The organism is Levilactobacillus koreensis JCM 16448 (assembly GCF_001435525.1).
GTDB lineage: Bacteria > Bacillota > Bacilli > Lactobacillales > Lactobacillaceae > Levilactobacillus > Levilactobacillus koreensis.
Map to the genome: position 1 here is coordinate 1 of NZ_AZDP01000033.1, position 56,702 is coordinate 56,702.

General features: G+C 49.0%; 47 protein-coding genes. 18 read left to right on the forward strand and 29 right to left on the reverse strand.

All coding sequences use genetic code 11. The annotated features are described in order from the left end of the window. Positions 1-184 precede the first annotated feature (184 nt). The 3 genes from FC99_RS02180 to FC99_RS02190 form a co-directional block, all read right to left on the reverse strand. Positions 185-1,588 (reverse strand): MFS transporter, encoded by a 1,404-nt coding sequence (locus FC99_RS02180; RefSeq protein WP_048734006.1) that lies wholly within the window; start codon positions 1,586-1,588, stop codon positions 185-187. 91 nt (positions 1,589-1,679) lie between these two features. After that, on the reverse strand, positions 1,680-2,339 hold the full coding sequence (locus FC99_RS02185) for an HD domain-containing protein (protein ID WP_048734003.1): 660 nt from the start codon (positions 2,337-2,339) through the stop codon (positions 1,680-1,682). Then, positions 2,336-2,974 (reverse strand): TetR/AcrR family transcriptional regulator, encoded by a 639-nt coding sequence (locus tag FC99_RS02190; RefSeq protein ID WP_048734002.1) that lies wholly within the window; start codon positions 2,972-2,974, stop codon positions 2,336-2,338. The genes FC99_RS02185 and FC99_RS02190 overlap by 4 nt, the downstream gene beginning before the upstream one ends. Before the next feature lie 180 nt (positions 2,975-3,154). Between FC99_RS02190 and FC99_RS02195 the strand changes: the two genes are divergently transcribed. Both FC99_RS02195 and FC99_RS02200 read left to right on the forward strand, forming a co-directional pair. Beyond that, a complete protein-coding gene (locus FC99_RS02195; protein ID WP_048733999.1) occupies positions 3,155-4,048 on the forward strand; it encodes an ABC transporter ATP-binding protein in 894 nt (297 codons plus the stop codon). A gap of 5 nt (positions 4,049-4,053) precedes the next feature. Then, positions 4,054-5,676 (forward strand): ABC transporter permease, encoded by a 1,623-nt coding sequence (locus FC99_RS02200; protein ID WP_048733997.1) that lies wholly within the window; start codon positions 4,054-4,056, stop codon positions 5,674-5,676. A 283-nt stretch (positions 5,677-5,959) separates the two neighbouring features. Here FC99_RS02200 and FC99_RS02205 read toward each other — a convergent pair whose 3' ends face one another. The 6 genes from FC99_RS02205 to adhE all read right to left on the reverse strand — a co-directional run bounded on the left by FC99_RS02205 (position 5,960) and on the right by adhE (position 14,172). Continuing rightward, positions 5,960-7,147, reverse strand: a complete 1,188-nt coding sequence (locus FC99_RS02205) for an acetate/propionate family kinase (RefSeq protein ID WP_048733994.1) — start codon at positions 7,145-7,147, stop codon at positions 5,960-5,962. A gap of 159 nt (positions 7,148-7,306) precedes the next feature. After that, complete coding sequence (locus FC99_RS02210; protein ID WP_048733993.1) at positions 7,307-7,654, reverse strand: aggregation-promoting factor C-terminal-like domain-containing protein; 348 nt, start codon at positions 7,652-7,654, stop codon at positions 7,307-7,309. A gap of 224 nt (positions 7,655-7,878) precedes the next feature. Further along, on the reverse strand, positions 7,879-8,496 hold the full coding sequence (gene apf / locus FC99_RS02215) for an aggregation-promoting factor (protein ID WP_048733990.1): 618 nt from the start codon (positions 8,494-8,496) through the stop codon (positions 7,879-7,881). A gap of 874 nt (positions 8,497-9,370) precedes the next feature. Further along, positions 9,371-9,994 carry an aggregation-promoting factor gene (gene apf / locus FC99_RS02220; RefSeq protein ID WP_048733987.1) on the reverse strand — a complete coding sequence of 208 codons (624 nt, stop codon included), beginning with the start codon at positions 9,992-9,994 and terminating at the stop codon, positions 9,371-9,373. Positions 9,995-10,562: 568 nt separating this feature from the next. Next, entirely contained in the window at positions 10,563-11,300 is a 738-nt protein-coding gene (locus FC99_RS02225; RefSeq protein ID WP_048733986.1) for an SDR family oxidoreductase, read from the reverse strand. Positions 11,301-11,553: 253 nt separating this feature from the next. Beyond that, positions 11,554-14,172: a bifunctional acetaldehyde-CoA/alcohol dehydrogenase gene (adhE, locus tag FC99_RS02230; RefSeq protein WP_048733984.1), complete on the reverse strand. Its 2,619-nt coding sequence runs from the start codon at positions 14,170-14,172 to the stop codon at positions 11,554-11,556. Positions 14,173-14,580: 408 nt separating this feature from the next. Here adhE and FC99_RS02235 point away from each other — a divergent pair, with 408 nt between their 5' ends. Further along, entirely contained in the window at positions 14,581-16,374 is a 1,794-nt protein-coding gene (locus tag FC99_RS02235) for a glycerophosphoryl diester phosphodiesterase membrane domain-containing protein (protein ID WP_082153216.1), read from the forward strand. Positions 16,375-16,445: 71 nt separating this feature from the next. Here the strand turns inward: FC99_RS02235 and FC99_RS02240 are convergent, their stop codons facing one another. Continuing rightward, positions 16,446-16,970 carry a DUF1836 domain-containing protein gene (locus FC99_RS02240; protein ID WP_048733978.1) on the reverse strand — a complete coding sequence of 175 codons (525 nt, stop codon included), beginning with the start codon at positions 16,968-16,970 and terminating at the stop codon, positions 16,446-16,448. 112 nt (positions 16,971-17,082) lie between these two features. Next, positions 17,083-19,422 (reverse strand): cation-translocating P-type ATPase, encoded by a 2,340-nt coding sequence (locus FC99_RS02245; protein ID WP_048733975.1) that lies wholly within the window; start codon positions 19,420-19,422, stop codon positions 17,083-17,085. 268 nt (positions 19,423-19,690) lie between these two features. On the opposite strand from FC99_RS02245, the gene FC99_RS13985 reads away from it, so the two are divergent. Both FC99_RS13985 and FC99_RS02250 read left to right on the forward strand, forming a co-directional pair. Then, entirely contained in the window at positions 19,691-19,849 is a 159-nt protein-coding gene (locus FC99_RS13985; RefSeq protein ID WP_164480525.1) for a hypothetical protein, read from the forward strand. A gap of 80 nt (positions 19,850-19,929) precedes the next feature. Beyond that, complete coding sequence (locus FC99_RS02250; RefSeq protein WP_048733973.1) at positions 19,930-20,778, forward strand: aldo/keto reductase; 849 nt, start codon at positions 19,930-19,932, stop codon at positions 20,776-20,778. A gap of 63 nt (positions 20,779-20,841) precedes the next feature. Here the strand turns inward: FC99_RS02250 and FC99_RS13750 are convergent, their stop codons facing one another. The 7 genes from FC99_RS13750 to FC99_RS02280 all read right to left on the reverse strand — a co-directional run bounded on the left by FC99_RS13750 (position 20,842) and on the right by FC99_RS02280 (position 29,634). Beyond that, positions 20,842-21,015 (reverse strand): hypothetical protein, encoded by a 174-nt coding sequence (locus FC99_RS13750; protein WP_156166920.1) that lies wholly within the window; start codon positions 21,013-21,015, stop codon positions 20,842-20,844. A 265-nt stretch (positions 21,016-21,280) separates the two neighbouring features. Continuing rightward, the gene (locus FC99_RS02255) at positions 21,281-21,706 is read right to left on the reverse strand and encodes an Hsp20/alpha crystallin family protein (protein WP_048733971.1); all 426 of its coding nucleotides are present in this window, start codon (positions 21,704-21,706) and stop codon (positions 21,281-21,283) included. Positions 21,707-22,045: 339 nt separating this feature from the next. Beyond that, positions 22,046-23,884, reverse strand: coding sequence for a hypothetical protein (locus tag FC99_RS02260; protein ID WP_048733969.1), 1,839 nt, complete (start codon positions 23,882-23,884; stop codon positions 22,046-22,048). Positions 23,885-23,917: 33 nt separating this feature from the next. Further along, entirely contained in the window at positions 23,918-25,756 is a 1,839-nt protein-coding gene (locus FC99_RS02265) for an ABC transporter permease (RefSeq protein ID WP_048733967.1), read from the reverse strand. Between the two features lie 27 nt (positions 25,757-25,783). Continuing rightward, positions 25,784-27,769: a glycosyltransferase family 2 protein gene (locus FC99_RS02270; protein ID WP_048733965.1), complete on the reverse strand. Its 1,986-nt coding sequence runs from the start codon at positions 27,767-27,769 to the stop codon at positions 25,784-25,786. Next, positions 27,762-28,835, reverse strand: a complete 1,074-nt coding sequence (locus FC99_RS02275) for a bifunctional glycosyltransferase family 2/GtrA family protein (RefSeq protein WP_048733963.1) — start codon at positions 28,833-28,835, stop codon at positions 27,762-27,764. The genes FC99_RS02270 and FC99_RS02275 overlap by 8 nt, the downstream gene beginning before the upstream one ends. A 436-nt stretch (positions 28,836-29,271) precedes the next feature. Continuing rightward, the gene (locus FC99_RS02280) at positions 29,272-29,634 is read right to left on the reverse strand and encodes a hypothetical protein (RefSeq protein WP_048733961.1); all 363 of its coding nucleotides are present in this window, start codon (positions 29,632-29,634) and stop codon (positions 29,272-29,274) included. Positions 29,635-29,844: 210 nt separating this feature from the next. Here FC99_RS02280 and FC99_RS02285 point away from each other — a divergent pair, with 210 nt between their 5' ends. After that, positions 29,845-31,221: a hemolysin family protein gene (locus tag FC99_RS02285; RefSeq protein WP_048733958.1), complete on the forward strand. Its 1,377-nt coding sequence runs from the start codon at positions 29,845-29,847 to the stop codon at positions 31,219-31,221. Between the two features lie 95 nt (positions 31,222-31,316). On the opposite strand, the gene FC99_RS02290 is transcribed toward FC99_RS02285, so the two are convergent. Further along, a complete protein-coding gene (locus tag FC99_RS02290; RefSeq protein WP_048733950.1) occupies positions 31,317-31,508 on the reverse strand; it encodes a hypothetical protein in 192 nt (63 codons plus the stop codon). Then, a complete protein-coding gene (locus FC99_RS02295) occupies positions 31,498-31,713 on the reverse strand; it encodes a hypothetical protein (protein ID WP_048733940.1) in 216 nt (71 codons plus the stop codon). Before FC99_RS02295 ends, FC99_RS02290 begins: the two co-directional genes overlap by 11 nt. 270 nt (positions 31,714-31,983) lie before the next feature. Between FC99_RS02295 and FC99_RS02300 the strand changes: the two genes are divergently transcribed. Then, a complete protein-coding gene (locus tag FC99_RS02300; RefSeq protein WP_048733937.1) occupies positions 31,984-32,913 on the forward strand; it encodes an AEC family transporter in 930 nt (309 codons plus the stop codon). Between the two features lie 179 nt (positions 32,914-33,092). Beyond that, the gene (locus FC99_RS02305) at positions 33,093-33,605 is read left to right on the forward strand and encodes a hypothetical protein (protein WP_048733936.1); all 513 of its coding nucleotides are present in this window, start codon (positions 33,093-33,095) and stop codon (positions 33,603-33,605) included. A 150-nt stretch (positions 33,606-33,755) separates the two neighbouring features. Here FC99_RS02305 and FC99_RS02310 read toward each other — a convergent pair whose 3' ends face one another. Together FC99_RS02310 and FC99_RS02315 are read right to left on the reverse strand one after the other, a co-directional pair. Next, complete coding sequence (locus FC99_RS02310; protein WP_048733933.1) at positions 33,756-35,189, reverse strand: DHA2 family efflux MFS transporter permease subunit; 1,434 nt, start codon at positions 35,187-35,189, stop codon at positions 33,756-33,758. Positions 35,190-35,319: 130 nt separating this feature from the next. Continuing rightward, entirely contained in the window at positions 35,320-36,837 is a 1,518-nt protein-coding gene (locus FC99_RS02315) for an ABC-F family ATP-binding cassette domain-containing protein (RefSeq protein WP_048733930.1), read from the reverse strand. Positions 36,838-37,216: 379 nt separating this feature from the next. Between FC99_RS02315 and nrdI the strand changes: the two genes are divergently transcribed. Together nrdI and FC99_RS02325 are read left to right on the forward strand one after the other, a co-directional pair. Beyond that, positions 37,217-37,687, forward strand: coding sequence for a class Ib ribonucleoside-diphosphate reductase assembly flavoprotein NrdI (nrdI, locus tag FC99_RS02320; RefSeq protein WP_048733925.1), 471 nt, complete (start codon positions 37,217-37,219; stop codon positions 37,685-37,687). Further along, positions 37,684-38,430, forward strand: a complete 747-nt coding sequence (locus FC99_RS02325) for an NADPH-dependent oxidoreductase (protein WP_048733919.1) — start codon at positions 37,684-37,686, stop codon at positions 38,428-38,430. The genes nrdI and FC99_RS02325 overlap by 4 nt, the downstream gene beginning before the upstream one ends. Before the next feature lie 11 nt (positions 38,431-38,441). Here the strand turns inward: FC99_RS02325 and FC99_RS02330 are convergent, their stop codons facing one another. Both FC99_RS02330 and FC99_RS02335 read right to left on the reverse strand, forming a co-directional pair. Then, complete coding sequence (locus tag FC99_RS02330; protein ID WP_048733916.1) at positions 38,442-39,635, reverse strand: AAA family ATPase; 1,194 nt, start codon at positions 39,633-39,635, stop codon at positions 38,442-38,444. Positions 39,636-39,836: 201 nt separating this feature from the next. Continuing rightward, on the reverse strand, positions 39,837-41,003 hold the full coding sequence (locus tag FC99_RS02335) for an MDR family MFS transporter (protein ID WP_048733913.1): 1,167 nt from the start codon (positions 41,001-41,003) through the stop codon (positions 39,837-39,839). Positions 41,004-41,244: 241 nt separating this feature from the next. On the opposite strand from FC99_RS02335, the gene FC99_RS02340 reads away from it, so the two are divergent. The 3 genes from FC99_RS02340 (at position 41,245) to FC99_RS02350 (ending at position 42,334) form a co-directional block, all read left to right on the forward strand. Continuing rightward, entirely contained in the window at positions 41,245-41,472 is a 228-nt protein-coding gene (locus FC99_RS02340; protein WP_048733911.1) for a heavy-metal-associated domain-containing protein, read from the forward strand. Positions 41,473-41,503: 31 nt separating this feature from the next. Then, positions 41,504-42,067 (forward strand): Dps family protein, encoded by a 564-nt coding sequence (locus FC99_RS02345; protein WP_048733908.1) that lies wholly within the window; start codon positions 41,504-41,506, stop codon positions 42,065-42,067. Between the two features lie 87 nt (positions 42,068-42,154). Further along, positions 42,155-42,334 carry a hypothetical protein gene (locus FC99_RS02350; protein ID WP_048733904.1) on the forward strand — a complete coding sequence of 60 codons (180 nt, stop codon included), beginning with the start codon at positions 42,155-42,157 and terminating at the stop codon, positions 42,332-42,334. Positions 42,335-42,598: 264 nt separating this feature from the next. Here the strand turns inward: FC99_RS02350 and FC99_RS02355 are convergent, their stop codons facing one another. Continuing rightward, positions 42,599-43,582, reverse strand: a complete 984-nt coding sequence (locus tag FC99_RS02355; protein WP_048733902.1) for a LacI family DNA-binding transcriptional regulator — start codon at positions 43,580-43,582, stop codon at positions 42,599-42,601. A 179-nt stretch (positions 43,583-43,761) separates the two neighbouring features. Between FC99_RS02355 and FC99_RS02360 the strand changes: the two genes are divergently transcribed. From FC99_RS02360 to FC99_RS13755, 3 genes are all read left to right on the forward strand, one after another. Continuing rightward, positions 43,762-45,186, forward strand: a complete 1,425-nt coding sequence (locus FC99_RS02360; RefSeq protein ID WP_082153215.1) for an SLC45 family MFS transporter — start codon at positions 43,762-43,764, stop codon at positions 45,184-45,186. Positions 45,187-45,409: 223 nt separating this feature from the next. Then, positions 45,410-47,713, forward strand: coding sequence for a glycoside hydrolase family 31 protein (locus FC99_RS02365; RefSeq protein WP_048733899.1), 2,304 nt, complete (start codon positions 45,410-45,412; stop codon positions 47,711-47,713). 567 nt (positions 47,714-48,280) lie between these two features. Further along, positions 48,281-48,781 (forward strand): hypothetical protein, encoded by a 501-nt coding sequence (locus FC99_RS13755; protein WP_156166919.1) that lies wholly within the window; start codon positions 48,281-48,283, stop codon positions 48,779-48,781. Here FC99_RS13755 and FC99_RS02370 read toward each other — a convergent pair. Further along, on the reverse strand, positions 48,666-49,484 hold the full coding sequence (locus FC99_RS02370) for a hypothetical protein (protein WP_048733897.1): 819 nt from the start codon (positions 49,482-49,484) through the stop codon (positions 48,666-48,668). The genes FC99_RS13755 and FC99_RS02370 overlap by 116 nt on opposite strands. A gap of 463 nt (positions 49,485-49,947) precedes the next feature. Between FC99_RS02370 and FC99_RS02375 the strand changes: the two genes are divergently transcribed. Continuing rightward, positions 49,948-51,849, forward strand: coding sequence for a heavy metal translocating P-type ATPase (locus FC99_RS02375; protein WP_048733895.1), 1,902 nt, complete (start codon positions 49,948-49,950; stop codon positions 51,847-51,849). 582 nt (positions 51,850-52,431) lie between these two features. Here the strand turns inward: FC99_RS02375 and FC99_RS02380 are convergent. The 3 genes from FC99_RS02380 to FC99_RS02390 are packed head-to-tail and all read right to left on the reverse strand — an operon-like array spanning position 52,432 to position 54,651. Further along, positions 52,432-53,148, reverse strand: a complete 717-nt coding sequence (locus tag FC99_RS02380; protein WP_048733892.1) for an ABC transporter permease — start codon at positions 53,146-53,148, stop codon at positions 52,432-52,434. A 1-nt stretch (position 53,149) separates the two neighbouring features. After that, positions 53,150-53,884: a hypothetical protein gene (locus FC99_RS02385; protein ID WP_048733890.1), complete on the reverse strand. Its 735-nt coding sequence runs from the start codon at positions 53,882-53,884 to the stop codon at positions 53,150-53,152. A 2-nt stretch (positions 53,885-53,886) separates the two neighbouring features. After that, positions 53,887-54,651, reverse strand: coding sequence for an ABC transporter ATP-binding protein (locus FC99_RS02390; protein ID WP_048733887.1), 765 nt, complete (start codon positions 54,649-54,651; stop codon positions 53,887-53,889). 624 nt (positions 54,652-55,275) lie between these two features. Here FC99_RS02390 and FC99_RS02395 point away from each other — a divergent pair. Next, on the forward strand, positions 55,276-56,286 hold the full coding sequence (locus FC99_RS02395; RefSeq protein ID WP_048733876.1) for an MFS transporter: 1,011 nt from the start codon (positions 55,276-55,278) through the stop codon (positions 56,284-56,286). The last annotated feature ends 416 nt before the right edge of the window (positions 56,287-56,702 follow it).

The following is a 56,702-nucleotide window of genomic DNA, read 5'->3' on the forward strand; positions in this document are numbered from 1 at the left end:
TAAAGACAATACTAATTTATATTATTTCGTATGACAACTTGACAGGGACTAGCACATACCCCACCTACTTTCGCAATTAAAATTCACCTCACCCGTTAGCTTACCAAATATCTTGATAATTTTCTCAACTAATCGTCTAACGCTCAGAAAAAAAGAATCTCGCCAAGACGACGAGATTCCCAGGTTACTTATCATTTTTTTGGTAGCGAAAAACAATGAAGTAGAAGCCAAAGTTCAAAATACTCAGAACAAAGATCAACCCAAACGCCAGTTGACTCCCAATCGCTGTCTCGTGGGCGTAAGACATACCACTCACCTTCACCGACGACATCAACGCTGCTAGAATCGTTGTGCCCAGCGACCCCGCAAATTGTTGACCGGTGTTATAGATTGCATTGGCATCCGCCCGTTGGCTAATGTCAACTTCCTTCAATCCATTCGTTAGCGTATTGCTAAAAGCCATCGAACGGCCAATACTAAACAGAATATACATAGCCGAGATTAGAACGATGCTTAGATTTTGCCCAAACACCGTAAAAATCAGAGCCGCCATCAGAAACAAACTGCTGCCCAGCAGGATTGGTAACCGGGCACCATGCTCATCCAGTAAGTGACCAAACCAGGGTTGGAGAATCGCCGTAATCAGACTACCTGGTAGCAACATCAGGCCACCAATCAGAGACGTCGCGCCAACTACGATTTGCGCGTAGTTTGGCAGTGCGAAGTTAATCCCGATATTACAGAACTGAAGGATAACGTAAGCAAAGAAACTGTAGGTGAAGACTGGATTCTTAAAGATTTCCAATTTCAGCAACTGCTGCTCACTACGCCGCGACACCTGAACATACAGTAGAACCGCCACCACTGCCAGAACAACACCACCCAAGAACTGCCAACTTAAAATTCCAGCCGAGGAAACACTGTTGACTCCCAGTGTAAAGCTGATAAAGGCCACCGCTAGTAAGATAAATTGCAACCAGTTAAACCGAACTTGCTTCACAGCTGAAAATTGTTTAATGGCGGTCACCCCTAAAGCTAGGATCAATGCTTCAACCGGCAGTGTTGACCAAAAGATCATTCGCCAATTTGCCAGATAAACCATCAGTCCCCCAAATGTCGGGCCACTGGCCGGTGCAATCATTAGAATCAGACCCGCCATCCCCATGTAAAAGCCTAACCGCGAACGGGGAACACTTTCGACGATGATGTTAAACATTAAAGGAATCGCCAAGCCGGCACATCCCGCTTGAATCAACCGACCAATCAGCAAGATTGGAAAGTTGGTTGCGAGCGCACAAATTAAATCTCCTAAAATAAACGCCATTGCGGCGGCCACAAATAATTGCTTGTTCGTAAAACGTTGCTTTAGAAAAGCCGACGTAATCATGAGTAACGCCACCATTAGGAGATAGCCCGTCGTAATCCATTGTACGGTGTTCAATGATACGTGCATTTGCTTCATTAACGCTGGAAACGCCACATTCATTGACGTTTCTACCAAAATCCCTAAGAATGCCATCAATGCAATCGCAAAGATTGCAATCAAATTCTTTCGGGGCACCTTCTCAGGTTGAATCGTTGTTTGCATCTAACTCTCTCTTCTCTCTTAATTAGCATTACTTTCCATCATACGCATTTTGAGACAAAATTGCATGATTAATTAAAAAAAACGCGGTTGCCTAAGCTTCCGCGTTCCATTCAGCCTTGTATTCAGCTAAAAAATCTAACATCACTTGTTGGCGGTGTTCGGCCAGTTGCTTCGCCGCCGTCGTATTCATTAGGTCCTTTAAGGTAAGGAGCTTCTCGTAAAAGTGATTGATAATGGTTTCGTTGTTGAGATTACGGTACTCCGCATGTGTCATCTCGGTCCGCGGCTTCACAGCTGGATCATAAATTTTCTCACCAAAGTGACCCCCGAAGTAAATTGCTCGGGAAATACCGATGGCCCCAATCGCATCTAACCGGTCGGCATCTTGAACGATTTGTCCTTCCAATGGCAGCGGCTTAGCCGTTCCATCAAGGGTTTTATGGTAAGACATGTTATCCATAATTAAAAATATGGTATCAATCTGAGTCGTTGTAAATCCTTGACCCACTAGGAACTGACGAACCTCTTCGCTAGCTGCAGCGGTATCCGCAACTAACTTTTCATCGATAACGTCGTGAAGATAGGCCGCCGTCAAAGTTTCGAGCCGATCAGCATCCGGATACGACTGCCCAATACGGTCGGCTAAACCCACGACCCGTTGAATGTGGTCGAACCCATGGCCCGTTTCATCATTTCCCATTTTAGACTGTGAAAATTGCCGCACTGCCGCTAATACTGTTTCATCTGTCATTTCTCATCCTCCTGATCAGTTGGTTGCGACTCCGGTGACGGCACGGGACCTCCCGCAAAACCATAGAAAAATAAGTGCATCAGCTGATCGATCAACCGCTGATACTTTTTCGGTGGAATATCTGCCGTACTAAAATACGTCACGTACATATGCAAGTAGAGTAATAGTGCTTCATCGGAAATGTTGGGATTGATCATCCCCGCAGCCCGGCCCCTAACGACCACGGAATCCCAAAACTTTTTTTCACCATCATCGTACGTTTGCTTAACGACACTACTCCCGTAAACGCCACGCATCTCATCAATCACAAATTGATAAAAGTCAGGGTGAATGGCATCACTAAGTTTAACCTTGTTTGCCATCATTGCCTTCACGATATCCTGAAATGGTACCGAGTCATCATCAATTAACTTTTGAAAGCTGGCATAGCCTTGGAGAATCATTTCGATTACGACCTGCTGACCAAGCGCTAGCTTACTGTCAAAGTATTTATAGAGGGTGACCTGCGACACCCCCGCTTCCTTTGCGACCGTTGTGATGTGAGTCTCCTTGAAACCATCGCGATTAAATAGCTTGATTGCTGCTTCCAAAATTCGTTGACGCTGTTGGGCTTTACGTTCCTGATTGGTTGCCACCTGTCTCACCACCCTCGCTATCCTAGTAACTCTCCGTTCTTAATTTTATCATACCGCAAAACACTTGCGTTTTTAATTTTAGTGAACTATTTTTTGAAAATAGTTCATCTTTTCGTTGACTTTCGCATTCAGCGGGATTACGATGTAAACGATTTTAAAACTGTGAGGAGGGGCTTGCTTATGACAAATCCTGTACTTCAAATCAACCATCTCCAAAAGAAATTTGGCCACTTTCAGGCACTAAAGGACATTACTTTTGATGTCCGCGCTGGCGAAGTTTTTGGCTTTATTGGACCCAATGGTGCCGGAAAATCGACAACTATCCGCGTTCTACTTGGCATCATCCGCGCCAGTGGTGGCACCGCAACTATTTTCGGCCAAAATGTTTGGTCCGATAGTGTTAGTATCCATCAACGTCTCGCCTATGTTCCCGGTGATGTCTACCTCTGGCCCAATCTGACTGGGGGAGAGATCATTGACCTTCTCCTCAAGATGAACGGCACCGCCCACTCCGCCAAGACCGATGACCTCATTAAGAAGTTTGGCCTAGATCCGACGAAGAAGGCCCGAACTTACTCCAAAGGGAATCGACAGAAGGTTGCCCTCATCGCTGCCTTTTCTCAAGACGCTGACTTTTACATTTTCGATGAACCCACTTCCGGACTAGACCCGCTGAACGAGCGCATTTTTCAGGAAGCCGTCTTAGACCTTAAAGCCCGCGGCAAAGCCGTCTTGCTGTCCAGCCACATTCTCTCTGAGGTTGAACGCATGTGTGACCGCATCGGTATCATTCGTGAAGGCCAAATCATTGAAACGGGCAGTCTAGCCGAAATGCGGCACCTGACCCGGACCATGGTCACCGTCACTCTGGGTGATGACTTTGACGTCACAACTCTAGCTGGCACTCACGGGGTCGCCGCGGGTCATCAGCCACATGAATGGCAGTTCTCTGTCGAAGACGCTCAACTCAGCGCTGTCATGAATACTCTTGCTCAGCACCAAGTCATCGCCCTACAGAGCACCCCACCAACCCTTGAAGACCTCTTCATGCACTACTACACGGGAAAGGAGTGACCATCATGTCACCTTACGGACGCACCGGTCAACTGATTCGACTGAATTTACGTCGAGATCGGTTCCGGATTCTCATGTGGATCATTCTTCTCGCTGCGCTGATGACCAGCGTTGCTTGGAAGTTTGAAGGGATTTATGGAACTCAATCTGAAATTAATGCCATCAAGGGGACGCTAGCCAGTCCCGGCATCGTTGCCATGTTTGGCGCCTTCTCCTTCACCGGAAAAGTAACGACTGCTGAAATATTTGCGAATGAAATGTTACTCTTTATGGCCCTCATTCAAGTCGTCATGAACCTAGCCTTGAGTGTTCACGCGACCCGTTATGAAGAGGATCTTGGAATCACCGAACTCGTGCGGGCCCACGCCGTCGGGACAGACGCCCCCCTAGCTGCCGCAGCAATCGAACTGGTCATCGTCAACGGCTTTCTAGGTATTCTCTATAGTCTAGGACTGACCGCTGCCAATATGCCCGGCGCCACTATCGAGGGCAACTGGCTGATTGGCCTTGGCTTAGCTAATACTGGCCTCCTCTTTGGTATTCTCGGCCTATTAACTGCTCAGTTGGCCGATCATTCCTCTAGCGCCACGGGGCTAGCCTACAGCCTGTTCGGCCTTAGTTACCTCGCACGAATGATCACCGACGTTCAACATCCCCGTCTTACCTGGTGGTCACCGCTTGGCTGGGTTGAAAAGCTAGCACCCTACAACCATCCCAACTGGACCCCAATTTGGCTCAGTTTGTTGTTGGCCCTCGTCTTAGCCGAGTTAGCCGTGCTAGCCAATAATCACCGTGACCTCGGTGCTGGCGCCATCACAACACGGCCTGGTCGCCGAAACGCCTCAGTCTTTCTTCGTGGACCAATCTCTTTGATTTGGCGCCGCCAGCGGAATGTCATTATCGGCTGGATCGTTGGTATCATTATCTTCGGTATTGCCTACGGAACAGTATTCAATACCATTGGTGATATTCTTAAGACCAATCCGACCATGCAGCAAGTCTTCGGCACGGCCATGGTTCATGAAGCCAATCATAAAGTCTTACTCAGCTTCACTTCCTTATTAGCCATTGTCATGGCTGCCGTAGCCGTCATTCCCGGCATGCAGCTCATCTTGAAATTGCACAGTGACGAAACTCGCGGTTGGCTCGAAGCTTTGTACGCTCGACCACTCAGTCGCACGCGACTCCTCTTTAGTTACGTGGGGACCGCCTTTGTCACCAGTACCCTGGCTTATGTTGGTGGCCTTGCCGGCATCGTCGTCATGGGTGACGCCAGTCTTAAACACGTCCAGGATGGGATCAGCGCCAGTGAATTCTGGCAAGGTGTCTGGGCCCAACTCCCCGAAATCTGGGTATTCTTAGCACTCAGCGTTCTCCTTATCGGTTGCTGGCCACGACTAAAGGCCCTCAGCTGGTTCTACTTGGCTTTGGGCTTCATCAGTGTCTACATGGGAAGCCTGTTAAAGTTGCCCGACTGGGTCAAGAATCTCGCACCTTCAGGCTGGATGCCCCGCGTCCCGCAGCACGACGTGAACTGGACAACTTTCAGTTGGATGGTCGCCCTAGCAATCGTGCTGGTTATTATTGGCTGGATTGGCTACCGACGCCGTGACCTCCATATGAGCTAATAGGGCATGTCACACCGGTCTGTTGTTGACCGTTCACACACCATTATTAATAATCAAACTTGCCAAACCCATCACCCCACGTGCTCTTTACGGGCTCTAGCTATCTGTCTCTCAGACCTTTTCGCCCCTAATTAGTACAGCATAATAATGCTCGCAATTTCCTAAAGCATCCGGTATGCTGAAAATACGTTGGCTCCCCCGAGTCCATAACGTACGACTTAAATTAAAAAATCACATTTTGACTACCATCACTGGTAATCAGAGTGTGATTTTTTCTTATCTCTTATTTGGTTAGTCGTTCGACATCGCGAACAATCATCAGCTCTTCGTTCGTTGGCACTACCAGAACCTTGATTCGGCCGTCGTCAGGACTCACGATATGCTCTTCACCACGAAAATCATTCTTGGCAGGATCAATCGCGATTCCGAAGTAATTGAGCTTATCCGCAATTGCTTGGCGCATCTCCACGCCATTTTCGCCGGAACCGGCCGTAAAGACGATTGCGTCTACGCCATTCAGCTCAGCAATGTAACTCCCGACGTAACGGACAACACGGTTCACAAACATGTCCAGGGCCAGCTTAGACTTTGGCCGTTCGTCCTGCGTCTTTTCGAGGTCGCGTTGGTCCGGTGACAACTCGGAAATTCCTAGTAGACCCGATTTATGATTTAAAATATCGATCATTTCTGGCATCGTCTTCTTTAATTTTTCCGCTAAAAAGGCAACCAGTGACGCATCGATATCACCGGAGCGCGTACCCATCATGACGCCCGCTAACGGCGTAAAGCCCATGGACGTGTCCAGCGCCTGACCGTGATCAAACGCCGTAATCGATGACCCTGATCCTAAATGTAGCGTGATCAATTTCAACTCTGCTAACGGCTTTCCTAGAATCTCAGCCGTCCGGTGGGCCACATAGCGATGACTCGTCCCGTGAGCGCCATATTTTCGCGCACCTAGCTTATCGTAATATTCATATGGAATACTATACATATAATTGACCGCTGGCATCTCAGCGTACAGTGAGGTGTCAAAGACAGCGACCTGTTTTGCTTCCGGCAGTAACTGCTGGAAAACTTCAATATAGTACGCCTGAACCGGGTTGTGTAACGGCGCGTAGTCTTTGAGCTCCTTGATCTGCTTCAGAACGATCGGCGTGATGACCGCGGAATCCTTGAAGACTTCGCCACCCGCAACGATTCGGTGACCCACACCGGTAATTTCGCTCAGATGCTTCACGATACCGTAAGATTTCAACCGGGTCAGCACCATTGCCGCCGCAAGCTCATTGGTAATGTTGTCCTGCGTATCGACAATTTTCTTGCCGTCTGGTAATTTAACCTTGAAAATCGACCCCGGGAGATTCAGCCGATCGACCATCCCCGATGCGATAACGGTTTCTTCCGGCATGGAAAATAGCTTCCATTTCAATGTGGAGCTGCCTGCATTAATTGCCAATGTTTTTGCCATGATTAGTGTTACTCCTCCCATTTGACTTATCTCCTAGTCTAAAGAAAAATGTAATCGTTTTCAAGAAAAAGTTCGCTTACCGGTGAAACTCTTTATCAATTTAATTATAAATAATAAAAAGGCCCGAGAATTTTCATCTCAGACCTGTCAGTTTTAAATTTAGAACCAGCCGTAACCTAACCAATGCCGCTTAGCGCGTTGCCAAGACCCATAACGGTTGTGCGCGTACTTATCAGCCGTCTTCTCCTGATTCGACTTGCTGTAGTCACCATGTAGCATTGAAACGGTTAGTTGATACTTCCCGTAATAGCGACCGTTGCGGGCGCGGTAGTTGCCACCAGACTCTTTTCTTGCGATCCAAGCCTTAGCGCGCTTTTCTTTCTTAGTCAGTGTGCAAACATATTTCACACTGGCATCCGCTGTCGTGGTGCTTATCACACCAGTGGCGCTAGGCAGAGCCATGGAAACGACCATGACGATAACCATAAAGAATGTCTTGAGCTTCAACGTGGTTCCCCCTAACGGATTTATTAAGAATATCATAACCTTTTCAAGTTACAGTCTAGTTGTCCGAATGTTACAGAACCGTGACAGCCCACCCCACTTTCTACCAGGTGGGGTCAAAAAGCGCTTTAAACCAGCCAAAAACGGCGGTCCTCCTTAGAGGAAACACCGTCGTTTCATAATTTTATTTTTTTAGCTAACTTACCAAACCAGCTAAACTAGTCGGTTTAGTACCAACCATTTGCTTGCCAGAAGGACTTAGCGGCAGCCCATGACCCGTAACGTGAGGTCACGTAGTTGTTGGCAACCTTTTCCTGGTTAGCAGCTGAATAGTTTCCATTCAAAAGAGACTTAGTCAGTTGATACTTCCCGTAGTAGTTCCCGTTAGAAGCCGTGTAAGAACCACCAGACTCCTTGTTCGCAATCCAAGACTTTGCTGAAGAGGTTGCGCCAGACGTAGCAGCTGACGTTGCAGTGCTAGTGGAAGCGGATTGACCGCTGGAAGCGTTCGTCCCCGTGCTCTTTTGGCTACTGTAGTTATTCGTTGCTTGCGTCGATCCAGTGGTTGCCGAGTTGCTCGTGGTAGCAGCCGTTGTCGTTGACGTGGTTGAATCTGGAATCGTCAAGGATTCACCGACATAGATTAAGTTAACATTCTTTAAGCTGTTGGCCTTTTCAATGGCTGAAACACTTGATTTATATTGATTAGCAATCTTAGCGACCGTGTCTCCTGACTTCACCGTTACCCGGACGTCGGCGTTAGCGGAAGTGGTGTTGGCAAAGAATCCCGCACCTAACACAGCAACAGTACCTAACGTAGAAACTAAAACTTTTTTGATATTCATAAAAATGAACGTCCTCCTTTTGATTAGTGAAGCTCGTTTGTCTATCAATTACTTAACAAGACCTATCATAACCTGTGGACGTTACATCGGAGTTGTCAGGACGTTACACCCTGATTAAGAAAAACTAGCTTAAATGACAAACCGTAATGTGGTTAATAACACTGAAACATTCACCGCCTAATCTATTCACGACTGCGGGTAAACGGGAGATTACTGTGATGGTTTGGCTAAAGTTGTCTTCTTTAGGTAGTAATGATTTTTTGAAAATTGAAGGTAGCGGCTACTGATTTTTTGGGATTTAGCGATTTAAGTTTGCTTGGTCGCCGCTTTTACGTGGCAGGTTTTGCTTTTTGACCGGTAGACACTCGCATTTCTGCTAAGGATGCCTTGGTTGATTAGTGATTTTGACGTTTTTGATGACCTCACGTTGCGTGGTTCTTACTATATTAGTAGGTAATCTATCTGCTTGGTCACAGCTTTTTATTTTTACTCTGGTTAGGATCATAGTCTTACTCTCGCCCTTAGATCCCGATACTGGCAGCCTCCAAAACGTGCTCCACGAGGCAGGTTCCTGCGCTTAACAAGAATAAGTCTCCTGCTCGGCACCGTCTTTCATTCTATATTGGTTAAGGCCTCAGTCTTGCTCTCGCCCTTGGATCCCAATACTGGCAGCCTCCAAAACGTGCTCCACAGGGCAACTCCCTCCGCTTAACCCCAATAAGTACCTGATCGAGTCCCTCGGTCAGATACTTATTGACGTTAATGCTCAGGAGTTAACCGCCCTGTTCCGCACTCTTATACAAAAAAACGCCCCTAGACCTGCATCCGGGGGCGTTACTTGAATTTAAACGTAAATTGGCTTTACTAAACTAGTTTAGTACCAGCCGTTTGCTTGCCAGAAGGCTTGGGCTGCTGACCATGAACCGTAACGGGAAGATACGTATGAGTTAGCAACCTTTTCTTGGTTGGCGGCTGAGTAGTCACCGTTCAAGTAGGAAGAGCTCAACTGGTACTTACCTACGTATTGGCCATTGCTTGCAGAGTATGAACCGCCAGATTCCTTGTTGGCGATCCATGCCTTGGCGCTGGCTTCTGAACCAGAAACGCCAGTAGAAGCAGCGGTGTTACTGCTGGTGTAGTTAGAGGTCGTGTTGTAGTTAGTGTTGTTGCTGCTTTGACTAGTCGTTGATTGGCTAGCAGTGTTGCTGTAGTTTTGCTTAGCAACTGAAGCAGATGAAGAGCTGTACTGAGTAGCTTGGGTGCTGTTCGGCACGTTCAACGTTTGACCGACAAAGATTAAGCTAGCATTGCTCAAGCTGTTAGACTTTTCGATAGCCTTAACGGATGAGTCGTACTTGTTAGCTAATGACCAAACAGAATCCCCCTGCTTGACCGTAACCTTAACATCGGCGTTTGCCGTTTCGTTCGTGGCGAAGAGACCGGCACCGACAACGGCAACCGTCCCAAGAGTCGTAACTAAAGCTTTTTTGATATTCATAGAAATGAATGTCCTCCTTTGTTTGCTTAACGGCTATTAGAATAACCGATGGGTATGTCATTCAGATTGATGTTAGGTTACGCCCATATTAAGAAAAATATTACAGTATGACATTCCGTAATATTTGTTACACCGTTGTCATATAAAACGCTTTTTTAGCCCAATTTTTACCCTTTTTAGCGCAAATAAGTCCTAAAAATCGGTGTGGTTTGCACCAAAATCACCATAAAATTTGTCATATTTAATGAAAATTCGATGATAATTTGACCTTTTTGTGCCAATTTTGCTGAAAATGACGACAAAAAATCCGTCATCACTCTCGATGACGGATCATTTTTAACGAATTTTAAGCGTCAAATCACACCAAATTTTGACTTATTTCTGGGTAAACTAACGTCACAATTTTTATAATCGTCGACCGAACCCATTCGGAAATGACGAGCGACTATGTCAGAATCAACTAGGTCCAAATTTCTGGTCAATCAAACCATGTCTATAATTATAGTAGAAACACATTTATTTTTACCCTTCAGAATCGCCAAAACCATTGTCCAGCCTGAACAACCGCCTACTTTTGACTCGTTGGCCGGATAACCAATTCGTTCATACTAGTATTTTCTGGTAAGTTCACGGCAAATAAGATAGAATCCGCAATTTCTTCGGGACTGATGGCGTTATCGGCCCATGCATGTTCCAGACGATCCTTGGTGGCGGCGTCCGTGATGTGGTTGGTCAACTCGGTAGCGACCATTCCTGGTGAAACGACCGTGACCCGCACGTTACTGCCGGCAATGGCTTCCTCTTGCCGCAACCCTTCGCTGATTGCCCGAACGGCATACTTCGTGGCGCTGTAAACACTACTTGCTGGGTGTACGGCATGACCCGCAACGGAAGCCGTATTGATAAATTGACCACTCTTTTGGGCCCGCATGATCGGTAAGGCCGCAGCGATACCATACAAGACACCCTTAATGTTGACGTCGATCATCTGATCCCAGTCTTCAGTCCGGCCTTGGATCAGTTCGGATTGGGGCATCAAACCGGCGTTACTCATCCAAACGTCGATGCGCCCGTAAGTGTCCACAGCCTTTTGGGCCAAAGCCTTCACGCTGTCGCTAGACGTCACGTCGGTCACAGCATAAACGGCTTCACCACCGGCCTGTTCAATAGCCGCAACAATTTCTTGCAACCGAGATTCACGCCGCGCACCTAAAACCAGTTGGTTCCCAGCAGCAGCCAGTTTCTTCGCCGTAGCTTCACCAATTCCACTGGAAGCACCCGTGATAACAACAACTTTTTTTGTCATTTTAAAATTTCCTCCAATTCAGTTCTGATACCTTCTATGATACCCTTTGATTCTTATTTGGCAACTTGTTTTCCATATAGGTAACTCTTCCCATTTTCTAAAGACTAATCAAGTCTGGCATATCAACGATATAGGTGCTGTCTAGGACGTTTTTCGCCCTACCAGCCGCCGGTCGCCACAAGCTTCCTTTCCGCCTTCCATTAACCATAAAAAAGCGGCCCCTCATCCCTGAGTGGTCGCTTCCGGTCAAACGTTACTTTTCAACGTTTTTCCCGTCGTATTCATCTAACATAATCTGCTTCAATTCGGAAACTAATGGTTCCTTTGGGTTAGCCGTCGTGCATTGGTCTTCGAAGGCCAATTCGGCTAAGTGGTCAACGACTTTGTCGAAGTGCGCCTTGTCGACACCGTTAGCCTTCAAGCTCAACGTCACGTCAACGGAGTGGGCCAAGTCAGTAATCTTCTTGACGAGGGCTTCCTTCAGCTCTTCCTTAGTCGTCCCTGGCAAGCCGAGGTACCGCGCGATTTGAGCGTAGTCTTCGTCAGCTCTGAAGGATTCGTACTTAGGCCACATGGACAGCTTCGTAGGTTCCTTGAAGTTGTAGCGGATAACGTGTGGCAAAGTGATTGCGATAGCCAGACCATGCGGCAAGCCGAATTCACCACCCAGTTTGTGGGCGATCGAGTGGTCGACCCCGAGGAAGGCGTTGGCAAATGCCATCCCGGCTAACGTCGAGGCATTGTGCATCTCTTCACGGGCAGTAATGTCGCCGTTGTATGAGTTTGTCAGGTTATCCATGACTAACTTAATTGCTTGTAACGACCATGGCCGCGTGTAATCGGAAGCCATGTTGGACACGTAGGATTCGATGGCGTGAGTCAACACGTCCAGGCCAGAGTAAGCAACCGTGCGCTTAGGAACCGTTTCGATAAATTGTGAGTCCACGATAGCCACATCAGGCGTCAATGCGTAGTCGGCCAGTGGGTACTTCACGTGGGTCTTGGAATCCGTGATGACGGCAAATGGGGTAACTTCGGAACCAGTCCCCGACGTTGTTGGAATGGCAACGAATTGTGCCTTGTGCGGCTTGTTGAACTTGTAAGCCCGCTTCCGGATATCCAAGAACTTCTGCTTGGCTCCAAAGAAGCTAGCTTCAGGATCTTCGTAGAACAACCACATGTTCTTGGCGGCGTCCATTGCAGAACCCCCACCTAAAGCCACGATGGTATCTGGCTTGAAGGTCCGCATTTGAGCGACACCCCGGTTGACCGTATCAGTCGTTGGGTCTGGCTCAACGTCGGAGAACAGGGAATATTCGATACCGTTTGGTTGACGCTTCAATTCGTTTAAGACCGTATCGATGTAGCCCAATTCAACCATGGCTGGGTCGGTCACCAGGAAGACCCGCTTAACACCTGGCATATCGTCTAAGTAACGGACAGACGTCTTTTCAAAGTAAACTCGAGGTAATTTAATCCACTGCATGTTATTTCGCCGCTTTGCAATCGTTTTGATGTTCAACAGGTCAAATGAGGAAACGTTGTGAGACACGGAGTTCTTACCCCATGAACCAGTTCCCAGCGTCAATGATGGCACCATTTCGTTGTAGATGTTCCCGATCCCACCAACAGCGGAAGGGGTGTTGACTAAGACCCGACTAGCCTTCATCTTGATTCCAAATTCGGTAGCCAAGTCGTCGTTCATCGTGTGAATACCGGCCGTATGACCCAGACCACCAAAGTGAAGTAGTTCATCACAGAGCTTGAACGCATCTTCTTGGCTCTTAGCCTTGTAGACGGACAGAACTGGTGATAACTTTTCACGAGAAAGTGGGTACTTTGGCCCAACACCAGTGATTTCGGCAGCCAAGACCTTCGTGGTTTCAGGCACCTTGATGCCAGCTAAGTCAGCGATCTTTTGTGCGGACATCCCGGCAATTGGTCCCTTGACCCCACCATTTGGCACAAACATAGCATCGGCTAAAGCCTTTTCGTCGCTCTTCTTAATGAAGAAGACGCCTCGAGCTTCCATTTCCTTCTTCACGTCAGCGTAGATTTCATGGTCAATAACGGCACTGTTTTCTGAAGCACAGACCATTCCGTTATCAAACGTCTTGGAAAGAACGATGTCGTAAACGGCCCGCTTGATGTTGGCCGTCTTTTCAATGTAAGCCGGACCGTTACCAGGACCAACCCCCAAGGCTGGCTTCCCGGTTGAGTAAGCCGCCTTGACCATGCCAGGACCACCGGTAGCCAAGACACTGGCAACCATTGGGTGGTTCATCAAAGCCGTCGTGGCTTCCAAGCTAGGCTTTTCGATCCACTGGATAACCCCTTCAGGTGCACCGGCAGCAATCGCAGCGTCACGAACGACCTTAGCGGCCATCACGGATGACTTTTGTGCTTGTGGATGGAAAGCAAAGATGATTGGGTTCCGCGTCTTCACGGCAATCAAGGACTTGAACAGCGTGGTCGACGTTGGGTTCGTAACTGGGGTTACCCCAGCCAAGATTCCCAGAGGTTCGGCAACCGTGATCAGTTGACGTTCGCGGTCATCTTTAATGATACCAACCGTTTTGTCCTTCTTGATGGTGTGCCAAATTTCTTCGGTCGCAAACATGTTCTTGATGGCTTTGTCTTCCATAACACCCCGACCAGTTTCCTCGAAAGCGGCCTTGGCTAATGCCATGTGTTGGTCCAAGCCAGCAATGGCCATCTGGTGGACGATGTGATCAACTTTTTCTTGATTAAAGTCGTCCATGGCGCAGAGGGCGTCGTGGGCTTTAGCCGTTAACCGGTCGATCATTTGGTCAACGGTTTCTGTCGTTTCTTTGGGAGTTGCTTTTGAATTTTCTTTCACGTTCTTTAACATTCTTATGCCTCCATTTTTTGAAAACACTATTGTTAACTTCTTCACGAGTTTCATATTATCATATTTGAAAAAGTTTGCAAGACGTAAATGTTAAAAATATCACAATTAATTAATCCGGTAGCCAAACTCAACAGCAGTAAGGCTTACAGTCATCTTTATTGTAAGCGCTAACACGTTCTGCTAAACTTTTTTAAATTATTTTTACTGGTGTGAAGTCAATCACTAGTGGGTGCTTTCATTTTCATAGCCGTACTGAACTATTTTCAGGAAGTGAAATTTAATTCAGTAACTATTACCCCACAAGTAATTTTCCAAAATTAAGCGCGGGATTATGCTAAAGTAAGGTATAGATTTCCAAACAATATTAAAACCTACATATTGACTTTACCTTGAGAGGAGTTGAGAACTGTGCAGACTTGGCAGTTCTGGCGGGAATCGACCCGCCACTTTTTCCAGCACTGGGGTAGCTACGTCACCCTGGTCTTCGTGACCAATCTGGTCATCAGCTATCTTGCGGTACCCGTCTTCACTTGGCTCACCGCCGAACTGATGGCCTGGCAGCACGTACCTTACGTGTCCTACACCAACATCGGCAGCATCATCGTGAGCCATCCCCTGGCCATCATTGGGTTACTCCTGATTCTGTTGGCCGTGATCACCCTAATTTACTGGCAGTTTGCCTATCTCCTATTAGGAATCACGAATATCAAACGGGGCCGACCGCAAACCTCACGCGACATCCTCGGCGACACCTTTCGTAGCATTGCTGGCGCTTCGCCGAGTACCTTTCTCTTCTTCATTGGTTACTTCATCGTTATCATGCCGTTTGGGAGCGAACTATTTACGACCCCCCTGCTGAACAAGGCGAAGATTCCCTCATTTATCGTCAGCTATCTAATGGAGAATAATCTGTTCGCCGTGTTGCTCGGCCTCTTCTACGTTGGCGCGGCCTACCTGGGAATTCGGTTGATTGCCGTGCTCCCACTGATGATGATCGATCACCTGCATAGTCGCGCGGCAATTCGACTGAGTTGGCAACGCACTCGTGGCCATTTTTGGCGCTACCTGAGCCGAATCTTGTTAACGCTGGTCATCGTCAGCGTCGTCGTCACTCTCATTTACATCATCCTATATCTTGGTCAGGTGCTCTTTGACAAGACCGGCGTGGCGTTGGTCGCCGCGACCGTGAATCTGTTTTTGATGGAGGTCATTACGGAATTTATCGTCTGCTACTCCACGGTCATCTTCATGATGGTCATCCTGAGCAGTCACGAGACCCATCACCTATCACCATCGATGCTCTTTAGCTTCCGCGAACCAGCGAAGACGCGCTTGCGGACTCGAATCATGATTCTCGCCGGTCTGACCGTCATCAGCGCCGCCCTGGTCGGGTTTAATCTGGTCTATCTAAATGGTCTCGCCATGAGCAAACCACTCACCATTGCCCATCGCGGCGTGGATAACGGCAATGGCGTTCAAAATACCATTCCGGCAATGATCAAGACCAGTAAGGAAAAACCCGACTACGTTGAAATGGACGTCCGCATGACCAAGGACCACCAATTTGTCGTGATGCACGACGCCAAACTGAAGAATCTAGCAAACCTGAAGCGAAGTGTCTCCAAGATGACCCTAGCGCAATTGACTAAGGTCACCGTCACGGAGAACGGCTACCAGGCGAAGATTCCTAGCTTCAATCACTACCTCAATACGGCCATCGCCCATCATCAGAAATTGCTGATTGAAATTAAAACGGGCGGCGCTGACACGACCGACTTACCCGAACGTTTCTACCGTCAGTTCGGTCAGCGCATCATCGACAACCACGAACAGGTCCACACCCTTAGCTATTCCATCATGAATCGGTTGAAAAAAGAGCACCCCAACTTGTTCGTCAGCTACATCTTGCCGTACAACCTGACGTTCCCGCACACCCGCGCCAATGCCTACACCATGGAGTCGACGACCCTCAACGATTCATTTATCGACCAAGCCAATCGCGAACATAAGCGGGTCTACGCCTGGGACATCGACGACGTAACGACCATGGACCAAATGATGTTTATGGGCGTCAATGGCGTCATCACGAACAACCTGCACCTGATTCAACAGGAAATCAAAGACAACACGGATCATCCGAGTTACGCCAACTTACTGCTGACGTTTATGAATGATTTATCGTTGGAAACGCAGACACAATAAGTACGTAAAAACGACGACACAAGTTTAGTTGTGCCGCCGTTTTTGGCGTTACTTTAAAATTGTAAACAGCGTTATTTCTTCTCGATTTTTCGTAATGGTCGTTTGATCAAATGCAGCAGTTTCTCCGACTGTAGCCGGGCAACCACTGCGTCAACAGCCACCTGCATCAGCTTTTCATTTAAGTCCTTCGCCGCCGGCTGAACCTGTTCCTCGCCGAGATGGTGAAGGCGGTCCTCTAATTGGCCGATGAAGTTATCGTAAGCCTGCTTCGGATAGTCGCCAGCCGTGATCTGATCGATTCCCGAACGGACCGTATCCGTTTGGAACATGGGTTTGAGGAGGCTGATCATTAAAATATCCGTCAGCTGCATGGTCTGATATTTTTTCTTAACGGGTGCCAAAATGACGTTATGCTTCACATAATTATTGATCATTGCTGGCGTAATCGTATCGATCCCCAGCGGACCCAGCACATCGTTGATCAGCGCCGTGACCTGGTCCATGTAGAGGTCAAACTTCGGTAAGTCATCCCAGCGTGGGAGCCTGACGCCGTGCATCTGATGTTCCCAGCGGGTGTATTGATTAAAATCAGCCATGTTACTTCCCTACCCTTCCGTTTCTACCTCCGATTATAGCATAGAATCTAGTCCTAATGACTAGCTAAGAAGCAAATCCGGGAATTCACCTAGTGAAAAGACCAGTAACGCGTCAACGCCACCGAATTCGGCTCAGAATCCGATGACCTAAGACGTCCTGGACCACGACAAAGACCGGTACGACGCTCACCATCAGCGGTAGATACAGCAACGCTAATTTCCAATTTAACAGGCTGACCAAAGAGAAAATGGGGCCAAAGAACAGGAAAATGATGGCAAACAAGCCAGCCATGATGGCCACTAACGCAATCTTAAAGCGGTTTAGCGGCCGCGCAACCATCAACAGCGCATTTAAACTGATCAGCCCAGTCATCAAGACACTTAACGTCGAAGTCGTCGCAAAGCTCAGGCTGAACTGCGTCCCAATCGCCATGATAACGAGAATATAGCTGACCACGCAGATGGCAGCTGGTGCGGCAATCTCCATGACCTGCTGCATGAAGCGACCCGTGATCCGGGCATAGTTGGGTTGCAGGGCTAGGAAGAACGTGGGAATTCCCACCATTAATGACGAGATGGGGGTCAGTTGAATGGGCTCGAACGGATAACTACGCGTCATGAAGATAAAAATCAGCGTCAGGACAACTGAGTACATCGTCTTAATCAAGAATAAGGACGCGACCCGCTCGATGTTATTAATGACCCGGCGACCCTCATTAAGGACGTTAATCATCGCATCAAAGTTCGAATCGACCAGCACGAAATCGGCCAGACTCTTGGTCGCCTCGCTCCCGGACGCCATGGCAATGCTGCAGTCGGCTTGGCGTAGGGCCAGCAGATCGTTGACCCCGTCCCCCGTCATCGCCACCGTGTGCCCAGCGCGTTGATAGGCTTTGATCAATTGTTCCTTCTGTTGTGGCGTAACTCGACCAAACACGTTGTTCTCACTGACTAGGCGGTCGTAATCCGGCTCGACTCCCACCTGACTCATGTCGACCAATTGCTTGGCACCAGCGATTCCGGCGCGTTCAGCAATACTGGCGACCGTGACGGGATTATCACCGGAAATTACCTTCAGCGCAACATCTTGATTGGCAAAAAAGCCAAAGGTATCCTTGGCTCGTGGCCGCAACTCGTCGGTGATCAACAGCAGTCCGATTGCCCGCGGATTCATCGGCCGCGGCGTCATCAGCTCAGTGACTTCGGCCAGTAGGAGCACCCGGTACCCCTGTGCGGCCAGCACTTGGATTCGCTGTTTCACGTCGGTTGGTACTGTATCGAAGATAAACTCCGGCGCGCCCATGACGTACGCATGCTGGTCAAAGGCCGCCCCGCTCCATTTACGACCGGAAGAAAACGGTAAACTGGTATCAGCAACAACCGCTGGCGTGCCCAGTGCTGTCTGGACGGCCTGGGCCGTTTCGTTGTCATCACCCGTTGCGGCCACCAATTTAGCCAGTATCGTGTTGAGTTGGCCGGTCGACTGTTGGGCTAATGGTTCGACGCGTTCTAATTGGAGGAGACCGTTAGTGATGGTCCCCGTCTTATCTAGGCACAGCACGTCAACTCTGGCAAGCGCTTCGATTGCGGGCAACTCCCGCACCAAAACGTGCCGCCGTCCCAAGGTAAAGGCCCCCGCCGCTAACGCCACAGACGTCAGTAGAACTAGCCCTTCTGGAATCATGCCGACCATTGACGCCACGGTCCCCAGAATCGCGCGGTTTTGACTCTGACCACGCATCATCGCCGAGATAAATAGCGCGGCACCTAAGGGAATAATGGCAAACGTGAGCACTTTAATAATTCGATTAATAATCGTCAGCAGTTGACTAGCCGTCCGCCGTTTCTGCTTGGCCGAGTGCGCCAACTGTTTGACAAAACTCCCACTCCCGACCGCCGTTGTCTGCACAATGGCGCGACCACCAAGAATGACGCTTCCGGAGACTAGCTCGTCACCGGTCTGCTTGATGATGGGCGTCGACTCCCCGGTAATCTGAGATTCATCGACTTCCATCCCTTGTGTGTCCCGAATCAGGCCATCCACAGGCAGCTGATCACCCCGGCCAATTTCAAGCAGGTCATCCATGACAATAGCGTCTTGGTGGTGCGACTCGACCTGACCCTCACGGCGCACATTAATATTAGCTTCTGAGAGTAACGCCAGTCTGTCGACTTGACGTTTAGACCGGATCTCTTGGAAGATACCGATCCCCGTGTTGACCACGACCACACCCAAAAAGAGTAAGTTCTTATAGCTTCCGGTGAACAAGACCAGTCCACCTAGGAGTAGGTTGATTAAGTTAAACAGGGTTAATAAATTATCCCGAAATATTTGTTTAACACTTCGAGTCAGCGGCGGTAACGGGTCATTCTGTTGGCCCGCAGCGATTCGCTCTTTGACCTCAGCGGCCGTCAATCCGCTAGCAATCGGTGGTAAATAACGGTCTGCCATCACACCAGCCTCCTTCACCGTTTCGTTACCCCCATTGTACTAGATATTTTGGTAGCGCTCCCTTAATCCGTTCAGATTTTCCCTATCCTTAACGAATCATCACTGATTTAACGGTTGCCACCGAAACAGCTATACTGAAATTAGGAAGATTGCAGAAACCAGCTCACGTACCGATTGCGTAGGCGCGCTGATTTCTACTATCTGCCAACCTGTAATCAGTTGAACCCGACTGATGAAATGGTCAAACTAATCCATGGGAGGAATCATTATGAATCACAAATTACCAGCTGTTATTCTATTTATCCTCTACTCAATCCTGCTCGGGTGTATGTTAGCCCATCAAGATATGCTCGCCATGTGGCTCATGACGTTTGGTATGTTGATTGAGGCTTCCATTAACCTCTACGACCAATTTAAGCGCCGGTAGAAAGCGTTGTCATTTTAACCGATTTAGCCTAAACTAGACTTATTATGCTGACGACATTTGCCGTCAAGGAGGAACACACGATGACACCCACCAAGATTACGGATACGATTGAACTCGCCGACGGCAACCGCATGCCCGTCATGGGTTTCGGCACCTATTTAATCGGTGACCAAGAAACGATGACCACCACCATTAACGCCGCTTGGAACGCCGGCTACCGGATGTTCGACACGGCCATGATGTACCGCAACGAGGATATTCTCGGACCAACAATTCACCAACTCGGCTTACCACGCGAGGGTCTCTTTTTGACCAGCAAAGTGGCTGAAGTTGTCCAGGGTTATGACCGAACAATGAAGGCCGTCGAGGGGTCATTGAAACGACTTCAGACAGATTATCTGGACCTCCTATTGGTTCATTGGCCAGTTCACGAATACTTTTTCGACACCTGGCGGGCTATGGAGCAGCTGAAAGCAGATGGCAAGGTCAAATCAATTGGTGTATCCAATTACACCATGGCTCACTTGGAGTTACTTGCCACGCAGGCTAAGGAGATGCCGGTTGTTAACCAAGTCGAATATCATCCCTACTTGAATCAACAAGCGCTACTCGACTTCGACCGTGACCAAAAAATCGTCACGGAAGCCTGGAGTCCCTTGGGCCGACGTGTCGTTTTAGACAACCCAATGCTGGCTAAAATTGCCAAGCACCAAGGTAAGACGGTCGCCCAGGTTATTTTACGTTGGGAACTTCAACACGGCCTGTTGCCGATTCCCAAGTCGACTCACGTGGAACGGATTCAGGAGAACGCTGACATCTTTGACTTCTCCTTGGCCGAAGACGAGATGACCATGATCGACCTGCTGAATAAGAACGAGCGGACTGGGAATGAGCCAGAAATCGTTTATGAGACTGGGAAACAGTACTAATTATAAAAAGCCATGTGGACATCTCAAATCGGATGCTCACATGGCTTTTCGTGTTTACCGAATTTAAAGATTACCGATAATTCTATCGAAGCCTAAGCCATCATTGACTATCTTGGCAACCTTCATAAAATCAACGGCGTTAGCTTCTTTCATAACCATATAGTCCGTCCCCTCTTTTACATCAAGTTTAGCTGGAATGCTTAATACTAAAGCATTTCCTTGTTTTCTAGCCTTCATATTAAGTCCCTCCCTAATAAGTAATTACATAGTAATACCTAAAATGATAAAAACCATTACAAGCTCTCAACACCAAAAGCAAATACAGAAACGAGTGTGGGCCAGAAAACGTTTAGTTAACGTCCTTAATCCCGGTTCTGGATTGGTTGTCTGTCAACGTTAAGCGGAGGTGACTGCCTGTTGACGCCCGTTTCGACCACATACGTTTAGAACGCAAAACGGGTCTGGGACTTTTGTCCCAAACCCGTTTCATTACCTATTAAGGTTAGTCAATGCTGATTTCATGGTTATCGTCAACTTTGGTTTGCTTTGGCAAGGTCAGCGTCAAGATGCCGGCATCATACTTTGCCTGAACGTTCTTCAAGTCAATGTCTGGGAGATAGAAGGAACGCGCAACATTTTGGCTGCTCCGCTCTTGACGGAGAACCCGGCCATCGTCGTCCTTAGCAGATTGGTTGACCTCAGTCTTACCAGAAATACGTAACGTGTCATCCCGGTAGTCGACATGAATATCGTCCTTCTTAAAGCCTGGCAATTCAGCCGTGACCACGTAGTCTTTGTCGTGTTCGACCACATCCGTCTTCATACTGCTATCACCACTAAACATATCGTGACCCAAGTTACCCACTTCATTGAAGAAATTCATTGGATCAAATAAATCAAAGTTCCGGTTCATAACATCATTAGCCATAATTCATAACCCCTTTCTGCTTGATTACATTATCTATAATAGTCAGTATTGGTCAGCAATGCAAGTAATTAGCACTCACTCGACCAGAGTGCTAATTCGTAAATATAAACGCTGTCAAAACAGCTTTTATATTTACAGGTGTCTAATCTACATCAAATAAAGATCATACCTTTACATTAAAGGTCAAATAAAATCAAATTATATCAACCGTGTAAAGGTTACGTTCAGTCTTTGTAAAGATGAACATCCGTTCGAACTTCTATGGTAAACTTCTCCTTGTCATCACCTAACCAAAAAAATGGCCACTGCAGAATATCTCCACAGTGACCAAAATTACGGTTAATGTTTACGTTCCAAACCGTCCTGTTCCACCTTATACAGCCCGGTGCGGACGTGCTGATGAAAGACCTTCCGTACCATGACCGTAAAGGTATGATGGTACTCAGGAATCACGACGTACTGATAACGGAGAACATTTTTCTTGAAGTCTGACTTCGACTCCATGAAGTTCTCCTGACCGACCGCTTTATCCGTGAAGTAATAGTAATTAGCCAAATAACCCGCATAATAACTATCCACATCTCCCGGGTGCGGATCAACAATCAGAATTTTCGTATGACTCAGCTTCGTCCACGGCTTCGAGGTCTTATCTAGCTGAATTGGCAGCGTCCCTCGATTATAAATATTGGTATACTTCGTCCCATTGATTTCCGAATACATCATGATGATTGCAAAGAAGATCATCAGGAAGGTCCCCAATTGATAAGCGTTCTTCGTCACAATTGACTTAAATGCCCGCAAATCACGTTTGCTGAAATCTTGCTCGTAGAAGGTTCGGTCTAACGCGCGCACAAGGACCATTGCCCCAATAAAGAGGTTCAGAATTACCGTACTACTCATATACCGTTCGAAGCCATCCAACATGATTGCTTCCGCATATGGCATAGACAGAATGTACATTCCGAACAAGCTCCCGTAGTAGAGGATAAAGACAAAGTCCAGAAGAATCATCATCCCCAGCAACTGATTACGCTGGTGATTGCGGTGGCGAATAATAAACCAAGCAACGAACAAAATAACATTAATTAAGATGATTCCTTGCGTCGATAGTGAGTTAAGACTCAGGATTTGATGCAAAAATTTCTCGCCGATCTTAACAATGTGTCCGGTTCCTTCGCCTGACAGCTGATGAGAATAGGCCTGTGCACTGATTTCGTGCTTAGACTCCGTAAAGGTCGTTTTGACGTGCCATTCCCACCAAAGAAACGGTGCCAGCGCCGCCGCTAGGGTCACCATAAAGCGAGCAGGGACACTAAAAAGCTTCCAGTACCAGTGCCCTTGAGCATTCGTAATCAACTCATATAAGAAGTAAACCGCTAGAACTGCCACGAAAAATGCCGCCGAATTTTTTACTAGTAAGAGGCTCGCACTGAAGATAGCCACGTGCGCGCTCAGATGCCACGGCTGCTTTCGATAGACATAGATACCGACTAACCCGGCCACCGTAATAATTGGCAGTACGTAGTCAACCAGTAAATTATTCAGACGAATATTAATGTTAAAGACGTAAGAAACCGCGATAGTCAAGCACAGGATAAATGACGTCAACCCCCGGGTGCGGTCCCGCAAGATGTTGAAGACGGCATAGGAGGCCGCCCAAATCAAGCCAAACTGAGCAACCAACATGGCCCCTTCACTGTATCCCGTCCAAGTCACCATCTGCGTGAGCCACAGCGCCATTGCCGGTGGATACGATGTAAATGAAATAATCGCGTCGTGCGCACCGGGTAATCGTCCCGTAAACGTTAGAAACTTGACAATAACTGCCCAATGGGAAAAGTTATCGTAATGCACTAACGGGCTATGATATAGCTCATACGCCATGACTAACCCCAGACTAACCATCCAGAAGTCAAAGCTATGAACCCCTTCAAACTTTAAAGCACCCTTACCATAGTGGCCCAGTATCAGTCGAATGACTAATAGTAACACACCAAACAGAGTTACCAATCGGAGCCCTAAACGCAGTAGTCCCAGCATCGCAAAAACATAATCCAAAAGGATCTGCACTAAGATACTCGTAATCCATGCCAGATAGGGACTGACCCCTAATCGACGAATACTGCCGTTGTACCCCATCAACGATAAAATAATTAGTAGCAAACCTAACCAGGACAAGCTGACACCTCTCTCCTAGCCCCTGCACCCCTACTAGTGCATTCGCTGCAAATAATGCTTATGAACCTTGAACAGCCCGGTCTTGATCTTTTGGTGATAAACCCGTTTTGTCAGTTTCGTAAACGTCCGGTGATATTCCGGAATGACCACGTACTGATAGCTTTGCACAGTCTGTTTAAAGACGGCTGGCGTGACCATAAAGTTTTCTTGACCCACTGCCTTGTCCGTGAAATAGTAATACCGAGCCGCATATCCCGCATAATAATCAGCAACATCGTCAGCATGCGGATCGACAACCAAGATTTTCTTATGATTTAAGTGTGTCCAAGGCTTCGAGTCCCGCTGCAATTGCAAGGGCAACGTATTATGGTTCATTTCATTTGTAAACTTAGTCCCCGTAATTTCCGAATACATCATGGTAATCGCAAAGAAGCCGACAATCAACGTCCCAATTTGATAGGCGTTTTTCGTTACGATCGACGCAAACGACCGTGAGTCTCGCTTTTGAAAATTTTGCTCATACATGGCACCGTCCATGGCTCTTACTAGGAACATCGCGCCAATATAGAGGTTCAGGATCACCGTACTTCCCATGTAGCGTTCAAATCCATCCAATAAGATAGCCTCAGCATACGGCATGGACAGAATGTACATTCCAAACAGACTGCCATAATACAGCAAAAAAATAACGTCGAGCATCGCAGCAACCCACAATAAGTGATTTTTCTGCTGACTGCCAAATCGAATCATGACCCAAGCACCAATCAAAATAACATTAATCAATAAAATTCCCTGTGTCGATAGCGACCCCAGACTCAGAATCTGACTAAGAAATTTATGAAGGATCTTCATGATTGTCTTGGCACTCTCACCCGATAACTGGTTCGCATAGGCTTGCGAACTAATCTCATGCTTGGAAACGGTAAAGGTCGTCTTCACGTGCCAATTCCATATCAGAAATGGAATCGCCGCTAGTCCCAACGTCAGCACCGCTTGAACCGGTATCCGTAAGGTTGCGACGTACCAGTGTTCACGGTTATTTTGAACCAAGGTCACTAAGAAGTAGATACCGATCACGACCACAAAGAATGTCGCCGAGTTCTTGACCAGTAGCAGCACGGCAACAAAGAGCGCCACATGTCCACTCAGTACCCACGGATGCTTGCGATAAGCCCAGATACCGGCTATCGCGGCAACTGCCAGAATCGGTAACACATAATCTACCAGCAAATTGTTCAGACGAATCGCGATATTAAAGACAAATGATATCGCAATCGTCAAACACAGCAACATCCCAGTGAGTGCCCGCGTCCGGTCCCGCAACACGGCAAAGACCGAATATGCCGCCGCCCAGATCAACGCGAACTGGGCAAGTAACATCGCCCCTTCACTGAACCCCGTCCAGTGCAAAACCTGTGTGATATACAGGGCGGTGGCTGGTGGATAGGAGGTAAAGGAAATCAGTTTATCCGCAGCACCTGGGAGTCGACCGCTGAAGAACATGAATTTGACCATAACGGCCCAGTGAGAAAAATTGTCGTAATGAACTAAGGGACTGTGGTAAAGTACCTGGCCCATGGCCAACCCTAAAGCAATCATCCAGAAATCAAACAAGTGAATCCCTTCGAATTGTAGTTGGGCTTTACGCCAAAAGCTCAAAATAGTCCATAACCCAAACAACGCAATCCCGACATAGGTAACCCACTGAATCCCTGTGTCCAAGCCGCCGACCATGGCGCAACCGTAAAGCACCAGAATCTGAAACAGCATGGCTGTGATCCAGGAAAGGTAGGGACTAACCCCTAATCGGCGAAAGGTTCCCCCATAACCGATTAATCCCAACACATATAGTCCTAATCCCAACCACGACACGGTTGGCCACCCACTCTCTTCTCGAATTTAGAACCGGTTGAATCGCCGGCCGAAGTTACGTTCAAACGCTTGCGCCCGAACGATGAAGTTCATGTAGAGCTCATCAAATGGGGTGATCCAAGTGTCCTGAACCCGCGGCAAGGTCTGGTTCGCCCCGTCGTAGATTAGTTGCAGATAATAATCCCGGTTTCGGTCCGGTTCGACAGAAACCATGGCACTGTAAATGGCTTGTTTGCCGCGATGACTGATTCGCGCAACCTTACCATGCAACATGATTTTTTCGTGGCGATACTCGAGCTGAAAGTCAGTCTTGTCACCTTCCTTAAGCTCAATACCGCTGTCTTCCGGCATGGTGAAGGCAATCCCACCTTCGGAAACATCTTCCGTGGTAAATGGATGCCATGTCTCGTCGCGACGAACTTGGCCTGAAATCTGACGGGTAAACCGCTCGTTTTTTCGGTAGACCCGTCGTCCCATGGCAATAAATAAACACATACTCAAATTGATAAAGTGCATTAACAGCCAGAATGTAATAACACTCCCAACCAGAATTTCCGAACCGTACTTCCCATAGTTGAATTTAATAATGGAAATTAGGGTAATCGCCCAGAGGAAGAAGTACGGAAGCATGTACAACCGGTCTTTAAAAGAAATCGTCACATTCTTTGACGTCACCTTAAACTTCTTAGCTTTAATCCCCAACGTTTCTAGTAAGACTGGGATGAAGAGGTACGGTGCAAAGAAGGTCTCCTGCACCTCACCCCAGCGTTCATTCCGAATCTTCCCGTTCGTTTCATGCATGCCTGAAGTATCCCCCATCACATAGTGAAGCAGGAAATACCCGGGCGCCCATACGACCATTAGCACCCAGAAATTGGCGTTAACCACTTGAATCTTGAAGAGGGCGTAGAGGATTGGCGCGGTAATGTAGACCATCCGCCGGAAAAATGCCCACCAGTAAAAGTAGGTGTTAATTAAAATTAGCCGATTGATCCAAGAGAGCTTGGGATTCGTAAAGATATGCAGGTTCCGACAGCTTTGAATAACGCCTCGTGCCCAGCGGGTCCGCTGCTTAATGACCCCTTTTAAGTCAATTGGCGTGATCCCACTAGACTCAGGAACCTTCGTCGCCAGACTGATATAACCTGCCATGTTCAACATGGTTCCGAGCTCGAAGTCTTCGGTAATGGTATCGGTCGGAAAGCCCCCAACCTCATCCACGGCCTTCCGTAAGAAGACCGCGTTGGAGCCCGTAAACAATGCCCGCTTATTCCCTCCATTAAGAACGTTAACGTCTCGAGAGAAGAAGTCTTGTTCGTTAGGAATCACCTTTTCAGAGAACAAATTGAACTGGAAAATATCGGCATTATAAAAGCTTTGTGGTGTCTGCACGAAACCCAACGGTTCAGTATTGTCTGGGTCTTCTTCTAACTGCCGAAAGTTCTCTTGGAACAACGGTACCGTGGCATTTAGGAATCCTGAGAAGGGAATCATATCCGTATCAAAAATCACAAATAGTGGAGAATCTAACTTGGCCATCGTACTGTTGATGTTCCCAGATTTGGCTTTCTTGTTATCGACCACCCCGGAATACCCTACGTGATAATGCTCTGCCAACGCCTTAACCTCTGGCCGGTTTCCATCGTCAGAAATAACGACGTGAACTTTACTCTTGTCCGGATAGTCAATAAAAGTGGCGGCATTCACTGTTTTCCGCAGCAATTCGACCTCTTCGTTATGGGTCACGATAATTAAATCAACGTCAGGAACCGTTTGCTTCGGATCATAGTCTGGAATAGTAATGTCTTGCTTCTTCCGGGTGGCCAACATCCGGAAGAAAATCAGAATGAACCCGGTAAAGTTCGACAAAATTTCACTAATAACCAAGAGCAACGCAAAAATTAGCGTAAAAATATTAGCATGCCACGGGATGGTGAAGAACACCCGCCACAATAAATAAATCACCGATAAAACGATGGCTAAAATGTAAACTGCTCGACGCTTATTAGACATGCTGTCCCTCTTTGAAAATCAAATTCTTTTGAATGTAGTAACTAATCAGAAATAAGCAGAAGTCCCCCAACATTTTCGCAACCGTTGGGGCCCAGTGCGCTGAACCGAATGGTAATAAAACGGTTAACCCATGCGTCAGGTAGCCAGACGCAACTGTCTGCACGGCTAGTAACGCGCCATATTTTAACAACGTTTGCTCACCGGCATTACCGAATACCATGTGACGATTCAACAGGTAATTGACGATTGCCGACAACAATCGGGCAATCACCGTGGCCACCATAATGGTCCGCAACGAATGATTGCCGATGAGGCTCATTAGCAAGGTGAACAAACCAATGTCCACCAAAAACGACATCAAGCCACTCGCCGAGAACTTTAGGAAACGTGAGTAAATGGCAACTGAATCCCGAATAACCCGGAAATGCGACGAGGAGTTGCCGTCGAGATAAATCGTCGGAATCGGCTGCTCGCTAATCGTAACGTGATACTTCTTGGCTTCTAGTAACATATCAAATTCAAATTCAAACCGTTCGCCAGGAAAAGTAACTAACCGGTGAACGTAGCTCATTGGAATGACCCGCAATCCCGTCTGGGTATCGCTGATCGTTTGATGCGTGATCAACCGCACCAGGCCATCCGTTAACAGATTGCCAAACCGACTCCGAAACGGAATGTCCTCCGTAAACTTACGGGCACCAATGACCAAATCTCCTGGCCGCTGCTCAGCTAGTGTTAAACATTTTTCCAAAGCCGCTACCGTATGCTGGCCGTCGGAGTCCATGGTCGCAATCCCCGTTACTGGCGTGGCTTGATCGAGATAAAACTGGAAACCAGTCTTCAAAGCCGCACCCTTCCCGCGATTATGGTCGTGATGTAGCACGTGTAATCGTGAGTCGTGCATGCTTTCAATTTGCTTAAAGATGAGCTGATGCGCTGCGCTACTCCCATCATCAACTATCAGAATCGTTGAAATTGGCCCGTTGCTAACCAGTAACTGGCGCAACAGGTCGATTAATTTTTGATCCGGATTAAGTGCCGGAATGAGTACACCAAAGGTTTGCATATCTATTTCCCCTGAAAGCCGAGGCGCTATATAAACACTAAACCTCGTTAATTAATTCTAAATAAAAATAGAATTGTTTTTCATATGTAAGTCTACATACATGTTATAACAAAATATGAAAAGCGCCTAACGTTTCTGGACACTCTCGGCAGACTGGGTAGCCCAATAATCCCCTATAATCAATCCCGAATCATCAGTTAATCAACGCGTTTTAATTTCGTTATTGGGGACAATGGTTTTATGCACGAACGATGCTTAGTTCCGTACTGCTACTCAAGATTTTCCCTAAGGTTAGTCTTTCATCTTAAAATATAGTTCTCATTATATTATCTATGCTGTTTACCATTGACTGGGGTGACATTGTCACTGGCCCGTTGTAAACAAAAAGTGAGCCCGAGATATAATCTCCGACTCACTCTTATTTCCAAGTAACGAATTAGTAGGTTGTTTGTTGAACCTCGTTATTTACAATCTTTTCATCCAGAGCGTCAGCCAGGTCGTGCAAAGCTTCGTCTCTAGTCTTGACAATATCCATGTTGAAGATAACGGAATCGATATCCCCACCAGCGAAATCAAATTGTTCGAAGTAAACGTACGGGTCATGGTCATCGTCGTCGTTTAAGAAATGCTTAGTTACAGCATCAGATAGCGCGGTTGCCCAGGCTAAATCTGCCATCTTTGGTAGGTCTTTTTTCGTCACATACCCCGGATCAAGAATCAACTTCGCTGCCTTTTCAACGTCTTCTGTTGGAATGTCAACGGTTTCTGTTGCTGCTTTTTCCTTTGGTGTATCTGCCATAATCAAAATCTCCTTTGATGTTACTAAAGTCAAGTCTAGTCCTTTTTGGTCAAAACGTTAAGCAATCCATTCTTTCTCTGACTTTTTTCGTCTGTTCGGTTGCTAAGCGAACTTAGAAAGGGTAGAATTTGCTACAATTCACCCCCTGTGAAAAGGCGGTGAGACGCGCTATAATAAAGAGATAGAACGATATGAAATGAGGAATGATGTGTGGATAGCGGTCAGATAGTTGTGAATCTAATTATTATTTTAATTACCTTCTTTTTTGCAGCTTTCTTTGTTGCCTGCGAGTTTGCTTTAGTTCAGACGCGTCCAAGTGCTTTGGAAGAAAAGATTGCGGCATTGGACAAGCCATCGACTAAGCTTAATCGGGCCATGAAAATGGTCACCAATTTAAATGAATATTTATCAACGACACAAGTGGGGGTCTCCCTCGCCGGAATTATCTTAGGGTGGATCGGGGAAACGTTCTTCGTTGACCTATTGCTTGGCGGAATCGCCCCCGCCCACTTGAACACGGCCACGGCACACACGCTCAGTGTGATTGTCGGGGTACTGCTGTTAACTTATTTAGAAGTTGTCTTTACCGAAATTGTACCTAAGAACATTTCTATCGACATGCCAATGAAGGTATTGATGCTCATCGTCACACCATTGCACTACTGCCACGTCTTGTTTTACCCGTTCGTCTGGTTGCTCAACACCAGTGCTTCCGGGGTCGTCAAAATGATGGGGTTAAAAGTCGCTAATGAAAGTGACGAAGTCTTCTCTCAAGCTGAAATTTTAAACCTTTCGCGGAGTGCCGTGGAGGGCGGCGAGCTGGAAAAGAACGACTTGGTCTACATGCAACGGGCCTTCGAGCTAAACGACAAGGTTGCCAAGGATATCATGATCGACCGGACTCAATTGATCGTCATCGACATCACATCCAACGTTAAAGAAGCGTTGACGGTTTATTTACAGGAACGCTTCAGTCGGTTGCCCGTGGTCGCTGACAACGATAAGGATAAAATCCTCGGTTACGTTTACAACTACGACCTGATTCGCCAACAGCAAGTTGACTCGCACGTTCGCGTGGACAAACTAATTCGGGACATCTCGACAACGCCAGAAACAACGCCGATTACCCAAGTCTTGCAACAAATGATCAAGAAACGGACTCCTATCGTCGTCGTTGTTGATGAATATGGTGGGACTTCTGGGATCATTACCGACAAGGATATTTATGAAGAGTTGTTCGGGACTGTCCGCGATGAAATTGACGATGCGAATGATCAGTATATCTTCAAGCAACCTAGTGGCACGTTCCAGGTCAACGGGAAGATGACGACTTACGATTTCGAACGGTACTTCAACGTTGATATCAAAGAGTTTGAGTCAACTGAAACCGTCACGATGGCCGGCTACATCATCGATAATTATCCTGAGGTGAAGGTCAACGACGTGATTCATTTGGAAAACTTCGACCTGAAGATTCTCGATTACGAAAACTCGTTCATCAACTGGTTGGAAGTCACGGTCAATCCGCCACGGAAGCAGATTGAATTCCACGACCCCGATGACAAGGATGACAACAAAGATAACTGAAGATAAATGACTCCCACTACTCCCAATCGAGTGGTGGGAGTTTTTTTGGCAAAAAAAGAGCGTACCACCTAAGTAGCACGCCACATTCTCAAATTTTACTTCGTTACTTTCTTTGCGCCGAACAAGCCCTTGAATACGTAGTAAAGCCCACCAACGACTAAGGCTAGTGAGACCCACCAGAAGACGCTCGTTAACCGGACCGGCATGATATCCCAGACCATCAGCAACAAGATCAACACACCGCTCCAAAAATCGACGGATTTATAAAAATGGCTATTAAACATCATGCTTTTTATGCTCCTTGTCATCCGTTGACCGACTGTTGGTCAATCCGCGAAACAGTTCGTAGATGCCCACCATCATTAACGCAACGGAAAATATCCAATAAAAAAAGTCAGTTGCAATCGGTGATAATCCCCAAAAACCAACAATCAATGCTACCAAGCCAGCCCAAAAATCACCGGATCGGTAAAAAAATCGGTTAATGCGCATCTAACCTGTCCTCCTACCCCTACGAATCGGTGGCTCCCACACCTCACAACTCAATCTTTACAATCTTTACACAGTCCTCCTACCCCTACGAATCGGTGGCTCCCACACCACTCTTGTTCATTATATGACTAATTTTGGCCAAACAACAACCCTTCCTAAATTAATTTCCATCTCGATTATTGCATGGATGACTCAACTTAACATTGACACTCTCCTGAAAACAACCGCATAATAATCCTGGTTGGTCATTTTCAGAAAGAAGGGTGCCCAATGGATATGGGACAATTAACCAGCCAGATTACGCTAATGTTTGTTTTAATGGCTGTCGGTTTACTCATCAACAAGCTAGGCTTCATGCACGGCCAGACCGCCACCGACCTCACGAACATCTTACTTTACGTGGTGTCGCCCTGCCTCATCATCAACGCCTTTGAACAACGCTTTTCTACGAGTCGCTTACAGGCTCTAGCTTGGGTCATGCTCGGTATTCTCATCACATATGGCATCATGGTCATTGTTACCAACCTCGTTTTCAAACGCGTCGCCGACGTCAACTTACGACGCATCGCGCGGTTCGGTTCCGTCTACTCCAACGCCGGCTTCATGGGCGTCCCGCTCGCCAGTGCCCTCTTTGGCAGCACCGGTGTTTTCTTCGCGGTGGCCTCGCTAGCTGGCTTCAATATTTTCTGTTGGACGCACGGTATCGCCCTCTTTACACCGCACCAGGCGAACGATCGACACATTAACTGGCATCAAATTCTCTTAAACCCCAACATCGTCGCCATTGCGGTCGGCCTAATCGTCTTCGTCAGCGGCATCCACCTGCCCAGTCTACTCAACCAGACCATCACCTATATCAGCTCGATCAACACGCCGCTGTCCATGATTGTCATCGGGAACAGCTTGGCCGCGGTTAAATTGAACCGTCACACGCTCGACCACAGACTGTGGGGACCACTCTTACTCCGAAATTTACTCTTTCCAATCATCATGCTCCTCATTCTAAAACTATTCGGTGTTCAAGGTGTCCCGCTTTACACCACAGTACTGATGGGTGCCTGTCCGGTTGCCGGCAACGTGGTTCTCTTTACCCTGCAAGCCCATGGCGACACAAGTCCAGCCGTCACACTGATGAGCCTATCAACGATTCTTTGCCTGGTCACCATCCCGTTAATTTTCACCCTGAGCAATCTGCTTTGACGCTTAAATTAGTTGGCCTAAAGCCTCACTGATCCTCCATCTCAATTCACTTCATTTAAAATCGACCTATCTTCCCGCGTAATTCCAACCGATTATAAATAGTATAATAGCGACTTTTTTTACAGTGTTGAATAGTTGCCATTTAACTGTATAATTGTGCTAAAGGGGTGATTTAGCTTATGAAGCTTAAATTTAATCTACTATTGGGGATCATTGCCATGTTGTCCGTCGTCATCAGCGGATCGACCGCTCTGGCCAAACAAACAGCCACGACGGTTCCGACAGCACTACGGGGAACCTGGACACAGTACCATCCATCAGAAAAAATCTACACGGTCATTCAGATTAAACCACACAGTATCAGCTACCACTTGGAAAAGCACGGTAAACGTGTGGGGGGTAAACCCGCTGTTTTTACGTTCAAATCCAAAGGTTATCACCGACTCGTCGTCAAGCGTTTCAATCACCCAAACGCCCAACCGAGTTATCGGTTTAACACTGCCCGTCACTACTACGACCAGTTGCCACAAATGTGGATCGGCCACCAAACCATCAAGGGTCACCGTTACCGCGTCCTCAAGACCTACGAAAAACGGGGGCATCGGGTAGGTATCTTTACACCGAAAAAGATGACGGTCGATGCTACCTACGACTACGGGACGCAACGACCCACATCATTCATTGGTCACTAGGCTGGCAATTGCGGAATTGTGCTACGTCCAACCTGATAACTAGTTTTGAAGGACTTACGACCCAACTTCCTAAAAAAGACGGTATCACCAGTTCTCATCGAGAGCTTGGTAATACCGTCTTTAATATATCCTTTACAAGTCAATTATCATTTATTTTTCAGCCTTTGGCAACCGCAAAGCCAGTAAGAAGCCCGCTAATGCCAGGATGAACGTGAAGTAAAACCCGTAGTGAGTCCCGTTAACGAACGCACCAGCAGCATGATTCGCGCCATTGGCAATGTACGCTGCTTGGCCAATGCCCAGCAGACTCGTCGCAATCGCCGTGGAAATGGCCCCCACGATTTGTTGCAACGTGTTCATGATGGCACTCCCATCGGCAGCGATAGGTCCCGTCAGCGAGTTCAATCCATGCGTCTGTGATGGTGACATCGCCAGCGGTGCCCCAATCATCAAAATCACGTGGGCCAAAATAATGTACCAGATTGCCGTCGACGTTGACGTTAAGGCCAACATCAAGGCCCCAACCATCGAAATGATAAACCCAATCCGCGCAGGCTTTTGCGCCCCGACTTGGTCATACAAGCGACCAGCAACCGCGGAAACCACGGCATTCATCACCCCACCTGGGAACATGATGACCCCGGTCAAAGCAACCGGCACCAGCAGACCCTTTTGGATGTACATTGGTAACAGGTACATTGCGGACAAAATAATTCCAAAGTTGATCATGACCAAAACGGCCCCAATCCGGAATCCCGGAATGGCAAAGGCGCGCAGGTTTAAAATTGGCTTTTCCATCGTCAATTGACGGTGCGTGTACCAAGCCAAGACCAAGATTCCTACGACCAAGGCACCAATCACGATGGCAGAGCCCCAGCCTCGGTCACTAGCCATGCTAACACCGAGAACTAAGCTCCCAAACCCAATCGTGGAGAGAATAATGGACAAAAAATCGACCTTTGGCCGCGTCACTTCAGCAATGTTCTTTAGTGACGTAACGGCAAAACCCAAGGCAATGACCAAGAACGGCACGAACAGCCAGAAGATCCACCGCCAGGAAGCAACGCCCAAGACGATTCCGGCTAAGGTTGGCCCCACGGCTGGCGCGAACATGATGACCAAACCGACCATTCCCATAGCAGCCCCCAACTTGTAAGGGGGGAAGATCTGCATGGCAACCGTGAACATCAGCGGCAAAATCAACCCGGTCGCGATTCCCTGAATCATTCGACCAAAAAGCAGCACGCCAAATCCCGGTGCGGACGCCGAAATAATGGCCCCGACCGTAAAATCAATCAATGCGAACAGGATCACCTGTCGTGTCGTAAACCATTTCGTTAAAATACTTGATAGTGGTAACACAATCCCCACCATTAACATATACCCGGTGACTAACCACTGAACCGTGGCCGTTGACACATTTAATTGCGCCATTAATTGGGGTAGCGCAATGTTTAAGGACGTCTCGGAAAACATGCCGACAAAGCCCCCGATTAGCATCCCCATCATGGCCAGCATGGGATGAGCAACTTCTACCCGCGCTTTTTTCGCCAGTTCAGGTTGGCTACTTTGTACTGAATCCATTTGTTTTCACACTCACTTTCATTTCAAAACACAATGGATTACTCTACCAGAAAAAAATTATTTTCGTAAGTACAAATTTAGAAAAACTTAAAAGTAAACGTTTTCTTGTGAAATTTCTACCCGAAATGCCCTATTTTGCCGACTTAATTGCCGCAATCTGTTCACGAAGTGTCTTTAATCGTTGCGTGTCCAATTCCGGAGCCATCATCGCTTGATCGTATTCAAACTGTAGCCGTGGCAGGTCAGTTACTGGCGTCCCAGTTGCCGTTTGTTCCGGATCTGCTAATCGGTGCTCAGCGAGTTCCAGCGTCCGTGTTGCCACGCGTTGTCGGAACGTCTGGTCATGCGCAACAAAAAGCACGGTCCCCGGGTATCCTCGCAGGAAGTCTTCCAACGCCCGCAAAGCCGGCAGATCCAAGTAGTTCGTTGGTTCATCCAAGATCAACAAATTGCTAGCACTGACCAGAATCGTCAGCAATTGGAGTTTAACCTGCTCGCCACCGCTAAGGCCGCCCACCAGCCGGTCGTAAAACTTAGCCGTCAAGCCAAACGCGCCCATGATCTGTCGTGTCCGATTTTGGTCCAACGCCGTTGCGGTCCGGATGACCTGCCACACAGTCTTATCCAGTGGCAACTCCGTCATATCCTGATGGAAGTAGCCGACCCGCGCACTCGGCGCCAACCGTGTCTGGGGCGCATGGGCCAAAATGGCGTCGATCAAGGTCGATTTACCACTCCCATTTGACCCCGCCAAGGCGACTCGCTCACCAGGCTTGAGCCGCAACTTAACGTGGTGCAACAAGTCATGCTTGCCACGAGTCAGATGCAGGTCATCCACCGTGACTAAATATTTCCCAATCACCGGCGGTAAGTCTGTCGCCACCAGCTTCAATGCCGCCGTTTCGTGGGGTTTGACCGTCGTTGTCTGTCTATCGGCGCGCTCTTGTAGCGCCCGGGCGCCCCGTTCCATCTTACCCGCATTTTGTTCTCGTGCAGATTTACTATTGGCGCGCTCCATGGCACTCATGCGCTTACTGCCCTTACGAACGCGAGCGGCCTTTTCATGACGTGCCTGTACCGCTTGCTGCAACTCGCGTCGTTCTCGCTGCTCACGTTGATACTGCGCCAACGTATTCTGCCGGCACTGCTCGCGATAGGTTTCAAAGTTCGCAAAGCTTCCGTTGTACTGGGTGTAGGTGCTCTCTTCAAGCGACCAGATTTGTGTGGCAACGTTGGTTAATAGATCCCGGTCATGCGAGATCACGATCAATAATCCGTTAAAATGATCCAGTTGGTCCGTTAGCCAACGTTGGTGGTCGTCATCCAGGTTAGCTGACGGTTCGTCTAAAATTAAAATTTCTGGTCGTTGGGCCAACGCCGCGCGAATCCGGTCCAACATACTCTGACCGCCAGAACGCCCGGCCGTTGGCGCAATCTGTGGTACCAAAGTCACTGGCGCCGTTACGTTGCGTTGTCCTTCAAAATCCGTATCTTGGCCGCTAATAATTCGCGCTAAGGTCGTTTTCCCAGTTCCATTAGCGCCAACGATGCCGACCCGGTCACCCGCTTGAGCCGTTAAGTGATCAACGGTAAATAATGTCACTCCCGCGACCATTTTTGTTAAATTTGTTAATGTTAGTTGTGTCAAAAAATCGTCCCCCTTTTGTAAGCAGGGATTGTGGGTCTAACCGACCATTTTTCGCATAAAAAAAGTGACCGCATTCCGTTCGGAAATGGCGCCCACTGGTTGTTTTGGCAACTCAGTCGGCGTAACCCATCAATCCCAATTGCAGGCCCACTCCACCCCTTAACGGTGATGAAGCTGACTAACATTTGTGGATTGAATTAGTTACGCATCGGCTGAATACCTCGTTCTTTCTTAAAGTAGCTACAGAATAGCATATCGTTTAAAAATTGACAAGTCGCATCATCTGCTGGTACCGGGCCATCTTAAAATCTTAAGAGCATTCCTACCAAAATCCGTGTACACTAGGACTAACGAATTTGGCAAAAACGGAGGGAAAAATATGCAACCTTTACGACTATTATTCATCTCGATTGAGGGCAATACCCGGAGCTTCGTTGAACATCTGACCGCCTACGCTGCCAAGCAACACGCCACCGACGCGACTCTTCCAGAGATCGCCTCTAAGGAAATCAGTGAAGCCAGCGACTTTACTGATGAAACGCAACCCTACTTTTGCTTTGTGCCAACTTATCTCAATGGGGGCAACGGCATCGACAACGGGGTAAAGGAACTGATGACCAACGTCATGGACGAATACATTGCTTACGATAACAACGCCCGGCAGTTAATCGGGGTTGTCGGGAGTGGTAACCGTAATTTCAATGAACAATACTGTCTAACCGCCAAACGCTACGCACAGAAGTTCAATGCACCATTCATTGCCAATTACGAATTACGGGGCGTTCCCCGCGATGAAACCCGGGTCTACGATGCCTTGGTCGCGCGTGCTAAGGAAGTGGTCAACGGATGAATCCAACATTAACCACCCTCATGGCACACCGTAGCATTCGTCAGTTTACCAACCAACCGCTGACAGCAGCGGAGGTCGATGCGCTGGTCACTGCCGCTCAACACGCGCCCACCAGTACCTTTTCTCAACAGTACAGCATTATCAGCGTGACTGATCCCGCAAAGTTGGCTGTCTTGAGTGACATTACCGGCCATCACTGGTTGGAACGGGCTGGACACTACTTTATCATGGTTGCTGATCAATATCGTAATCAACAGCTAACCCCTACGACTACCACAACCACAGCCAATCTGCACAGTCTTGATAAACTGTTAGCCGGTATTTTCGACGCGACCATTGCCACGGAAGCCATCGTCACTGCCGGCGAGAGCATGGGCCTCGGGAGCACCATCATGGGGAGCATCCTCAACGATGCCCAGCGGGTAGTTGACCTATTGGACTTGCCGCCGCTGACCTTTCCCATCCTAGGTCTCGCCATCGGCCACCCCGCCGAACAGCCAGAGCAAAAGCCTCGGTTGCCGCAACCGCTCATGCACTTCACGAACGGTTACCAGCGATTGACCGCCGATGACCCGTCATTAGCGGCATACGACCGCCTCATCACGGACTACTATCATGCACGCGGCAGCCATCAACGCGATGAAACCTTTACGCACCATATCATCAGTGAGCTGAGCCGCGACCCGCACCAACGAGCCAGCATTTTAACCACTTTAAAGCACCAAGGATTTCTGGATGATTAGTTAGGCGCGCGTTAACCCCAAAATGGGTTGACCGTCGCCTTTTTATTTTGCAACAAGTGGGGGTCAAGCGCCACTTGCAACCCAGCGACATCCACCGGTCGAGTTAGCGGCATCTCCGTAACCGTTGTTAATGGGAGCAACTGGCTCTCACCACGATAGTTTTTTTCGGCCAAGTAAATCTGATCTGGACTCAACGTTTCTTCAATCAGCAACGGCTGGTTGGTCACTAAAATCAATTGGCTACGATTGGCCCCCGAATTCAATAACTCTAGCAAGGCTTCGACCACGATTGGCTGCACGGCAAGCGCAAATTCATCGGCTAAGACGGTCTGTGGATACGGTGCGTGTTGCGCCGCAATCATGGTCAGGCCTAGCGTCACCAGCTCCTGAATGCCTAACGAAGCCTGCTGGAGGGGTAGCTCGTCCGTGCCGATGACTTCCCCCTCCTCATTGTATTTTTCATAGATAAGATATAAATCAGGTCGGGTAAAAGCCGAACCATCCAGAAACTGCACCGCCACTTGATGTTGCGCGATTCCCGCGACCTCGCTATCTACCGCTTGCAGATATTGCATCAGCTGGCTCGTGACCCAGTCGTCCACGACCAAGCTGGAATTAGGCCGTTTTTCCAGTACCAGCAAATCTTCATTAAACCAGCGAAAGGCGGCAATCGCTGGCCCATAATTCCAATTCTGCAATGTGTATAACAAAAGCATGTTTGGCCGGGTACTGGCCACTGCGACTGCCTGATCAGCCGGAAACTGAGTAACTTCGCCATTCTCACGAACAAAGAGCACCTCATAGCCTTCGCCAGTCGACTGGGCAAGCGATTCGTTGATCACGTGAGTCGCGTCATAACTGAGCACGTAACGGTAACGGCGATCGCCACGGGTAAAGTTGACAACGAAATCGGTCTGCCCCGTTTTGGACCCGTCGTCGAAACGAAATGGATCGAAGGACAGCTCATCGGCAATCTGTTCGGTCGGTGTCACCACTAGCCGTTGAAGGACCGCCAACCCAGCTAGGAGTGTACTCTTCCCAGCACCGGCCGCACCAAAAATGGCCGTACACTTCAACAGGCTTAATTGATCATCTACGGTGAGTGTCTTTTGCGGCCGCTGTAACGTCCCACCCGTCGCTACCAACGAAAGCGTCGCGGAGTCCTTGAACGAACGAAAATTAGTCAACGTGAAATCAATTAGCATGATGAAAACCTCCCTTATGTACTTTTGAATGTTACGCCAGTTGTGCCGATTCACAACTACTTACATTCGATTCAGGGAAATCAGCTATAACTGTCTTAATAATCCTTCCGTATTTGACTTGGCGACGATTAAGCCACCCCTTTACGCGAATCACTTGGGTCCTAAAAAAGGCCGCCCTCACTAGAAGACGACCCCTACTTATCATTTATTTGATTTAGCCAGATTCAATCGGTTTCGCACCATCACTGCCGCCAGGGCTAGCAACATAAATGCCGTGACTGACCAGAATAGCGACTGGTAATTACCATATTCAATAATCAATCCACCATACAGTGGCCCAACCGCTCGGCCAAAGGAAATTGCCATGTTATAGATTCCTTGGAATTTCCCCTTATCATTGTCGCCCGCCAGCGAGTCGATCCAAGCCGGAATGCCCGGAAAACCGGTCATTTCACCAACCGTTAGGATAATCATCGTAATGACAAACATCGCGTAGCTCTTAGCAAACACCAATAGCAAAAACGACAGAATAAAAATCAACGACCCCACCGCAATCTGTGAACTCATCTTAAAGTAAGTCCCGATGCGGTTAGCCAGCGGTTGGCCGAACACGATCAATAACCCGTTCAGCGTCCAGAGGAGACTGTAGTGTTCAAACGAAATCCCCAGATTGGTCATGTGGACCGAGATCACGCTTTCCCACAGCGAATAACTGAGGTACATGCAGAATACCAGTAGCGCAATCAACCAGATCAAGTTTAATTGGGCTGGCTTGGCCGGTCCCTTTTCGCGGTGCTTGGTCTCCTGTACAATGTCCATTCGGAAGTCGGCGATGAAAATAATCAGCAAAGCCGCGTAGCAAATGCTAGCCGCGATAAAAACCAGTTGAACACCGTGGTCCATCAGATAGCCGACCATCAACGTTCCCATGACGACCCCTAAATTCATCCCAATGTAGAGCCAGTTGAACACCCGGCGACTGCTGATCTGGGTCACATTCGCCGCAAATGAATTCACCACGGTCATGACGATGCCGTCGCCCAAGCCAATGAAGAGCAACATAATCCCAAATATCGGCCAACCATGAAAGAAAATCAGCAGGAGCATCGGAATAAAGGAACACAACGTTCCCACGACCCCCGACATGAATGGCGACCATTTATCAAACAACAGGCCGCCCAACCAATTTCCAAGGATCATACAGAGCGACATCCCCAACAGGGCCACCCCAGCTAATGCCAACGTTTGATGAAGCTGATTATGCATATAAACAGTCGTTAACGGCCACATACACGCGGCAGCGGCGTTAAGTAACAACGTCGCCGAGAGAATCCCCGCTAAACTGACTTCCTTTCTGGTTTTCCTCATTTAATGTCCCTCACTTTTTCTAGATTCCACCCCTCATTGTCGCATATTCTAGAAAAATCCGAAATGGTTAAGTGACTAAAAAGGCCGTTAACTCGGCATTTATGGGCAACTTCTCATAAATATTTCGATAAAAAGTAAAAAAGTTTGTCCGACTTGATTTGAGTCAAGTTCTTTTCGACTGGTACCCCGTATACTAGGTCTTGTAATCAAGACAAACGAAAAACCTGAGGAGGTTTTAATTATGAGTAAAGTAACCATGAAGTTAGACGATCTGACCTGCCCATCTTGCATGACTAAGATTGAGGGAGCCCTCAGTAAAAAAGACGGCGTTAAGGATGTTAAGGTTCTGTTCAACGCCAGCAAAATCAAAGCCGAATTCGATGACGCCACCGTCACCGCTGAAAGCTTAGCCGACACGGTCACTGACCTCGGCTACACCGTTAAGAGTTCTAAAGTCAAAGCCCTCTAAACCATTTAAAATCTGAAAGGAAGTTCATCCAATGACTACAACTACCGCTACTATCGAAGACCGTTACGCTGCTGAACAAGCCCAAACTGAACACGACCACCACGTGCCAACGGCCGGTGCCATGACCAACCACATTCTGGCTAACCTACACATCTCCATCGTGAAGTTCCACCAGGTTCGCTGGTCCGTCAAAGGCCCATTAGCCTTGAGCGTCCGTAGCCTACTCAGCGACTACATCGCTACCTACCGCGATCAATTCGACGCCTTAGGTGAACTCCTCTTGGACGAGGGCGAAACGGTCTCCACGACCACCAAGGAATTTCACGACTACAACATGCTTCAAGAAGGCGGCGACAAGAAGTACCTCAGCGCTGAAGACCAAGTTAGTGAGTTGGTCCGCGACGCAGATACTCACAACCTCTTTATCGACCGGGCCATCAAGCTCGCCGAAAAGGAAGAACGCCCAGCCTTAGCTAGTTTCTTGGTTAGCCTACGGGGGACGAACAACCACATCATCCGTGAACTCCAAGCCGTTCTGGGTAACGATGCCCGCGACGGTCTGGACGAAGAAGACGATGACGATGATGAAGACTAATCTTTAACTTTGAGGGAACGTCAGCGCACTGCGAGGTGCTGGCGTTCCCTTTTTTTATCCCTTATACTAGGTTTAGGGGTGATTTCAATGAATACACATCTTCGCCGAATCGGAGTCGGCTGTTTATTTGTTTTTTCATTATTGCTAGCTACTGTGGCCGCCAATCTTCTACCAGCGTATACGCTTCTACTGTACGTTTTGGCTGGAATTTTCTTGGTCAGTGCCATTGTTTTGATCTTCAATCGGAAGGCGCCGGACGACAAGTGAACCGACAATGATCCTGATTCCTCATTTGCCGTTTTCTTAGTTTAGCATACAAAAGCAAACGGATGTTCGATAAAGTTGAACCTGTACTTACTCTTTACAATCTTTACATAACAAAGGACCGCGGCGGAATTGTCGCGGTCCTTTGTTTAGCTTTCATTTTAGATTGCCGAAACGTGTTTCAAGGGGCAGCCGGCTCCGCTTAAAACTGCTAAGCAAATAATCCAAGCCCAGGATTATCCGCTTAGCAGCCTTAATGCTCACCAGCTAACCGCCCCTTGAAACACTCTTTACACTGCCCCGTTCCACCATCTCAACCGGGACAAACGTCGCCGCCTTTTCCCCCATCACGCGGTCCACGCTCTGCGCGCCAATCTGGTAAAAGTCCTGCGTCAGGCTGGTCAGCGCTGGTGTAGTAATGCGACAAATATCGGTACCATCAATGCTGACCAACGACAACTGCTCTGGCACCGCGATGCCCGCTTCCTGGGCCGCATTCAGCAGGCCCGCCGCGACCATGTCACTGGCCGCAATGATGGCCGTGACTTTCAATGGGAGAAATTCTGCCAACAGCTGCCGGCCCGATTCGTAACTGTAATCGCCGTATTTGATCGTCGTTTCCTGAATGTCGCGCGCCGCCAATGCCTTCTGGTAGCCGGCAATTCGCTGACTCCCGGTATGGTAGGTGTCGACCCCGGCGAGGCCAATGTGCGTGTGGCCGCGATCGAGCAGATAGTCCGTCGTGGTCGCCGCCAATTTTTCATTGTCCGAGCTGACCGACAGGACCTTGTCCGTGCCCAAGTAGACCGAGACGAAGCAGAATGGCACGTGCGACTCCTTCAACAGCGTCAAATCCTCCGCATCCGGCTCGATCGCCGCCAGTAAAATTCCCGATACCGCACGTTCCAACGCCGTCACGATGGCTTGGTGCTGCAGCTCAGCGTTTCGGTTACCCGCGTACAAAATAATCACACCCTGCCCCAATTCGCTGGCGCGGCGCTGAATTCCGTCGATGATCTGCGTAGAAAAGTTGGTTGGCGTCGCGTTGATGATGAGCGCAATGACCGCAGCTTTTTTCTTGACCAACTCCACAGCGGTCGAATTTTTACGATAGCCCAACCGCTTGGCCACGGCTAGAATTTTAGTCTGTGTTTTTTCACTATACGTTCCCGTTTTATGGCTCAGCACTCGTGAAACGGTGGCGATCGACACGCCTGATTCGGCGGCGATATCCTTAATCGTTGGTTTCATACGTCCCCCACCTCACTTCAATATAGTCCCATTATAGCCTTAATCCCGCCATTTTCCTAGCTAAAAGAGTAAACGTTTACATTCCTTTTAAATAGGCATTGTAAACGTTTACGTAACGTGCTAGTATGAAGGCGTTGAAAGAAATAGCCATTATTTAAATTCAAGGAGATGTCCTGATCATGAATCAACCAGCAACGAACTCGCTGGGAAATCACAAAGCCACTGCGGCCGCCCCATCCAAGACCAAACGACTTGCGAACTCCCTGCCAAATTTACCGTTGAAAACACTATTTGCCATTACGTTCGGTTTCTGTGGGGTCAACATGGCCTTCTCACTGCAATCTTCACAGATGAGCCGAATCTTCCAGACCATCGGCGCCAACCCGACCAACCTGGGACTGTTCTTCATCCTGCCCCCACTGGCCGGCTTGATCGTCCAACCGTTAGTCGGGAAATATTCCGACCGGACCTGGAACCGCTTCGGTCGACGGATGCCTTACCTCTTATTCAGTGCACCCGTTGCCGCTTTAGTCATGATTTTACTGCCTAACGCCGGGTCATTTGGCTTCGGCTACGCCTCCATGGCGGCCTTGGTCTTCGGGGCCATCGCCATTCTGTTCATGGACCTGTCCAGCAATATCTGTATGCAACCATTCCGGATGATCATCGGGGACATGGTCAACGAAAAGCAAAAAGATAAGGCTTGGTCCTGGCAACAAGCCTTCAGTAACCTCGGTGGTGTCCTCGCCACGTTGTTGCCATTCATCCTGACCTTCTTCGGTGTCGCCAACACGGCCAAAAAGGGTGTCGTTCCCCTGTCCGTTCGCCTAGCCTTCTACATTGGTGCGGCCATTCTGTTAGGCATTTCCGCCTATACCATTCACACGGTCAAAGAATACGACCCCGACACTTACGCGCTCTATCACCACATCGACCCGCAAGCCCACAAGAATACCAAGCCACTCTGGAAATTAATTAAGGACGCACCTAAAGCCTTATGGGAAGTCGCCGTTGTTCAAATGTTCGCTTGGATCGGTATCCAGTACATGTGGACCTACACGACCGGTGCTATCGCCCAAAACGTTTGGCACACCGCCAACGCCGCTTCTGCTGGATATCAAGCCGCCGGTAACTGGTACGGGATCTTAACCTTCATCCAGTCCATGGCCGCTGTCCTCTATGGTTTCTTGGTCTTGTCACACACCAACCCGCTCAAGCGGAAATTCTGGTACCGCTTCGGGATTGCCTGCTTCGCCGTTGGCTTGATCTGGGTCTTCTTCATTCACAATCAGTACCTCTTGATCTTGCCATTCTGCCTGATCGGTATCGGCTTCTTCACGGTTCACGTGGAACCCTTCAACATCTTCACGTCATCTCTGGACGGGTCAAATGAAGGGTCTTACATCGGGATCTTCAATGGGACCATCTGCTTGCCACAAATCATTGCCTCCGTTGCCAGCTTCCTGGTCTTCCGGATGGTCGGCAAGTCCATGCCCGGCATGATGTTAGTTGCCGGCATCTCCATGTTGATCGCCGTTGTCGCCATCAGCGTTATCAAAGCTGACAAGCCGCAAAAGGATCTGTCAGATAAGGCTGCTGCTTAAAAAAAGAGTGTGGCTAGAGGCGCTTAGTTAGCGTCCTTGGCCGGCTTAGCAGAAAACCAATCTTGAAGACTCGTGTTCTTCGAGGATTCAAGTTGCGTTCGCACCGCTCCAGCCCATATCTGCCGGCCGGTAAGGCGAAAGCACCGACCACCGTCGCTAAAAACAAAATTTCAAAGCTAGTTCTATAATAGAGAAGAGTAAGAGAAAAAGGAGATACCTTGTTATGACTGCTTTACCAACCTATGAACAAAAAGATCAAACCGTTACGTTTCACTATCCCGACCACGATCTGCAGCTGACTGTCCTGACGCCAGCCATCGTCCGCGTGTTCGAATACCGCGGCAACAACGGGGCTTCCTACGCCATCGAAGGCAACAAACAGACTGCGACCGACTTCAAATTGACCGACACCGGTGACCATTACGAACTGACCACCAGTGCCCTGACCATCGACCTTGACGCCGAACGCCACGTCGACGTTTACGACACCAACGGCAACGCCCTCGTCACCGATTTCCGCGGCGAACGGACCCTGCTCGACAAAGGGGTCGACAAGGTGCACCAACGGTTAGTCGAAGCCGAAGGACACAGCGTCACCAAGTCCACCGTCAAGGCCAACGCCAGCTACTATGAAGTCGTCAAGACGCTGGCGCCCGATGAACACCTCTACGGCTTGGGTGATAAGACCGGCTACCTCGACAAACGGGGCTTCGAATACGACAACTGGAACGTGGACAATCCATCTCCCCAGTTGGAAATTTTACCAAACATTTACAAGTCCATCCCCGTCATGCTGGGCTTAAAGAATGGTCATCCTTATGGCCTGTTCTTCGATAACACCTACAAGAGCCACTTCGATATGGGTAAGGAAAGCGACCACTACTACTTCTACTCCGCCGTTGACGGGAACCTTGACTACTACATCATTGGCGGGCAATCGTTGAAGGATGTCGTCACCAACTACACTTACCTGACCGGCCGCACACCGTTGCCGCAGAAGTGGACGTTGGGGTACCAGCAATCTCGTTGGGGCTATAGTGCCAGCGAAGATGAAGTCCAAGAGATCGCCGACAACATGAAGAAAAACGACCTTCCCTGCGACGCCATTCACTTTGACGTTGACTACATGCGCGGCTACCGTGTCTTCACCTGGGACAAGGCCAAGTATGCCGATCCCAAGAAGTTTGTCAGCAGCCTAAAGGGCCAAGGCATCAAGGTCATCCCCATCATCGACCCCGGTGTTAAGCAGGACCCCGACTACGACAAGTACGCCGAGGGCATCAAGAACAACTACTTTGTTAAAACGCCAGCTGGCAAGGTTTACATCAACAAGGTTTGGCCCGGCGACTCCGCCTTCCCTGACTTTGGTCGGCCCGATGTTCGCAAATGGTGGGCCAATAACAACAAGTTCTTGACCGACATGGGCGTCGGTGGTGTCTGGATCGACATGAACGAACCCGCAACGTTTGAGGGTGAGATCCCAGACGACGTGGTCTTCAACGACCAAGATACCCCGTCTACGCATAAGAAGATGCACAACGTCTACGGCCACAACATGGCCAAGGCAACCTATACTGGCTTGAAGGCTCAGCAAGGCAAACGGCCCTACGTCATCACCCGGGCAGCCTACGCCGGCACGCAGAAGTACTCAACCGTTTGGACCGGGGATAACCGCAGTATGTGGCCCCACATTCAAATGATGATTCCGCAGCTTTGCAACCTCGGTCTGAGTGGCTTTAGCTTCGTGGGGACCGACATCGGTGGGTTCGCCTCCGATACCTCGGCCGAACTCCTGACCCGTTGGATCGAAGCCGCCATCTTCAGTCCCCTGTTGCGGAACCACGCGGCCATGGGCACTCGCCATCAGGAACCTTGGAGTTTCGGCGAACCGACCCTTTCCATTTACCGGAAGTACCTGAAGTTGCGCTACCGCTTCATTCCGTACCTCTACGATTTGTTTGCCCAAGAATCGACGAACGGTCTGCCAGTCATGCGGCCACTGGTCCTAAACTACCCAGAAGATACCCGCGTACGGGACCTGGACGATGAATTCATGGTCGGTGACAACGTCTTAGTCGCCCCAATCGTTCAAAAGTCCAAGCTCAACCGGACCGTTTACCTGCCAGCCGGCAACTGGATCGACTTCTGGAACAACCGCGAATACCCTGGCAACCAAGACATCTTGGTCGACGCACCACTGGATAAATTACCACTGTTCATCAAGAAGGACACCCTGTTGCCATGGGGCCAAGAAGTCAGCCACGTTGCCGAAACGCCCGACACGACCATGACCTTCAAGGCATTTGGCCAAAACGCCAGCTACGAGCACTACCAAGATAACGGTAGCGACTTCAACTACGAAGATGGCGAGTTCAACCGCTACTTGGTCACGGTCAAAGATGGCGACGTCAATGTCACCTTGACCCACAGCGGCTTCAAGCCGGTCTACCAGACGATTACGGTCGACCTGCCAGCCAAGTCCGTCACCTTGACTTACGACGCGGCTAATCAGAGTTACCGAGCTTAGTGTAAATTGGCCGCACTGCGGATGCCAGAGATTCCGCCTGCTGTGGGGACGCTTCAGCCTGGAAGACCACCAGTCTTCTCGCTCGCTTTTAAGCCACGAAGAACACGTGTCTTAAAAGTCGCCCATCTTGGTAGCTAGCCAGCTACCAAGATTTCCACGGCTGGCTACATCCCTGGCCTCCTCCGGCTCTGATTGTGCCCTACCACGACAACGGCCGAAAGCCGCGCGTACATTCCAAATTTTCTGGCCTGACTGATAACGAGTCCTTCACTCATTCCCCTAGTCGCCAAAAAAATCACTGTGTAAGCTGAGAAGTCGTCAGCTATGGACTCAGACCGTTCCAGCCCATAGCTGGCAGCCGGTAAGGCGACGGAGACACTTAGTTGTCCAATTTACACGCTAATATCGTCGTTGTACCAGGTTTTAGCAACATTTAGTAGCTTAACAACTTAACCAGTAATCAAAAAAATCCCGTAGAGACAGTGAAAATTAACGCTGTCTTTACGGGATTTTTACATTCATTTGGTATGCTGTTAAGAATCACTATTTATCGAAAGGAAGCCGATTATGCCAACGCCCGATTTTCAGCTACTCCAAGACTACCTGTTCTTTAAGCTGTTTGCCTTCAATCCCCTGGCTAATGGCCTCAACTTCTATGACACCAGCCCAACGGATACCGCTTTGGCCGTCGATGTCCGCGGCTACAGCGTGATTCTTCAAGTTGCCGCCGCACTGGGCCGGATTTCCGCCCAATTTTCCCTCCAACCGGCCTACGAACACGAGGTATCGTTGGCCGAAATGGTCAAACCGGATGCGCTACCGGACCTCGTCACCTTTACCATTTATCGCTGGGACGCGACGGAATTGGCCCGGTTTCTACCAATTATGCACGACTTTCAAACCGCCCAAACCAGCCCCGAATGCTACGCACCAGTCAAGTTTCACCTGCCAGCTACTTCGTCGGCGTCGCCAGCACCATCCCGTAAGAGGTCATTTGCCCCTCGGACTCGGCGCGCGTTGGCAGACCGTCCTTGGAATAGTCACCATCATTGGCCTCATCAGCAATAAAGATCCCAATGTTGCCGGTAAACGACGCCCGTTTCTCCGCCGTGTACCCCATCGCATCCAGTTGCGCCGTCATCTTCTTGATTCGGGGCGCCACAGGTTGGCCCATGGTATTCCAGAGGTCACTAGACGGTTGGTAATTCTGAATATAACTGATGTTCGTCACGTCCTTAAACCCAGCCGGCTTCTGAATATAACTGTAGGCGCCCGTATCCGCGAACGCCGACAACTTCGCACTCACCGTGACATTCGGATACAGCTTTAAAATGGCCCGGGTCAGGCGTTGCGATGGGTCCGTTTGAATGTATTTCAGATATGCCGCATCCGAACTGAACGACGCGGGATTCTGCGCAATGATCTTAGTAAAGTACTTACTCCAGGCAATCCCTTTCACCTTAGGATTGGTCTGACTGGTCAGCTCGTAGTAATAGCTAACGGCCTTCCCATTCTGCCGCTTCGTGACAATGTTGGACACGTTCCACCGCGTGTACGGGTAATTCTTTAGGTTATACAGCTTTTTCGTGTGGCGCGCATTCCAAATGACCCCGTTGGATTTCACCTTCGCCATATTCGTGGTGTAGGGCACGCTGTCGACAAATTTAGATGTGATCTGATACGTCGTCTTGGCCTGCGCCGTGACGGGTAACGCGGCCGCTCCGACGGCAATCAAGACCAGCGTCAGCAGCAATTTAAGTGGCTTTTTCATGTTAGATTCTCCCCCTCTGATTGAGGATAGGATAGCACGAATTGAACGTGCGTAGGCGATGAACTGCCTAATACTTAGAAAATCCACTAATTATGGCCGTTATTAGTCAAATTTTAAATCATAGCCGATGGATTGTGCCCGCCGTCCTACCAGCTAAACCTATAACGTCATTTCAGTTCTCACCAAACGTTGCCATCCCCACCAACATAAGTCGAAAGGCCGCCAGATATGAGTTCAGACGCACCGTCCCAGCCCATGTCTGGCGATCAGTAAGGCGCAGGTCCCACTAGATTGCCAACTTATCTTCAAACCATTTTCGACTTATTTTCAAAAAAAATAACGTTAATTTCGCCAACTTGATTCGCATCAAGTTAATTTCTGCTGGTCCAAGGCATAATGGGTACATAAACAAGGACAAAAGAACTCATAGCCAAAGAACAGTATAGAAAGGAACGTACATCATATGGCATTTCAACGTTATATCTACTCACACACCAATCCCATCACCTTCTGGTCAGCCGGCCTCATCATCGTCGGCTTTCTCAACACCTGGTTCACCCACATCGCTTACGTGACTGACGTGGCTTGGATCATCGCCTCCGTCATCGCCGCTGCCCCCATCATCCTACGGGCCATCAGCGCGCTCAAAGCCAAAGTCTTCAGTATTGAATTATTAGTCGGCATCGCCGTTATCGGGGCGTTTGCCATCGGAGAATTTGAAGAATCTGCCATTGTGACCTTCCTCTTTCTCTTTGGGTCTTACCTCGAACAAAAGACGCTGGCCAAGACGCGGGGCGCTATCCAATCCCTGACTGAAATGGCCCCAACGACCGCCCTCCTCGTCGGTGACGACGGCACGACCGAAGAAGTCGACGTCGACGATCTGGAGGAAGGCAACGTGGTCTTAGTCAAGGCCGGTGGTCAAGTTCCCGTCGACGGTAAAGTCATCGACGGTACGGGTTACGTCAACGAAGCCTCCATTACCGGTGAATCTCGGCCCGTCAACAAGGCTAACGGCGACGGCGTCTTCTCTGGCGCCATGGTCGAAAGTGGGACCTTACAGATCGAAGCCACCCAAGTTGGGGACGAAACGACCTTCTCTAAGATTATCGAACTGGTCGAAGAAGCCCAAGACACCAAGTCACCTGCCGAAAAGTTTATCGACAAATTTGCCCAGTACTACACCCCAGCCGTCCTGATTATCGCCATTCTGGTCTTCGTCTTCTCTCGTGACCTCCGTTTGGCCATCACCGTCCTGGTCCTCGGTTGCCCTGGGGCCCTGGTCATTGGTGCACCAGTCTCCAACGTTGCCGGTATCGGTAACGGCGCCAAGAACGGCATCCTGATCAAGGGTGGCGACGTGGTTGAAAGTCTCGCCAAGGTCGACACCATCGTCTTCGACAAGACCGGGACCCTGACCACGGGCAAAATGACCGTTGCCGACATGAAGGCTTACACCGACGACCGTAGCTTATTAGCCGGTGTTGCCCAAGTTGAAAAGACATCCGATCACCCCTTAGCCCAAGCCATCACCACCAACCTCGCCGCTCACATCGAAGACGACGCTGCCACCATCGAAACGGAAACCATTAAGGGCCGTGGCATGGTCGGCAACTGGGCCGGTCACGACCTCTACGTTGGGAACGCCGCCTTATTAAAGGACAACGGCATCAATTTGACCGCTGAACAACTCACTGACCTGCACCACATGCAAGACGAGGGCCAATCCACCGTCTTAGTTGGGTACCAAGGCGCCTTAGCCTTCATCCTGGGTGTCGCAGATACGGTGCGGCCAGAAGTTCCGGGCGCTTTAGCCGCTTTGAAACGTCAAGGCATCAAACACCTCGTTATGTTAACTGGTGACAACCAAGCCACCGCCCAAGCCGTTGCCGAATCACTCGGTATCGACGAAGTCCACGCCGACTTATTACCAGCCGACAAGGTCACCTTCGTCAAGAAGTTCCAAAACATGGGTCGCAAAGTCGCCTTCGTTGGGGACGGCATCAACGATAGTCCCTCCCTCGCCACTGCTAGTGTTGGTATCGCCATGGGCGGTGGGACCGACGTTGCCATCGAAACGGCCGACGTGGTCCTGATGCAATCCAGCTTTACCGCCTTGAATCACGCGGTCGGCCTCGCGAAAAAGACATCCGCGAACACCAAGGAAAACATTACCATTGCCATTGGCGTCGTTGTCTTCTTACTGATCGGCCTGGTCTACGGTTACATCTACATGGCCAGCGGGATGTTCGTCCACGAAGCTTCTATCCTGGTCGTCATCTTCAACGCGATGCGCCTGATTGGTTACCATCCCAGCGTTGCCAAGAGTCCTAAACCAGTTGCCCAACAGTTGGCAACGAACTAAACCGTTTCCCAAACTGAACTAGCTTATCTACAAACCAAGGTCGCAACCCCTCACTACGAAGGATTGCGACCTTGGTTTGTTGTTGCAGGTTTAATGGTCGAAATATGGTCGCGCTACGGCTGCCAGGAATTCCGCCTGCTGTGGGGACGCTTCAGACTGGAAAGACACCAGTCTTCTCGCTCGATTTGAAGCCACACAAAGCCCGTGTGTCTCCAAAGTCGCCCATGGTGTAAGTCGGGACCACCCGACTAACGCCATTACCACGGCTGGCTACATCCCTGGCCTCCTCCGGCTCAGACTGAACGCGTACACAACAATCGCGCCCCATCACGCTCTGAATTTCAGGCTAAGCGCATAACTGTCTACAGTATTCCGTTCATCCTGCCATCGGCCACCAACGTAAGCCGAGAGGTCGCTAGATATGGGCTCAGGCGCGTCGTTCTACTTGGCCGGCGTTTCTTGTCGGCCTAGTAGAAGACCAAGCTTGAAGACTCGGCACTTGCGAGGCTTCAAGTTGTGTCCGCACCGTTCCAGCCCATATCTGGCGGCCGGTAAGGCGTAGGCCCACACTAGGTCGCCCGATTACCACACATGCACCGAGTTCTTCAACGTCGCGCGCAGTTGGAGCAGGTAGATCAAGCCGGCCGCAATGCCCCACAGCCCGTCGATGCCCAGGTCCAGATACCACGGGGATTGCCCGGTGATAACGAAGCCAATCGTCTGGGAGAACGGAAATAGCCGGCTAAACAGCCTCAACCATACGGGATACTTGGTAATGACGACTAGCGCGCCCGACACGATGGTCGTTAGTGCCCCAATCAGATTCAGGTAAAAGTAAGGATTGTTATTCTTCCAAGCCGCCACGCCACAGAAGAATCCCAGCACGACGCCTGAAAGAATCATCAGTGGAACCATCGCAACCGCTCGCAACAGCAGCTGCACCGGCGCGCCGAATGCCAGCAAAACTAAAAGGTTCACGCTGACCGAGAGCAGGCTGGTGAGCGCCGCGGCCGCAACCTTGGCGCCCCAATAGGCTAACGAGAATGGGCGCTGGACCAACAATTCGCGGTCAATGCCCAAGTCGCGGTCCATCACGAACAGCCCCGTCATATTTTCCATCGCCAATCCGCCGCTCGCAATCACGATGGCAGCAACGGCCACTGACCAGTTGAAGGCGTTCGTGTACTGCGAATCAATCAGCACCAGTAAGGCCAGGTTGATGAAGGGAATCAGCATGAAATTAACGAAGCCCGTTCGCCAATTTTGCAGGTAAGGTAATGACGATAATTGTAGCCACATGTCACATCACCCCCGCACTACCGGTTTGCTTGGCGATGCGCATGATGCGGCCAGACAGAACCAGGGTCAATCCCGTCCACAGTGCCAAACTACACAAAAATCCCAGCCAGTTGACGCTGGCCTGCTCATTTAGCAACCGGTTCACCGGCACCGCAATCGGGATGACCCACTCGCCCGCATTTAACAGCGGCCGTACAAGTGGCGACGACCCGAATAGCCCCGATAAGAGGAGTAGTGGAATCGTGATCAACTCCTCGTAAACGATCGCATTGACCGTCAACACGAAGAATGTTGCAATCAGCTGGTCCATCAGCGCGGCCGCCACCCACAGCAGGCCCATAACTAACACCAAGTGCCATGACAGGTTGGCGTGCCCTGTTTTCAGGAACACCGCTAACCCGTAGGCCACCGGAAAGGCCAGCAAGCCAAAACTAGCCGCCGGAAGCAGGAGTGCCGCCAGCGAAAGGCGATTGTCAATGCGAGTGTTCGTGATGTAACGAAGCGTCCCCTGATACCGCTGAAAGCCGATGGCCCCGGCCGCCGTGGTCGCCGAGGACCACAGGCCAAAGACACCACTGCGGACCCACAGATTGGGGTCGCTCAAATTGTGCGTCGCGTAGGCCATGACGTACTGTAGGAGAAAAATCGACGCCGTACTCGAGAGCGTTAACCAGAAAAAGTATTGGTTGGACGCGTAGAGTTTCAAATGGAACCAAAACAGGCGAAGAAAGCGCATGGTTAAGGCCTCCTTAGCATGGGGGCCAACGCCAGATAGGACTCCTCTAAGGTGGCGGCCCGGTCAATATGATGAACCTTTGACTGGGCAACAATTTCGGTAACCGTTCCGGTCGTAAATATTTTCCCGGCCCCGAACAGGAGCACCCGGTCGGCCAGCATTTCGATCTCGCTCATCGTATGACTAGTCAGGAGCACTGCCACACCGGCATCCGCCAACTGCCGAATCGTTTGGTGAAGCTCATTGGCGATTTCAACATCTAACCCACTCGTTGGTTCATCCAGTAACAATAACGGTGGATTTCCCAGAAGCGCCCGCGCAATGTGTAAACGTTGGCGCATCCCCTTAGAGAAGAACTGCACCTTCTTCCCCGCCACATTTGCCAAGTCCACGACCTGTAAGACGCGCTGAACTTCCTGGCGTTGCTCGCGCCGTGGAATCCGTGCCAGGTCCGCGAAAAATAGTAGGTTGGCTTGAGCACTCGCGCGACCGTAGAATCCCAGGTCACCACCCAACACCACGCCGACCTTGGGCTTCTCACGCGTTTTGTAGCGGTCAATGCCATTGATCAAAACAGTCCCACTGGTCGGCAGGAGATACCCGCCCACCATGGACACAATGGTCGTTTTGCCCGCGCCATTGGGGCCTAACAGGGAGACAATTTCGCCCGGTCGAATTCCAAAGGAAACATCGGTGACCGCGTGAAAGCTGTCCTTGTGCGTCACGAAGGTCTTGCTAAGATGCTGGACCTCTAAAACATTTTCCATAATTAAATAAACCCCGATTCATTTGTCGCCTGTGTCTGACTCTGCTCTTCATTTCTGAGGTCACAACCATCGTCAAATGGCTGGCAAAACTAGCTTCACGCATAACGCATTTCCTACTTTCATTTTAAATTTAATGGATGGAACCGCCGCCAAACGACCGTTCCACTGGCAGAATACAACTCGTCAGATTCCAGCACAACTTAACCGGTGCAAAATCTGATTGTAATTAAAGTTGGTTGGCTTAACTTCTACGCCTCTAAAATCACACCGTAACAACTGGCACAATCAAAAGCGTTGCCGTATACTTAAAGCATTATATTTTTTCACATCATAATTTCATTTGTTTTTAATTTTTCATGCACAAAGAAGGTCTGTAATTGTTCAGCTAGATATTCCCGAAACAAGTTGCTTTTGCTTTTGTCTTTTGAACCAACCAACATTTATACACCCAATTGTTTTGCCATTAATTTAGTTTGGCTATATATTCAGGCGTAGTCTACTGCAACTCTAGTCTTGCTCCTATTACTGGCATTCATCCTTACCTGAAAGGAATTTCGTCTAATACCTGCTAAAAATAGCTGTCAACTGTGAGCCTTTCAAGTCTGAAGGACGGAGGAAATGCTTATGGAAGTCTTTTTTCGAAATTTTCACTACCTCATCTTCATGATAGCCAATATCATCAGTGCCATTGGCTCCTCACTATTTAGCATTGTCTTCGTGATCTACGCGCGGCATATGCCCCATCCGACCCTAGCGATTAGCATCGCCTCCGTTGTTGGCAGCTTACCACTCATATTTGACATTTTAATGGGTTATCTGGCCGATCAAACACACAATCACTACCGGCAGCAACTACGGAATCGGGTGATTCAAGGGAGCCTATACGTGATTATCAGTGTCTTAATGATTAGTCGTGCTCAATGGCTCAGCTTCATTGTGATCTTGGGATTTAGTATGCTTGTCAGCCTAATCAGTAGTTACAATACGTACGGTGCGATTCCCATCATTAAAGATATCGTGGTCCCACAGGACATCTCCGAAGCAGAGGGGTTTGAGGCTGGAATCAACGCCACAATCTCGCTCACCGGGGGTCTCATTGGTGCCGCGTTGCTGACCGCTTTTCACTACAATTACAGTCTATTTGCGCTCGTTAATGCCGCATCCTTCTTTGTCGCCTTTGCCTTGCTCTTCCACGTCCGCCAACATTTTTCGACACTGGCTAGCAGTCAGGTGACGATTCAGAAAACGACCGGTCTGCTGGCGAACATCAAACATTTCTTTCGGCAGACCAAGGCTAACTTCGTTTTACTCAAAAACCAATCGACAATCATGCAGTACGTTGGCGTCTTTATGGCGATCAACCTCTTCGACGCAGGTCAGGGTGTTCTGTTGAACCTGTCATTCGCGCATCAACGGCAGCTTCTGATTGGCAACTACGGGTACACCGTTGCCCTGGTCGGAATGATTGGCTCAATCGGTAGTATTATGGGGTCACTTCTCCCCGGCCGGATAACCAAGCACTTTAGTATTTCCAAAGGTATTCTTTTGATTTACACTGCGTACGCGCTGATGCCACTAAACATCCTCCCTTTTGAAAAGTCGCAGTCTCTTACTCGCGGTTGTTATCGTTGCTAACGTTCTCATCGGCATTCTTAATCCTCAAGTACAGGGAAAAATGATAAATGATCTGCCCAAGAACTCTATTGGGTCCATTATTAGCGCCTTTTACACGGTCGTCCAACTAACAGTTCCCTTGGGATCATTCGTTTTCGCTATTTTAGCCAACACACTTTCACTAGAAATATCCTGGGTGGGATTATTAGTGTTCGATGCCATCACATTAGTGCTTTGGCTGGGCCAGCGACATCATCAGAACAGTAAGCTTGCGAGTTAATAAGCGAGCTACAGTTGCCTCTCATTCCTGCCAAAAAATGGCCCGCGAAATCCATTCAGATTTCACGAGCCATTTTCCGTGCCAACGACCAACAGTCGCCATCACGGTTTATTTAAATTTTTATGCTTAAGCCTTAGTGAAAGTCCACTTAGCAGCT

Excerpts from the sequence above, each read along its gene's own strand:
- FC99_RS02390 (WP_048733887.1), bottom strand. The coding sequence starts at position 54,651 with ATGGAAAATGTTTTAGAGGTCCAGCATCTTAGCAAGACCTTCGTGACG.
- FC99_RS02185 (WP_048734003.1), bottom strand. The coding sequence starts at position 2,339 with ATGACAGATGAAACAGTATTAGCGGCAGTGCGGCAATTTTCACAGTCT.
- FC99_RS02225 (WP_048733986.1), bottom strand. The coding sequence starts at position 11,300 with ATGACAAAAAAAGTTGTTGTTATCACGGGTGCTTCCAGTGGAATTGGT.
- FC99_RS02270 (WP_048733965.1), bottom strand. The coding sequence starts at position 27,769 with ATGTCTAATAAGCGTCGAGCAGTTTACATTTTAGCCATCGTTTTATCG.
- FC99_RS02290 (WP_048733950.1), bottom strand. The coding sequence starts at position 31,508 with ATGATGTTTAATAGCCATTTTTATAAATCCGTCGATTTTTGGAGCGGT.
- FC99_RS02280 (WP_048733961.1), bottom strand. The coding sequence starts at position 29,634 with ATGGCAGATACACCAAAGGAAAAAGCAGCAACAGAAACCGTTGACATT.
- FC99_RS02275 (WP_048733963.1), bottom strand. The coding sequence starts at position 28,835 with ATGCAAACCTTTGGTGTACTCATTCCGGCACTTAATCCGGATCAAAAA.
- FC99_RS02380 (WP_048733892.1), bottom strand. The coding sequence starts at position 53,148 with ATGTGGCTACAATTATCGTCATTACCTTACCTGCAAAATTGGCGAACG.
- FC99_RS02310 (WP_048733933.1), bottom strand. The coding sequence starts at position 35,189 with ATGGATTCAGTACAAAGTAGCCAACCTGAACTGGCGAAAAAAGCGCGG.
- FC99_RS02370 (WP_048733897.1), bottom strand. The coding sequence starts at position 49,484 with ATGAAAAAGCCACTTAAATTGCTGCTGACGCTGGTCTTGATTGCCGTC.
- FC99_RS02195 (WP_048733999.1), top strand. The coding sequence starts at position 3,155 with ATGACAAATCCTGTACTTCAAATCAACCATCTCCAAAAGAAATTTGGC.
- FC99_RS02205 (WP_048733994.1), bottom strand. The coding sequence starts at position 7,147 with ATGGCAAAAACATTGGCAATTAATGCAGGCAGCTCCACATTGAAATGG.
- FC99_RS02245 (WP_048733975.1), bottom strand. The coding sequence starts at position 19,422 with ATGGCAGACCGTTATTTACCACCGATTGCTAGCGGATTGACGGCCGCT.
- FC99_RS02360 (WP_082153215.1), top strand. The coding sequence starts at position 43,762 with ATGAATCAACCAGCAACGAACTCGCTGGGAAATCACAAAGCCACTGCG.
- FC99_RS02305 (WP_048733936.1), top strand. The coding sequence starts at position 33,093 with ATGAAGCTTAAATTTAATCTACTATTGGGGATCATTGCCATGTTGTCC.
- FC99_RS02350 (WP_048733904.1), top strand. The coding sequence starts at position 42,155 with ATGAATACACATCTTCGCCGAATCGGAGTCGGCTGTTTATTTGTTTTT.
- FC99_RS02340 (WP_048733911.1), top strand. The coding sequence starts at position 41,245 with ATGAGTAAAGTAACCATGAAGTTAGACGATCTGACCTGCCCATCTTGC.
- FC99_RS02365 (WP_048733899.1), top strand. The coding sequence starts at position 45,410 with ATGACTGCTTTACCAACCTATGAACAAAAAGATCAAACCGTTACGTTT.
- FC99_RS02180 (WP_048734006.1), bottom strand. The coding sequence starts at position 1,588 with ATGCAAACAACGATTCAACCTGAGAAGGTGCCCCGAAAGAATTTGATT.
- FC99_RS02250 (WP_048733973.1), top strand. The coding sequence starts at position 19,930 with ATGACACCCACCAAGATTACGGATACGATTGAACTCGCCGACGGCAAC.
- FC99_RS02385 (WP_048733890.1), bottom strand. The coding sequence starts at position 53,884 with ATGCGCTTTCTTCGCCTGTTTTGGTTCCATTTGAAACTCTACGCGTCC.
- FC99_RS02240 (WP_048733978.1), bottom strand. The coding sequence starts at position 16,970 with ATGGCTGATTTTAATCAATACACCCGCTGGGAACATCAGATGCACGGC.
- apf (WP_048733987.1), bottom strand. The coding sequence starts at position 9,994 with ATGAATATCAAAAAAGCTTTAGTTACGACTCTTGGGACGGTTGCCGTT.
- FC99_RS02355 (WP_048733902.1), bottom strand. The coding sequence starts at position 43,582 with ATGAAACCAACGATTAAGGATATCGCCGCCGAATCAGGCGTGTCGATC.
- FC99_RS02200 (WP_048733997.1), top strand. The coding sequence starts at position 4,054 with ATGTCACCTTACGGACGCACCGGTCAACTGATTCGACTGAATTTACGT.
- FC99_RS02345 (WP_048733908.1), top strand. The coding sequence starts at position 41,504 with ATGACTACAACTACCGCTACTATCGAAGACCGTTACGCTGCTGAACAA.
- FC99_RS13985 (WP_164480525.1), top strand. The coding sequence starts at position 19,691 with ATGAATCACAAATTACCAGCTGTTATTCTATTTATCCTCTACTCAATC.
- FC99_RS13755 (WP_156166919.1), top strand. The coding sequence starts at position 48,281 with ATGCCAACGCCCGATTTTCAGCTACTCCAAGACTACCTGTTCTTTAAG.
- FC99_RS02295 (WP_048733940.1), bottom strand. The coding sequence starts at position 31,713 with ATGCGCATTAACCGATTTTTTTACCGATCCGGTGATTTTTGGGCTGGC.
- FC99_RS02325 (WP_048733919.1), top strand. The coding sequence starts at position 37,684 with ATGAATCCAACATTAACCACCCTCATGGCACACCGTAGCATTCGTCAG.
- FC99_RS13750 (WP_156166920.1), bottom strand. The coding sequence starts at position 21,015 with ATGAAGGCTAGAAAACAAGGAAATGCTTTAGTATTAAGCATTCCAGCT.
- FC99_RS02255 (WP_048733971.1), bottom strand. The coding sequence starts at position 21,706 with ATGGCTAATGATGTTATGAACCGGAACTTTGATTTATTTGATCCAATG.
- apf (WP_048733990.1), bottom strand. The coding sequence starts at position 8,496 with ATGAATATCAAAAAAGTTTTAGTTTCTACGTTAGGTACTGTTGCTGTG.
- adhE (WP_048733984.1), bottom strand. The coding sequence starts at position 14,172 with ATGTTAAAGAACGTGAAAGAAAATTCAAAAGCAACTCCCAAAGAAACG.
- FC99_RS02375 (WP_048733895.1), top strand. The coding sequence starts at position 49,948 with ATGGCATTTCAACGTTATATCTACTCACACACCAATCCCATCACCTTC.
- FC99_RS02335 (WP_048733913.1), bottom strand. The coding sequence starts at position 41,003 with ATGAGGAAAACCAGAAAGGAAGTCAGTTTAGCGGGGATTCTCTCGGCG.
- FC99_RS02330 (WP_048733916.1), bottom strand. The coding sequence starts at position 39,635 with ATGCTAATTGATTTCACGTTGACTAATTTTCGTTCGTTCAAGGACTCC.
- FC99_RS02300 (WP_048733937.1), top strand. The coding sequence starts at position 31,984 with ATGGATATGGGACAATTAACCAGCCAGATTACGCTAATGTTTGTTTTA.
- FC99_RS02395 (WP_048733876.1), top strand. The coding sequence starts at position 55,276 with ATGGAAGTCTTTTTTCGAAATTTTCACTACCTCATCTTCATGATAGCC.
- nrdI (WP_048733925.1), top strand. The coding sequence starts at position 37,217 with ATGCAACCTTTACGACTATTATTCATCTCGATTGAGGGCAATACCCGG.